55 protein-coding genes and 1 other RNA gene are annotated in these 57,671 nt (G+C 38.6%); 28 read left to right on the top strand and 28 right to left on the bottom strand.

The window, feature by feature from the left end; all coding sequences use genetic code 11:
- Window positions 1-61: 61 nt before the first annotated feature.
- A complete protein-coding gene (dapE, locus tag BLS38_RS05980) occupies window positions 62-1,195 on the bottom strand; it encodes a succinyl-diaminopimelate desuccinylase (RefSeq protein ID WP_092747659.1) in 1,134 nt (377 codons plus the stop codon).
- Window positions 1,196-1,343: 148 nt separating this feature from the next.
- Entirely contained in the window at window positions 1,344-2,969 is a 1,626-nt protein-coding gene (locus BLS38_RS05975) for an NAD+ synthase (protein ID WP_092747657.1), read from the bottom strand.
- A gap of 235 nt (window positions 2,970-3,204) precedes the next feature.
- Here BLS38_RS05975 and BLS38_RS05970 point away from each other — a divergent pair, with 235 nt between their 5' ends.
- On the top strand, window positions 3,205-3,687 hold the full coding sequence (locus BLS38_RS05970) for a type IV secretion protein Rhs (RefSeq protein ID WP_092747655.1): 483 nt from the start codon (window positions 3,205-3,207) through the stop codon (window positions 3,685-3,687).
- Here BLS38_RS05970 and BLS38_RS05965 read toward each other — a convergent pair.
- Window positions 3,684-4,235: a peroxiredoxin gene (locus BLS38_RS05965; RefSeq protein WP_092747653.1), complete on the bottom strand. Its 552-nt coding sequence runs from the start codon at window positions 4,233-4,235 to the stop codon at window positions 3,684-3,686. The genes BLS38_RS05970 and BLS38_RS05965 overlap by 4 nt on opposite strands.
- A gap of 138 nt (window positions 4,236-4,373) precedes the next feature.
- On the opposite strand from BLS38_RS05965, the gene BLS38_RS05960 reads away from it, so the two are divergent.
- The 6 genes from BLS38_RS05960 (at window position 4,374) to bioD (ending at window position 9,857) form a co-directional block, all read left to right on the top strand.
- Complete coding sequence (locus BLS38_RS05960) at window positions 4,374-5,099, top strand: acid phosphatase (protein WP_092747651.1); 726 nt, start codon at window positions 4,374-4,376, stop codon at window positions 5,097-5,099.
- A gap of 126 nt (window positions 5,100-5,225) precedes the next feature.
- The gene (locus BLS38_RS05955) at window positions 5,226-5,924 is read left to right on the top strand and encodes an alpha/beta fold hydrolase (protein WP_092747649.1); all 699 of its coding nucleotides are present in this window, start codon (window positions 5,226-5,228) and stop codon (window positions 5,922-5,924) included.
- A gap of 87 nt (window positions 5,925-6,011) precedes the next feature.
- Complete coding sequence (gene bioA, locus BLS38_RS05950; RefSeq protein ID WP_092747647.1) at window positions 6,012-7,304, top strand: adenosylmethionine--8-amino-7-oxononanoate transaminase; 1,293 nt, start codon at window positions 6,012-6,014, stop codon at window positions 7,302-7,304.
- Window positions 7,292-8,440, top strand: a complete 1,149-nt coding sequence (locus tag BLS38_RS05945) for an 8-amino-7-oxononanoate synthase (protein ID WP_092747645.1) — start codon at window positions 7,292-7,294, stop codon at window positions 8,438-8,440. Before bioA ends, BLS38_RS05945 begins: the two co-directional genes overlap by 13 nt.
- The gene (gene bioC / locus BLS38_RS05940) at window positions 8,440-9,204 is read left to right on the top strand and encodes a malonyl-ACP O-methyltransferase BioC (protein ID WP_092747643.1); all 765 of its coding nucleotides are present in this window, start codon (window positions 8,440-8,442) and stop codon (window positions 9,202-9,204) included. The genes BLS38_RS05945 and bioC overlap by 1 nt, the downstream gene beginning before the upstream one ends.
- The gene (gene bioD, locus BLS38_RS05935; RefSeq protein ID WP_092747641.1) at window positions 9,204-9,857 is read left to right on the top strand and encodes a dethiobiotin synthase; all 654 of its coding nucleotides are present in this window, start codon (window positions 9,204-9,206) and stop codon (window positions 9,855-9,857) included. Before bioC ends, bioD begins: the two co-directional genes overlap by 1 nt.
- Window positions 9,858-9,895: 38 nt before the next feature.
- Here the strand turns inward: bioD and rluB are convergent, their stop codons facing one another.
- The 4 genes from rluB to BLS38_RS05915 form a co-directional block, all read right to left on the bottom strand.
- Window positions 9,896-10,861: a 23S rRNA pseudouridine(2605) synthase RluB gene (gene rluB, locus BLS38_RS05930; protein ID WP_092747639.1), complete on the bottom strand. Its 966-nt coding sequence runs from the start codon at window positions 10,859-10,861 to the stop codon at window positions 9,896-9,898.
- Window positions 10,862-10,901: 40 nt separating this feature from the next.
- Window positions 10,902-11,465, bottom strand: a complete 564-nt coding sequence (gene scpB, locus BLS38_RS05925; protein WP_092747637.1) for an SMC-Scp complex subunit ScpB — start codon at window positions 11,463-11,465, stop codon at window positions 10,902-10,904.
- Window positions 11,462-12,253, bottom strand: coding sequence for a segregation and condensation protein A (locus BLS38_RS05920; protein ID WP_092747635.1), 792 nt, complete (start codon window positions 12,251-12,253; stop codon window positions 11,462-11,464). The genes scpB and BLS38_RS05920 overlap by 4 nt, the downstream gene beginning before the upstream one ends.
- A 124-nt stretch (window positions 12,254-12,377) precedes the next feature.
- On the bottom strand, window positions 12,378-12,995 hold the full coding sequence (locus tag BLS38_RS05915) for an L-threonylcarbamoyladenylate synthase (protein ID WP_092747633.1): 618 nt from the start codon (window positions 12,993-12,995) through the stop codon (window positions 12,378-12,380).
- Window positions 12,996-13,814: 819 nt separating this feature from the next.
- Between BLS38_RS05915 and BLS38_RS05910 the strand changes: the two genes are divergently transcribed.
- The 4 genes from BLS38_RS05910 to BLS38_RS05895 all read left to right on the top strand — a co-directional run bounded on the left by BLS38_RS05910 (window position 13,815) and on the right by BLS38_RS05895 (window position 18,615).
- Window positions 13,815-14,336, top strand: coding sequence for a Csu type fimbrial protein (locus BLS38_RS05910; protein WP_092747631.1), 522 nt, complete (start codon window positions 13,815-13,817; stop codon window positions 14,334-14,336).
- Window positions 14,337-14,438: 102 nt separating this feature from the next.
- On the top strand, window positions 14,439-15,161 hold the full coding sequence (locus BLS38_RS05905) for a fimbrial biogenesis chaperone (protein WP_092747629.1): 723 nt from the start codon (window positions 14,439-14,441) through the stop codon (window positions 15,159-15,161).
- Between the two features lie 5 nt (window positions 15,162-15,166).
- Window positions 15,167-17,599 carry a fimbria/pilus outer membrane usher protein gene (locus BLS38_RS05900; protein WP_092747627.1) on the top strand — a complete coding sequence of 811 codons (2,433 nt, stop codon included), beginning with the start codon at window positions 15,167-15,169 and terminating at the stop codon, window positions 17,597-17,599.
- On the top strand, window positions 17,590-18,615 hold the full coding sequence (locus BLS38_RS05895) for a Csu type fimbrial protein (protein ID WP_092747625.1): 1,026 nt from the start codon (window positions 17,590-17,592) through the stop codon (window positions 18,613-18,615). Before BLS38_RS05900 ends, BLS38_RS05895 begins: the two co-directional genes overlap by 10 nt.
- Window positions 18,616-18,619: 4 nt before the next feature.
- Here the strand turns inward: BLS38_RS05895 and BLS38_RS05890 are convergent, their stop codons facing one another.
- Window positions 18,620-19,282, bottom strand: a complete 663-nt coding sequence (locus tag BLS38_RS05890; protein WP_092747623.1) for an elongation factor P hydroxylase — start codon at window positions 19,280-19,282, stop codon at window positions 18,620-18,622.
- A gap of 94 nt (window positions 19,283-19,376) precedes the next feature.
- Between BLS38_RS05890 and BLS38_RS05885 the strand changes: the two genes are divergently transcribed.
- The 5 genes from BLS38_RS05885 to acpP all read left to right on the top strand — a co-directional run bounded on the left by BLS38_RS05885 (window position 19,377) and on the right by acpP (window position 22,385).
- Window positions 19,377-19,937: a YceD family protein gene (locus BLS38_RS05885; RefSeq protein WP_092747621.1), complete on the top strand. Its 561-nt coding sequence runs from the start codon at window positions 19,377-19,379 to the stop codon at window positions 19,935-19,937.
- Between the two features lie 72 nt (window positions 19,938-20,009).
- Window positions 20,010-20,192: a 50S ribosomal protein L32 gene (gene rpmF, locus BLS38_RS05880; protein ID WP_067726483.1), complete on the top strand. Its 183-nt coding sequence runs from the start codon at window positions 20,010-20,012 to the stop codon at window positions 20,190-20,192.
- A gap of 151 nt (window positions 20,193-20,343) precedes the next feature.
- Window positions 20,344-21,330, top strand: a complete 987-nt coding sequence (gene fabD / locus BLS38_RS05875; protein WP_092747619.1) for an ACP S-malonyltransferase — start codon at window positions 20,344-20,346, stop codon at window positions 21,328-21,330.
- A complete protein-coding gene (fabG, locus tag BLS38_RS05870) occupies window positions 21,327-22,064 on the top strand; it encodes a 3-oxoacyl-ACP reductase FabG (protein WP_092747617.1) in 738 nt (245 codons plus the stop codon). The genes fabD and fabG overlap by 4 nt, the downstream gene beginning before the upstream one ends.
- Before the next feature lie 84 nt (window positions 22,065-22,148).
- Window positions 22,149-22,385, top strand: a complete 237-nt coding sequence (acpP, locus tag BLS38_RS05865; protein ID WP_092747615.1) for an acyl carrier protein — start codon at window positions 22,149-22,151, stop codon at window positions 22,383-22,385.
- Between the two features lie 101 nt (window positions 22,386-22,486).
- Here the strand turns inward: acpP and BLS38_RS05860 are convergent, their stop codons facing one another.
- From BLS38_RS05860 to BLS38_RS05810, 11 genes are all read right to left on the bottom strand, one after another.
- Window positions 22,487-23,500 carry a fimbrial protein gene (locus tag BLS38_RS05860; protein WP_213030502.1) on the bottom strand — a complete coding sequence of 338 codons (1,014 nt, stop codon included), beginning with the start codon at window positions 23,498-23,500 and terminating at the stop codon, window positions 22,487-22,489.
- Window positions 23,497-26,010: a fimbria/pilus outer membrane usher protein gene (locus tag BLS38_RS05855; protein ID WP_092747611.1), complete on the bottom strand. Its 2,514-nt coding sequence runs from the start codon at window positions 26,008-26,010 to the stop codon at window positions 23,497-23,499. The genes BLS38_RS05860 and BLS38_RS05855 overlap by 4 nt, the downstream gene beginning before the upstream one ends.
- Before the next feature lie 66 nt (window positions 26,011-26,076).
- Window positions 26,077-26,808 carry a fimbrial biogenesis chaperone gene (locus BLS38_RS05850; protein ID WP_092747609.1) on the bottom strand — a complete coding sequence of 244 codons (732 nt, stop codon included), beginning with the start codon at window positions 26,806-26,808 and terminating at the stop codon, window positions 26,077-26,079.
- A gap of 76 nt (window positions 26,809-26,884) precedes the next feature.
- Window positions 26,885-27,439: a fimbrial protein gene (locus BLS38_RS05845; protein WP_092747607.1), complete on the bottom strand. Its 555-nt coding sequence runs from the start codon at window positions 27,437-27,439 to the stop codon at window positions 26,885-26,887.
- 713 nt (window positions 27,440-28,152) lie between these two features.
- Window positions 28,153-28,629 (bottom strand): transcription elongation factor GreA, encoded by a 477-nt coding sequence (gene greA, locus BLS38_RS05840; protein WP_092747605.1) that lies wholly within the window; start codon window positions 28,627-28,629, stop codon window positions 28,153-28,155.
- Window positions 28,630-28,715: 86 nt separating this feature from the next.
- Window positions 28,716-31,949 (bottom strand): carbamoyl-phosphate synthase large subunit, encoded by a 3,234-nt coding sequence (carB, locus tag BLS38_RS05835; protein ID WP_092747603.1) that lies wholly within the window; start codon window positions 31,947-31,949, stop codon window positions 28,716-28,718.
- 11 nt (window positions 31,950-31,960) lie between these two features.
- A complete protein-coding gene (gene carA / locus BLS38_RS05830) occupies window positions 31,961-33,103 on the bottom strand; it encodes a glutamine-hydrolyzing carbamoyl-phosphate synthase small subunit (RefSeq protein ID WP_092747601.1) in 1,143 nt (380 codons plus the stop codon).
- A gap of 244 nt (window positions 33,104-33,347) precedes the next feature.
- Window positions 33,348-34,205: a MetQ/NlpA family ABC transporter substrate-binding protein gene (locus BLS38_RS05825; protein WP_092747599.1), complete on the bottom strand. Its 858-nt coding sequence runs from the start codon at window positions 34,203-34,205 to the stop codon at window positions 33,348-33,350.
- Window positions 34,192-35,250: an isopenicillin N synthase family dioxygenase gene (locus BLS38_RS05820; RefSeq protein WP_213030501.1), complete on the bottom strand. Its 1,059-nt coding sequence runs from the start codon at window positions 35,248-35,250 to the stop codon at window positions 34,192-34,194. The genes BLS38_RS05825 and BLS38_RS05820 overlap by 14 nt, the downstream gene beginning before the upstream one ends.
- 385 nt (window positions 35,251-35,635) lie before the next feature.
- Window positions 35,636-36,169 (bottom strand): DOMON domain-containing protein, encoded by a 534-nt coding sequence (locus BLS38_RS05815; RefSeq protein ID WP_092747596.1) that lies wholly within the window; start codon window positions 36,167-36,169, stop codon window positions 35,636-35,638.
- 5 nt (window positions 36,170-36,174) lie between these two features.
- A complete protein-coding gene (locus tag BLS38_RS05810) occupies window positions 36,175-36,498 on the bottom strand; it encodes a YhbY family RNA-binding protein (RefSeq protein ID WP_092747594.1) in 324 nt (107 codons plus the stop codon).
- A gap of 366 nt (window positions 36,499-36,864) precedes the next feature.
- Between BLS38_RS05810 and rlmE the strand changes: the two genes are divergently transcribed.
- The 3 genes from rlmE (at window position 36,865) to folP (ending at window position 40,449) form a co-directional block, all read left to right on the top strand.
- Window positions 36,865-37,509, top strand: a complete 645-nt coding sequence (gene rlmE / locus BLS38_RS05805) for a 23S rRNA (uridine(2552)-2'-O)-methyltransferase RlmE (RefSeq protein WP_092747693.1) — start codon at window positions 36,865-36,867, stop codon at window positions 37,507-37,509.
- A gap of 140 nt (window positions 37,510-37,649) precedes the next feature.
- Window positions 37,650-39,539, top strand: coding sequence for an ATP-dependent zinc metalloprotease FtsH (gene ftsH, locus BLS38_RS05800; protein WP_092747592.1), 1,890 nt, complete (start codon window positions 37,650-37,652; stop codon window positions 39,537-39,539).
- Between the two features lie 64 nt (window positions 39,540-39,603).
- The gene (folP, locus tag BLS38_RS05795; protein WP_092747590.1) at window positions 39,604-40,449 is read left to right on the top strand and encodes a dihydropteroate synthase; all 846 of its coding nucleotides are present in this window, start codon (window positions 39,604-39,606) and stop codon (window positions 40,447-40,449) included.
- A gap of 873 nt (window positions 40,450-41,322) precedes the next feature.
- On the opposite strand, the gene ssrS is transcribed toward folP, so the two are convergent.
- From ssrS to BLS38_RS05775, 3 genes are all read right to left on the bottom strand, one after another.
- Window positions 41,323-41,506, bottom strand: a non-coding RNA gene (gene ssrS / locus BLS38_RS05785) — 6S RNA.
- 116 nt (window positions 41,507-41,622) lie between these two features.
- Window positions 41,623-41,907, bottom strand: coding sequence for a cell division protein ZapA (zapA, locus tag BLS38_RS05780; RefSeq protein WP_092747586.1), 285 nt, complete (start codon window positions 41,905-41,907; stop codon window positions 41,623-41,625).
- Window positions 41,904-42,458, bottom strand: coding sequence for a hypothetical protein (locus BLS38_RS05775; protein WP_092747583.1), 555 nt, complete (start codon window positions 42,456-42,458; stop codon window positions 41,904-41,906). The genes zapA and BLS38_RS05775 overlap by 4 nt, the downstream gene beginning before the upstream one ends.
- A gap of 63 nt (window positions 42,459-42,521) precedes the next feature.
- Here BLS38_RS05775 and BLS38_RS05770 point away from each other — a divergent pair, with 63 nt between their 5' ends.
- The 7 genes from BLS38_RS05770 to lysM all read left to right on the top strand — a co-directional run bounded on the left by BLS38_RS05770 (window position 42,522) and on the right by lysM (window position 49,473).
- Complete coding sequence (locus BLS38_RS05770) at window positions 42,522-43,151, top strand: UPF0149 family protein (RefSeq protein ID WP_092747581.1); 630 nt, start codon at window positions 42,522-42,524, stop codon at window positions 43,149-43,151.
- A gap of 35 nt (window positions 43,152-43,186) precedes the next feature.
- Window positions 43,187-44,503 carry an aminopeptidase P N-terminal domain-containing protein gene (locus BLS38_RS05765; RefSeq protein ID WP_092747579.1) on the top strand — a complete coding sequence of 439 codons (1,317 nt, stop codon included), beginning with the start codon at window positions 43,187-43,189 and terminating at the stop codon, window positions 44,501-44,503.
- A gap of 11 nt (window positions 44,504-44,514) precedes the next feature.
- Complete coding sequence (ubiH, locus tag BLS38_RS05760; RefSeq protein ID WP_092747577.1) at window positions 44,515-45,720, top strand: 2-octaprenyl-6-methoxyphenyl hydroxylase; 1,206 nt, start codon at window positions 44,515-44,517, stop codon at window positions 45,718-45,720.
- Entirely contained in the window at window positions 45,717-46,955 is a 1,239-nt protein-coding gene (locus BLS38_RS05755; RefSeq protein ID WP_092747575.1) for an FAD-dependent monooxygenase, read from the top strand. Before ubiH ends, BLS38_RS05755 begins: the two co-directional genes overlap by 4 nt.
- 148 nt (window positions 46,956-47,103) lie before the next feature.
- Complete coding sequence (locus tag BLS38_RS05750; RefSeq protein WP_092747573.1) at window positions 47,104-47,358, top strand: hypothetical protein; 255 nt, start codon at window positions 47,104-47,106, stop codon at window positions 47,356-47,358.
- Window positions 47,359-47,729: 371 nt separating this feature from the next.
- A complete protein-coding gene (gene omp38 / locus BLS38_RS05745; protein WP_092747571.1) occupies window positions 47,730-48,809 on the top strand; it encodes an outer membrane protein Omp38 in 1,080 nt (359 codons plus the stop codon).
- A 169-nt stretch (window positions 48,810-48,978) separates the two neighbouring features.
- Window positions 48,979-49,473 carry a peptidoglycan-binding protein LysM gene (lysM, locus tag BLS38_RS05740; protein ID WP_092747569.1) on the top strand — a complete coding sequence of 165 codons (495 nt, stop codon included), beginning with the start codon at window positions 48,979-48,981 and terminating at the stop codon, window positions 49,471-49,473.
- Between the two features lie 98 nt (window positions 49,474-49,571).
- On the opposite strand, the gene BLS38_RS12980 is transcribed toward lysM, so the two are convergent.
- From BLS38_RS12980 to BLS38_RS05725, 4 genes are all read right to left on the bottom strand, one after another.
- On the bottom strand, window positions 49,572-49,727 hold the full coding sequence (locus BLS38_RS12980; protein ID WP_171258542.1) for a hypothetical protein: 156 nt from the start codon (window positions 49,725-49,727) through the stop codon (window positions 49,572-49,574).
- 135 nt (window positions 49,728-49,862) lie between these two features.
- Window positions 49,863-51,332 (bottom strand): amino acid permease, encoded by a 1,470-nt coding sequence (locus BLS38_RS05735; protein WP_092747567.1) that lies wholly within the window; start codon window positions 51,330-51,332, stop codon window positions 49,863-49,865.
- A gap of 22 nt (window positions 51,333-51,354) precedes the next feature.
- Entirely contained in the window at window positions 51,355-52,362 is a 1,008-nt protein-coding gene (locus tag BLS38_RS05730) for a methyltransferase (RefSeq protein ID WP_092747565.1), read from the bottom strand.
- Between the two features lie 68 nt (window positions 52,363-52,430).
- Complete coding sequence (locus tag BLS38_RS05725; RefSeq protein ID WP_092747563.1) at window positions 52,431-53,798, bottom strand: uracil-xanthine permease family protein; 1,368 nt, start codon at window positions 53,796-53,798, stop codon at window positions 52,431-52,433.
- Between the two features lie 170 nt (window positions 53,799-53,968).
- On the opposite strand from BLS38_RS05725, the gene typA reads away from it, so the two are divergent.
- Together typA and mscL are read left to right on the top strand one after the other, a co-directional pair.
- Entirely contained in the window at window positions 53,969-55,807 is a 1,839-nt protein-coding gene (gene typA, locus BLS38_RS05720) for a translational GTPase TypA (RefSeq protein WP_092747561.1), read from the top strand.
- Between the two features lie 187 nt (window positions 55,808-55,994).
- Window positions 55,995-56,432, top strand: a complete 438-nt coding sequence (mscL, locus tag BLS38_RS05715; RefSeq protein ID WP_092747559.1) for a large conductance mechanosensitive channel protein MscL — start codon at window positions 55,995-55,997, stop codon at window positions 56,430-56,432.
- Between the two features lie 46 nt (window positions 56,433-56,478).
- Here the strand turns inward: mscL and BLS38_RS05710 are convergent, their stop codons facing one another.
- Window positions 56,479-56,766: a peptidylprolyl isomerase gene (locus BLS38_RS05710; RefSeq protein ID WP_092747557.1), complete on the bottom strand. Its 288-nt coding sequence runs from the start codon at window positions 56,764-56,766 to the stop codon at window positions 56,479-56,481.
- 8 nt (window positions 56,767-56,774) lie between these two features.
- The gene (mutM, locus tag BLS38_RS05705) at window positions 56,775-57,587 is read right to left on the bottom strand and encodes a bifunctional DNA-formamidopyrimidine glycosylase/DNA-(apurinic or apyrimidinic site) lyase (RefSeq protein WP_092747555.1); all 813 of its coding nucleotides are present in this window, start codon (window positions 57,585-57,587) and stop codon (window positions 56,775-56,777) included.
- Window positions 57,588-57,671 lie beyond the last annotated feature (84 nt).

Raw genomic sequence — 57,671 nt, 5'->3', positions numbered from 1 at the left:
AATGCTGTTGAGCAATCAGCCAATATATAGACACTGCTATAGATAATGGCTGATCTCAAATTTAAGTGAGTAGCTGTACTAACATTTCTTCGTAAATAGCAGACAATGGCTCTAGGTCAGCAATATTGACATGCTCATTTACTTGGTGAATAGTGGCATTGAGTACGCCAAGTTCTATGACTTGTGCGCCTGTTGGTGCAATAAAGCGACCGTCAGATGTACCACCACTGGTTGAAAGTGTAGTTTTATAGCCACAGACTTTTTGAATCGCATGTTGAGTGGCTTTGACTAAATCACCTACAGGGGTAATAAATGGTTGCCCCGATAAGTTCCACTCAATGTGGTAGTCAAGTTGGTTGGCATTTAAAATATCAACCACACGTGCTTTGAGTTCATCTGCAGTCACTTCTGTGCAATAACGAAAATTACAGGTAATGTCTAAAACATCTGGAATGACGTTGGTTGCGCCTGTGCCTGCAGCAATATTGGAAATTTGAAAGCTCGTAGCAGGGAAATATTCATTGCCTTGATCCCATGTGGTTTTGCATAGTGTATCAATGGCAGAAGTCGCCAAATGAATCGGGTTCTTTGCCAAATGAGGGTAAGCCACGTGGCCTTGTTTACCTTGAATGGTAATTTTGGCATTGAGTGAGCCACGGCGACCATTTTTAACAATATCGCCTAAGCGATCAGTACTTGAAGGTTCGCCGACCAAACACCAATCTATTTTTTCATGGCGTTTTTCGAGGGTTTCAATGACTTTTACTGTACCATTTTTGGCAGGGCCTTCTTCATCAGAAGTGATTAAGTAAGCAATAGAGCCTTTGTGGTCTGGGTATTTACTCACAAAACGTTCTGTTGCAGTAATCATGGCCGCAATGGCTGTTTTCATGTCTGCACTACCACGTCCGTAAAGTTTACCATCACGAATGTCTGGATTAAAAGGCGCTGAAGTCCAAGCGTCTACATTGCCTGTAGGTACAACATCGGTATGGCCTGCAAAACAAAATACAGGGCCTGTTGTTCCACGGCGTGCCCAAATATTATCTACATCTTCAAAACGCATATTTTCAATATGAAAGTTGTGTTTCTCTAAACGTTTGGCAATAATTTGCTGACATGTATGGTCATTCGGGGTGACAGAGGGTTGCTGTAGTAGTTCTATGCTAAGTGCTAAAGTGGCTGAAGAAGTCATGAAAAATATAAAGTACAAAAAAATTAATTTTATATAATAAAGCAGAATGTACAAGAGGCAATGCTGAATCTGCTCAATTGTAAGTTGTTATAATTTTTAAGTATAAAAAAAGCCTTTCAGCGAATAATTTCTCTGAAAGGCTCGGCTTTTATTTGCCTGCACGCCACTGATTTACAATTGGGTAGCGGCGTTCACGACTAAATGCGCGTGAGCTAATGCGAGGCCCGATTGCACCTTGACGGCGTTTATATTCGTTGCGGTCAACCATTTGAATAACTTTTTCGACTACAGCTTTGTCAAAACCTTTGCCAATAATATCGTCTTGGCTTTGGTCTTCTTCAATATAGGCATATAAAATACCATCAAGCACATCGTAGCTTGGCAAAGAGTCTTGATCTTTTTGTTCTGCTTTAAGTTCTGCTGAAGGTGGGCGAGTAATGACACGTTCAGGAATGATCGGTTGCTCAGAAATACTATTACGGTATTTGGCTAACTCAAACACAATAGTTTTATACACATCTTTCAGTACTGCAAAGCCACCGACCATGTCGCCATAGAGGGTGCAATAACCCACTGCAAGCTCAGATTTGTTGCCCGTTGAAAGTACGAGGTTACCAAATTTATTGGATAAACCCATGAGTAATGTACCACGTGCACGTGCTTGTAAGTTTTCTTCGGTGCTGTCCGCAGGTGCATTGCCAAAGAAAGGATATAGCGTTTGTTGGAAGCTGTTAACAATATTATGTATTTCAGCTACCCCAAATGCGATACCTAAATTTTTGGCTTGTGTGCTAGCATCTTCAATACTGATTTGTGCTGTATACGTATATGGCATCATCACAGCTTGAACTTTGTCTGCACCGAGCGCATCTACTGCAATTGCAAGTGTGAGTGCTGAATCTATACCGCCAGATAAACCCAAAATTACACCTGAAAAACCTGACTTTTGTACATAGTCACGTGTTGCCATGACAAGACTTTGATAAATCTCGGCCATTGTATCTAATTCGGGTGTAATCGTTGACGTTTCAAAGTTCGCTTTTGTATGGTCGAAAGAGACGCTATAGATATTTTCTTCAAACGAAGGTGCTTTTAAGATGAGTTCGGCATTACGACTCACGACAAAGCTACTGCCATCGAAAATAAGGTCATCTTGTCCACCGACTTGGTTGGTGTAAACAATATTAATATTGAGCTGTTCTGCCAATTTAGTCAGGGTTTGAATGCGATGTTGTGGTTTACCTACTTCATAAGGTGATGAGTTAAGCACTAAAACGGTGTCTATATTCAATTGAGCCAGTTGTTGTACTGTACTGAGTGTCCATATATCTTCACAGATCAATACACCAAACTTATGGCCACAGTATTCAAATATCAGGTGTTGTTGCCCTGCGCTAAAGTAGCGTTTTTCATCGAACACGCCATAGTTTGGTAAGTTCTGTTTATTATATACACCCAGTACTTCACCATCTTTTATGACAGCAGCGGCGTTATAGGTCTGACCTTGTTCTGTTTGATGTGCAAAGCCAAAAACCATCACAATATCTTTTACTTCACTTAATGCTTGAAAAGCATCTCGTGTTCTTTTTTTTAGGCTTGGGCGGAGGAGTAAGTCTTCTGCTGGGTAGCCGACCATGCTCAACTCAGGAAATACAATCAGGTCTGCGCCGTCTTGTTTCGCTTGACGAGCTTGCTCAATCATCTTTTGCGTATTGCGTTCTAAATTACCAATGTACGGAGAAAATTGAGCAAGTGCTATTTTAAAGTTTTTCATTTAAACAAAATCCTATTTCCTTTAAAGGATAAACAATGGGCTGATTTTTTGAATTTAATTATTCAGTCCAGTGTAATGGTATACTGATATCTTCGGGGTTCACGATAAAAGTACTGTATTTTTAAGCTACAGTATCAAGACTAGGCCTAAAATATCTAAAAAACGATGTGAATATAATAAAAAATAACAGTTTATTACGAATAACATTCATGTTTTTCTATTATATAGGTGTTGCATGCGCTTTACACGGTTTTTACATCGATTTAATGCTCATTTTGTGCAAAAAAAACGTAAATTGACGCTGGGTGAACAGCAGTTAGTGCGTTCTGTTTTCGCTGATCGTATTGCCCTTAATGACGTTGAAATTGTGGCGCATAAAGCCATTTTAAAAAATTATGCCTTAAGTCCAAATGGTAATATTTATATACACCTTTCGCAGTGGTCTGATGATTTTTCTAAGACAGACGTGTATATGCAATCTTGGTTTATTCATGAAATGGTGCATGTATGGCAAGTGCAGTATGGTTTAGCTGTAATTCGCCGTGCTATCTTTAATCGGCGTTATACATATGTGTTGTCCGCTAAAAAACGCTTTTTAGACTATGGGATTGAACAGCAGGCACAAATGGTACAAGACTATTTCTTAGCATGTTCTCTAGGAAAGGAAAATGACGCGCTAGCAACGTGTGTTGCGTTTATTTGCCAAAACAAAGCTTAGTGCGATGAATTGGCTTTAGTAATATCTGCTAAAACTTTTGATGCATGTGTTTGTGTGTTCACGCTTTGATAGTGATAAGTAATATTACCTTGAGGGTCTATTAAAAAGGTTTCTCTTTTTGCAAATTGAATAATACCAAAATCTCGTATGAGCCCAAATGATTGAGCAAGGGTTTGCTTTGAATCCGCCAAAATTGGAAATGGTAATTGTAGTTTGTCTGAAAAGTGCTGATGCGAAGCAATATTATCTAAACTCACACCCAGTATAACGGCATGTTGTTGTAAGAATTTTGGGTAAAGTGCTTTAAATTGGTTGGCCTCTTCAGTACACCCAGGAGAGTTATCTTTGGGGTAGAAATATAATACGACCCACTTGCCTTGATACTGGCTTAGTGTATGTGATTTACCCTTTTGGTCGAAGAGTTGAAAGTCGGGCGCTGTTTTTCCAACCCATGTTGCTGATGACGTGTTTTTAAAATCATTAGATGCATGTAGCGAAGGAAATATATTGGCTAAAATGATAATAAAAAATAATGAGTAAAAACGCATGAGCGATTATCGTAAAAATAAAAGATTGATCATCGTAACACAGATAGTATTTGTCATATAAGTGACATCTGACTGTCATTTTTTGGTCAAAATTGTTGTTATATTATAACGGCTGTAACTTTATCAAATAGTAAAAATATGAAAATTAAAACATTGTTATGTACACTCCTCACCACTATAGGTTCGGTATCTAGCAGTTATGCTTTAGAGCAAAGTAACTCGTTTTTACAGCTGGCACAAGTTCCAGACAGTTTAGCGATTGTACCTGCACCACCTGCATATAACAGCGTAGACTTTTTACGTGATAAGGCTGCATATGATCAAGCAAAAAGCCTTGTAGGCACAGAGCGTTGGAAAGTCGCTGCTGAAGATGCCGACTTGTCTGATGCCAATATTGGTAAACCTTTTTCACAAGCTTTAGGTATTGAGATTTCTCCACAAAATACGCCAATTACTTATGAAATATTAAGAAAATTACGTACAGATGCAGGAAATTATGCAACGAAGGCAGCTAAAGAGCATTATATGCGTCTGCGTCCATTTATGTTTTTTAACTCGCATACGTGTACACCGAATGATGAAGCGAATTTAAGTAAAAATGGTGCTTATCCATCTGGGCACACCACCATTGGTTGGTCATCTGCTTTAGTATTGGCAGAGATTCGCCCTGAGCGCCAAAATGAAATTTTACAGCGTGGTTATGAATACGGCCAAAGTCGTGTAATTTGTGGTGTGCATTGGCAAAGTGATGTTGATGCAGGGCGTATTACAGGTTCAGCGATTGTAGCGCGCTTACATGCAGACAAAGCATTTACTAAAATGTTAGAAGAAGCGAAGCAAGAAATACAACGTAAGACCAAGTAATTTTCTTTATTGTTAAAAAAACCTGAGCAGAGATGTTCAGGTTTTTTTATATGATGAACATTTTAAGTATCGACCTGATTTTTTAACGCCGTATAATCATGGCATTTATTTCTTATATTTTATCTTATGCTAAAGAAAAAAATCGTCCTCATTACAGGGTGGGGCATGGGTGTACTGCCTTTACAGCCATTAGCTCATGAATTACAGCAACAAGGTCATCGTGTCAGCATATATGATATTTTTGATCCTGATCAAATACCTACAGCGCTTATTCATGAAGCGTTAAATGCAAATGTTTTAGTGGGATGGTCTTTAGGGGGGCAACTTGCTGTCACTTTGTCAGCCTATCTTTTAACGCGTGATCAGCAAGTCAGACCAGTAATCACTTTGGCATCTAATCCGTGTTTTGTCGCTTCATCTCATTGGCCACATGCGATGCCAGTGCAGGCATTTGATCAATTCCAACAACAGTATTTAATACATAGTGATGCAACGCTAAAACAGTTTTATTTTAATATTTGCCGTGGAGATAAAAATGCAAAAATACAGTGGCAAACGCTTTTAAAGGGAGTATTTAAACCAAATGAGCCACTTTATGTACAGGGTTTACAATGGTTAAAACAGTTAGATGTGCTTGAAGCACTTAAAAAAATACCTAGCCATCATATTTTTGCAGCGCATGATCAACTTGTACCAATGACCGCCGTGCATGCATTACAACAGCAGTATTCGTGTGAGGTAATACAGGGTGTGAGCCATAGTTTTCCTGTTTTTTATGCAAAGATGACAGCAGAGCGTATTCAAAATTATTTACAACAACAGTAAAACAATAATTTGTCGCATCTCGCAATAGCGTTGCAGTATCAAAAAAATTAACATATTGCTTTCTTATAGCTTTTGAGCCCATCGCCAATGAGTGATTCATTTGACCGTCTGCATTTGTGGCACCCTTATACTTCTATGCTTGACCCATTACCTACGTTTAAAGTCAAACGTGCGTATGGCACAACCATTGAATTAGACGATGGTACACAGCTCATTGATGGTATGTCATCTTGGTGGTGTGCAATACATGGTTATAACCACATTGCATTGAATGAAGCGATTCAGACTCAGTTACAGCAAATGTCGCACATTATGTTCGGTGGGTTAACGCATGATCCTGCCATTGAGCTGGGTAAAGTGCTACTGGCGATAACTCCTGACAATTTAGATAAAATTTTTTATGCAGACTCGGGCTCAGTGGCCGTTGAAGTGGCATTGAAAATGGCTGTGCAATATTGGACAGCGCAAGGTCAACATCAAAAAACCAATTTTGTCACCACGCACTCGGGGTATCATGGTGATACATGGAATGCCATGTCGGTGTGTGACCCGGTCACAGGGATGCATCAAGTGTTTGGTTCAGCATTACCGATTCGTTATTTTGTACCTGCACCGCAAAGCCGTTATGGCAGTGAGTGGTGTGCTGATGATATGACGGCACTTGAAACCATGCTCGCAAAAAATCATCAGTACATAGCAGCCCTAATTATTGAACCCATTGTACAAGGTGCGGGCGGTATGCGGTTTTATCACCCCGAATATTTACGCCAAGCGAAAAAGCTGTGTGAACAATATCAAGTCCTCATGATTTTTGATGAAATTGCCACAGGCTTTGGTCGTACAGGTAAATTATTTGCTTGGGAACATGCAGGGGTTGCTCCAGATATTATGTGTATTGGAAAGGCGCTTACAGGTGGATACTTAACCTTAGCAGCCACACTCACATCTCGTTATATTGCAGAAATCATTTCAAGTGGTGAAGCAGGGGTGTTTATGCATGGCCCAACTTTTATGGCTAACCCTTTGGCCTGTGCTGTGGCATTAAAAAGCACCACTTTATTACTAGAACAAGACTGGCAAGCCAATATTGCTCGAATTGAACAGATTTTAGCAGATGTGCTTTTACCTCTTGCAGATTTAAGTGGTGTACAAGATGTACGGGTGTTGGGTGCAATAGGTGTGGTGGAAATGAAAGAGGCGGTTGACCTCAAACAACTACAAGAGATCTTCGTGGCACGTGGTATTTGGGTGAGGCCGTTTGGCAAATTGGTCTATGTAATGCCACCATATGTCATTTCATCTGCAGACTTAACACAGCTTTTAACGGTATTGTCTGACGTGGTACAGCAATTGTCTGAGGGTAAAATATGTCATTGTTAGACCATTATCAAAATGCCTTAGATGTGCTTAAAAAGCAGGGCAATCATCGTCAATTTACCCATAATCAACAGCAAGGGCAGTGGTTAACCATTGCATCAAAGCGTATGTTGAATTTGTCTTCAAATGACTACTTAGGTTTGGCGGGGAAAAGTGAATTAAAACAGCAGTTTTTGCAGCAGAATCAAAGCCTCATGACCAGTTCATCATCACGACTACTTACGGGTAATTTTGATGAGTACACCGCTTTTGAACAAGCATTGTCTAATCCCTTTGCTGGACGGGCAGCGCTATTATTTAATAGTGGCTATCACATGAATATTGGGATATTGCCAGCACTTGCCAATGCCAAAACATTGATTTTGGCAGATAAGTTGGTTCATGCCAGTATGATTGATGGGATTCGCTTAAGCCAAGCAAAATATGTACGTTATAAGCACAACGACTTAAGCCACTTAAAACAACTGCTTGAAAAGTATCATGATAATACAGACATTGACCGCATTATTATTGTCACAGAAAGCATCTTTAGTATGGATGGTGACGAAGCAGATTTGCATGGCCTAGTCAGACTTAAACAGCAGTTTAATAAAGTGATGTTATATGTCGATGAAGCGCATGCCATTGGTGTACGTGGTGAGCGTGGTTTAGGCTGTGCCGAGCAATACGCCGTGATTGAACATATTGACTTTTTAGTTGGCACATTTGGTAAAGCATTGGCATCAGTCGGTGGTTATTTAATCTGTGATGAAATTATTAAAGCCTATTTAATTAATACCATGCGCCCACTAATTTTTAGCACGGCACTGCCACCGATTAATGTTGCATGGACGCATTTTATGTTTGAGTATATGCAGGGTATGCAAAAGCAACGCCAACACCTACAACAGATTGCACAGCAGTTAAAACAACAAGTGATTGCAATAGGTTATGATTGCCCCTCAAGTAGTCACCTTGTGCCGATTATTGTCGGTGAAAGTGAGCAGGCTGTGCAAAAGTCGAGGCAGTTACAAGATGCAGGCTTTTATATTATGCCTGTTCGCCCACCCACTGTACCAAAGCATCAGGCACGGTTACGTATTTCTTTAACTGCATCTATTGCTATGCGTGATTTAGATCAGTTGGTAGATGCTTTGTGATGCAGATCGATAAAAATAAAGTCAAACAGCGTTTTGCTCGTGCTAAAGAAAGCTATAGTGAACAAGCCATTGCACAGCAAAAAATTTGCTTGTATTTAAGTAGACTCATGGCAAAGTATGTGTCTGCACCGATTGATAACATGTTAGAAGTTGGTTGTGGTTCAGGCAATCTTACACGACAAATGTTATTACAGTATCGTCCAAAGCATTATTTTGCCAATGATATTTATGCTGAAGTAGAGCAGTTTTTTCAGCCTACTGACCCGATTGAATTTTGTATTGGCGATATTGAACAGATGCCACTGCCAAGCCATTTAACGGCGGTGGTTTCTAGTTCAGCATTGCAATGGGTGCAAGATCTTGAACCACTTTTTGCACGTATACAACAGGCATTAGAGCCTCGAGGTTGGTTGGTTTTTTCAAGTTTTGCTGAACAAAATTTACAAGAAATTAAAGCATTAACAGGTCATGGGCTTGACTATGTGTCGATGGCTAGTATTAAAAGTCGGTTAGACCGACAGGGCTTTGACGTCATACATATCGAACAAAAAAATATGACGTTGTGGTTTTCTCATCCGCTTCGCGTGCTCAAACATTTAAAAGCTACGGGTGTCACTGCGAGCCAAGGTGATTTTGTTTGGAATAAACAAAAGCTACAACAGTTTTACGATGACTATGCCGAATTTAGTGAACTTGATGCAGAGGGTAACAGCCAGTATGCATTGACCTATCAACCTCTTTACGTGATTGCTCGGAAAAAATAATGGATAATATTTATTTTATTAGTGGTATAGATACTGAAATTGGTAAAACCTATGCCACAGGCTATTTGGCTTCACAGTATTTGGCACAAGGCAAACGAGTGATCACGCAAAAACTGGTCCAAACGGGAAATGATATGGTGTCAGAAGACATCGAGCAACACCGCCGTATCATGGATGTACCATTTTTTGCTGAAGACCATGATAAGACTACCATGCCTGAAATTTTTAGCTATCCTGCATCACCACATTTGGCTTCACGTATAGATGGGCGAGAAATTAATTTTGAAGCCATTGAACAGGCTACCCAAACGTTAAGCCAGCGTTTTGATGTGGTATTACTTGAAGGTGCAGGGGGTCTGATGGTGCCTTTAACTGAGCAGTTGCTGAGTATTGATTATATTTACCAACACAAATACCCCGTCATTTTAGTGACCTCAGGACGTTTGGGTAGTATTAACCATACATTGTTAAGTTTAGAGGCTTTAAAACATAGAGGCATGACGTTGCATGCTGTAGCGTATAACCTGTGCCACGATGCAAAAGATGAATGTATTGCCAAAGACAGTAAGCGTTATTTAAAGCAGTCTGTGAATAGAATGTTTCCAGACGCAGGTTGGATAGATATTCCAAATTTAAGTCATCATGCGTTATAAAAAAAACAGCCTCAATATTGAGGCTGTTTTTTAATTATTTACTCTGAGTCATTACGACGGTTACGACGAGGCGCACCATAGGGTTTAGCGCCATTGTTATTACCATTGCCTTGACGTTGATTCGATGGTCTTGGTGATTTTTGATTCGATGAGTCTTCTTCACGGGGTTGCTGACGTAAGTAGCCACCACGACGTGCAGGCATTGGGTTTTCAGACATACGTTCAGCACGGCGTTTAGCCAAACCAAACAAGCCTGTACCTTGGCGTGGTTTAAGTTCAACCAACTTGGTTAATGCATCAATATCGTTTTTATCAAGTTCAGTCCAACGGCCTGTACGTAGCTCGCGTGGTAAGATCACAGAACCGTAGCGAGTACGCAATAAGCGACTGACTTTGAGTTCTTGTGATTCAAACAAACGACGTACTTCACGGTTACGTCCTTCTTTCACTACCACTTGATACCATCGGTTAATCCCTTCACCGCCTAAGTCAGTAATTGATTCAAACTTGGCGGGGCCATCATCTAATTCAACGCCGTTAATTAACTTTTGACGCATTTGTGGGGTCAAATCGCCCATTACACGTACAGCATACTCACGTTCAACTTCATTTGATGGGTGCATTAAACGGTTAGCCAATTCACCATCGTTAGTAAACAATAGTAAGCCTGTACTGTTAATGTCTAAACGACCCACCATAACCCAACGGTCATTTGGAATTTGTGGCAAACGCTCAAACACGGTTGGGCGTTGTTCTGGGTCGCTACGTGAACAGATTTCACCTTCTGGCTTGTAGTAAATAAGTACGCGGCGACGAATTTCATCTTCAAGTTGAAATTGTACTTTACGGCCATCGATACGTAATTCATCACCTTGCTCAATACGCTCGCCGACATGTGCGACTTTACCATTGACACTGACTCGGCCAGAAGCAATCACTTCTTCCATATAGCGACGTGAGCCGAGGCCAACACGTGCTAAAACTTTTTGTAACTTTTCACTCATAACAGTAAACCTTAGAATTAATCAATCAACAGTGCACCTTTCACGACGTTGTTGCATGGGCATCAAGTGTCATGAATACGTCTTTGGTATCCTGTAAGGGGGGCAATTCGCTTAACGATAATACGCCAAAAGCATTTAGAAATTGGGGGGTAGTCACCAACAGTGCAGGGCGACCTGGTGCCTCTCTAAAGCCGGACTCTTTAATCCACTCCCAGTCAAAGAGTGTTCTTAACACTTGACTGTTGTTGGTCACACCACGAATGTGTTCAATATCAGCCCTTGTCATGGGCTGATGGTAAGCAATTACGGCTAATATTTCAACGAGAGAGGCAGAGAGCTTGATGGGCTTTTCTGGCCATGTTTCTTGAATGGTTTCACGATATTTTGCACGGACTTGAAATCTGTAGCCTTGAGCCGTTTCAATCAGTTCAATAGATCGGCCATACTGTAATGTCGCTAATTGTTGCAATAGTGCTTTAATTTCTTGTTTATTATATTTATTTTTAAATGCAGCTTTTAAGAACTGAATTGAAACAGGCGTATCACTGGCAAAAATAATGGCTTCAAGTTGCATGAGATGGTCATGTTGTTGTGTAGTATTCATATTTGAGCTCCACAAATAGACAAAGGCTCTTCAATACCTGTCGCTAAAATTGTAATCTTTTCTTGTCTTGCTAACTCTAAAATGGCCATAAATGTGACGACCATACCCACTTTACCTTGGTTGTGCGTAAGTAACTCGTGAAATGTGTAACGTTGGCCACTTTGTAGTGTGCCTTCAATATAAACCATACGTTCTTCAAGAGATACTGTTTCTGAGGTAACTTGGTGTGTGATGGGTTCAGGACGATTAAATAAGCAGTGTAAGGCATGGGTTAAAATGTTTGCATCGAACCCGTCAAGGTTAAGTTTGGCTTGCCCAAGTATAACTTGAGGTATAAACGTATCTCGTTCAAGTACATTCAATGTATTTAAAGCTGTTGCTGCATCTTTAATACGTAAATACTGTTCTAAGCGATCAACCAATTGTTGTTTTGGATCATCTTCAAGCTGAAGCTTGGTGGGTTTTGGGAGTAATAATCTCGATTTTAAATCAGCAAGTAGTGCTGCCATGACTAAATAGTCAGCAGTGAGCTCAATATCTAACGACTTCATTTGCTGAATATAGCTTAAATACTGTGTAGCAATCGGTGAAATGTCGAGCTGTAACAGATCAAACCCATTTTTTTTAATCAAATACAGCAGAAAGTCGAGTGGCCCTTCAAAGTAGCTGAGCAAAATTTGAAATGCGGCTGCTGGAATGTATAAGTCATCTGGTATGTCGTTGTGGTATTGGTCGAAAACACGTATAGCAGACGACTGTGCCACAGGAGCTTGTAAAGCAGAATTCATGAAATATTTAAGCCACGCGAATTTTCAAAAGCATGAGAAGATCAAGTTGTTTTAAAAGCAACAACCACTTGATCGAAAGTGTAGCGCCGATTTTAGTCTATTTATTTTAAAAGTAAATACATCCTTACTCAAAAGCACTGACATCGCTTGCACCATGACGAATGACTTCGGCTTGGTCACCAGATAAATCAACAATACTGGTTTCTTTGAGCGTACCAAAACCACTGTCAATAAATACATCAACCAAATTATCCAGTTGCATTTCTATTTCGTATGGGTCATCTAGAGGATCTGCCTGATTGGGTAAAATCAGCGTACTGGTGAGTAAAGGTTCCCCCAACTCTTGTAATAGCATTTGGCAGATGGTGTTATCGGGTACACGTAAACCAATGGTCTTTTTCTTTGGGTGCATTAAGCGTCTTGGCACTTCACTGGTTGCAGGTAAAATAAATGTTGTTGCAGATGGTGTATGCGCCTTTAAGAGTCTATAGGTCGGGTTATCTACTTTGGCAAAGTTAGCAAGGTGTGACAGGTCACTACATAAAATTGTGTATTGATGTTTTGCATCGAGCTGACGAATGCGTGAAATACGTTCAACTGCTGTTTTATCACCAATTTTACAACCAATTGCATAGGCTGCATCGGTTGGGTAAATGATGATCTTGCCTTCACGAATGGCATCTACAGCTTGTTTGATGAGTCTTTGCTGTGGATTATCAGGGTGGACTCTAAGGTGTAGCATTGGCTGAGGCTCCAACAAGATTTTTTGATGGCGTATTATGCATAAATTGTAGACATATTACTAGCAAGCAAAGTACGGTGTGCTTTTATGGTTACTGTATTTTTTATACTTTAATACTAAATAGAGTCATCTCATTCTTTTGGATATGGTATTTGCTTGGCTGATATAATACTCGAAAAAATGATTTGATTAGGTAGGTTATCTTCATAAAAGTGCTGTGAGTAATTACGCGGGAATTTAATGTTTTGTCGTTTAGATCAACTCATGCTTTAAGTAACGAAGATTCAACTTTAGTTTTGCTCTTAAGTGGTATAAATTGGTTGAAATACGCTCGTATTAAAGCATAATTAGGTTTTAAAAGATCACAAGCTACAAAATTTAGCGATGTGAAACATTTCTGTTTAGCATTATTTGTAAGTGTAATTCCGCTGGTTATATTAAATAAAATTGAATTTTTTTGATAAAAAATGTTATTAATGTAATTTTTTGAGTATTTTGTTGTAAGTATTTGTAACACTATGTCTATAAATATCTGTTTTTTACAATGTAATTTAACTGTGATTGGTTTTTTTTAATTTTATAATTATGTGCTTTGTGTCACCATATTTTTAAGGTCATACTGGTGATTATTTTTTAAACGAGCAATATTGGATGCTCAAACTTGTCTTTTGAAGCATAAAAGGCAATTTGATGCTGTTATATGATTAATAAAGAATCTATCTTATAATAAAACCATACAGTGTAGCTACGATTGTGATTACTAGCGCATTGTTATCGAACTATTGCTTTTTTAATCTCTCACCTCTTAGGGGAAACTGTATGAACAAATTTGTAGCGCTTTTCGCTATTATGCTTCCTGTTACTGAATCAGCAACAGCAGCAACAGCAACAGGTGCAATGACAGTAAAAGCGACTGTAACATCAAGTTGTGTACTGAACACTAGTGCAACAGGTACAAAGATTGGGGATACTTCATTAGATTTTGGTTCAATTTCTAGCTTAGCTGCTAATGTTAATGCAAGTAGTGCTACAACGGGTGCAGGCGCAGTGAACGTACTATGTAACAAAGGTACTGCATGGAACCTTACATTTGGTACTGGTGACAATGCCGCATCTGGTCAACGTAATATGAAAGGTGGTGCAGGTGGTACAGATTTACTACCGTACAACTTATATTCAGATTCAGGTTATAAGACTAAAATTGAAACAGCAACGGCATTTACAGGTACAGGTACAGGTACAGTGCAGTCTACGCAAGTATTTGGTCAAATTCCTGCAGGAACAGTATTGCCAAGCGTTGGTTCTTATTTAGATACAGTAACACTTACAGTAACTTACTAATCGTTTAAATTAACGTGTTATAAAGTTAAAGTGTGATTGGTGTTGATGAAATATAACGTTTATCAGCACCAATTTTTTCTGATCTTATATTAGGTAATTTATATGCTCAAGCATAGATTAGCTGTTCTTAGTAAAGCTGTAGTCTGTCTTTTTACAATATATCCATTAGCATCATTTGCAGCTTCATTAAGAATATCTCCTACAACGATTGAGTTTCAATCGACTCAAAATAGTCAGACACTGTCTGTATTTAATGAGTCGTCTGAATCTACAGCGTTACAGGCTCGAGTGTTTAAATGGACACAAGATCATGGGAAAGATGTTTTAGTGCCAACAAATGATGTTGTTGTGAGTCCACCTGTCACAAATCTAGTAGCAAATTCATCTTATAACTATCGTGTTGTTCATTTAGACAAAACGCCTGTAAAAGATGAAAAAAGCTATCGCCTAATTTTAGATGAAATTCCAAAACCTACAGACAGTAGAAAAATATCACAAGGCCTTACGGTATTGATGCGCATTTCTTTACCTGTATTCATTAGTAATCCAGACAGCCAGCTTAAATTGGCATGGAAAATTGAACAACGTGACAATAAACCAGTACTCACTGTAATCAACCAAGGTGGATTACGTAGTTTATTGACTGATGTGAAATTAATTGATGCAACAACCCAAAAAGAGTATATGTTGCAAATAGGTACTGTAAATGGTTACATTCTAGCAGGAAATGAAAAAAGCTACGCCATTGCTCGTGATTTTGTGTTTGATCCCACACATCAATATCATTTACAACTGAATGTAAATGGCAAAGCAACACGGCTATAAGTTTTATGGTGCTAAAGGTAAGATTTTTTCTTGGCGCGGTTTTAACCCATACCAGTTTAGCGTATGCAAATGCCAACAGCTTTAGCTTAGATGAGGATAGTATTCCTACTATTGCTCCTGTAGCTGCATTAGATACATCTGCATTGCAAAAAGATGCAGACTTATTCTTGAGTGTATTTGTTAATCAGTATCCGAGTCGAGATTTAATAAGAATTAAAACAGACGGGCAAGGTCAATTTTCTATTTCAGGCACAGATTTAAGAGCTTTACGTCTTAAAATAGATGCCAGTGTGAGTGATACACAGTGGGTGAGCTTAAAAGAATTACCGTGGTTAAATTATACGTATGACTTGGCGAACCAGACATTATCTTTAAATGTGCCTTTAACATACTTAACACGTTATGCAGTTGAGCTGGGTACACCAAAAGCAGATACATCTCAATTAGACTCTCAGTCATTCAATGCGAATATTTTTAATTATAATTTTTACCAAAACTATAGCAGAGATAAAAAATATTCTTCCTTAAATGGTCAATTGATGATAAATCAGTCATGGGGGAGTTTAAGCCATCAATTTTTATATAACAATGAAGAAAAAACAACACAATTTAATGAAAAATTTGTAAGACTTTCTACTACTTGGAGATATGTAGATCCGATACAGATTCGCTCTTATACACTCGGTGATTTTGTGAGTAATAGTGCACAGTGGAATACAAGTGTAAGGTTGCTTGGTTTGCAGTGGGCCAGTGCTTATGAGCAACGTAGTGATCTTGTGACTACTGCTTCACCTGAGTTTTCAGGATCTGCTACGCTCCCATCAACTTTAGATTTATATGTGAACCAACAAAAAATTTATTCTGGATCTATTCCATCTGGTCCTTTTGATGTCAAAACGTTACCTTTTATTTCTGGTAATCAAGTGACACTCGTGACAACAGATATTAATGGTCAACAAGTCGTGAGTACTAAACCCTATTATACCTCTGTCAAAATCTTACAAAAAGGCATAAAACAGTTTTCTGTAGATTTAGGTACGCCTCGTTTTAATTATGCTTTACGCTCGAATGACTATGCTTCACAACTTTTGTTTTCATCATCTTCAATACGTTATGGATTAACACCCCAGATTACTGTAGATGGAGGAGTAGAAGCATCGTCAAATGGTTTACTTAACTTAGGTATGGGTGCGACAAGAAATGTATTTGATCGTGGCATTTTAAGTGTGGATCTCGCTGCAAGCCAGTATAGAGGTAAACAAGGTACTTTAGCATCTACTGCTTTGGAGCTAAATGTATCTTCAAAGCTGAACATGAACTTTAGTTTGCTGAATAGTTTTGATGGATATTTTAACTTGGCACGGGTGTCAGACCATTACTATGCAACGCATTATGCCAACACAAATGAATTGTCTTCAATCGATACCACATCTTCTGCAAAGCAAGTCTTTAGACTTGGCGCAAATTATCAGTTTACGCCAAGTACAGGTATGTATGCGGGATACAACTCCGTTGTTACGCCTAACAGTCGTTATAAACAAGCGACTTTAAATTTAGCAACATCAATTAATCAACGTTGGGGCGTGTTTTTTTCAGCATACCAAGACCTTATTAATCGAAAAAGCTATGGTGCTTATTTAACCTTGCGCTATACCCCTAAATCATCTCCACTAAATGTATCGACAATGGCTGGTTTAGACAACGGTAATGTCTCAAAACAGTTAGATATCGCCAGTGCGTCGACACAAAGTTTGGGGAGTTTAGGTTGGGGTGTTACAGCTAGCCAAAATCAAGCGACGCAAGGGGGGTCTGGCTATCTAAATTATGTAGACCGTTATGCTTACTTATCTGCCAGATATAGTCATAGTAATGATTTAAAACAATTGGGTTTATCTGCTTCAGGTTCGTTAGTTTTTGCTGAAAATCGATTCTTTGCAACCAATCAAGTGGGAGACGGTTATGCTTTGGTCACAAATGCTGGCCCTAAAACTAAAATAATTAATGGTGGTGTAAGTTTAGGTGAAACAGATGCGAAGGGACGTTTTTTTATTCCAGATCTAACACCGTATAGAACACATACCATTTATGCAAATCCACAAGATCTTCCATTAGATTGGCGTATAGATAGTACTGAAAAGAAACTGGCAACAGGTTATAAAAAAGGCGCACATATTGATTTTGGTGCCCGTAAAGTGATTTCAGCGATTGTTCATTTAGTCAACTCATCACATGTTGATCTTGGTGCAGGTTACATTGTGACGATTAATGGGAAGGAACAGTCTGTATTGGGTTATGGTGGAGAAGTGTTTGTAGATGGATTACTAGAACATAATACAGTTGTTGTAGATTTATTAGATCATGGTCAGTGTAAAGCGCAGTTTGACTATCATGGAAAAGCATCGGGTATTGAGAAAATAGGGCCATTTGTATGTCAGTAAATATACTTTTTTGTCATAAACGCTATTTGCGCTACATCATCATGACAGGGATGATTTTATGTGGACTTTTGCTCAGTCACACCAGTTATGCAGAATGTACTAATTCTGGTTCTACTTTTGGAACCTATAACTATACATCCTCAAATATTGCCACCAATGCTCCTGTGACCATGACGGGTACAATTGTTTGTACTTTATTTTCCAGACCTTTTTGGGATGTACTAGGTTTGTTTGGATCTTACAATCAAATTAGCCAAGCAAATATTTGTGTTATGGCAGAATTTAGCGGTAATACATCTAGTAATGGCAGAGTAAGTTTACCCGTAAGAGTTTATGGGACAGTCGGTGGTGGAGGTGATGCAAACAACATGATTAATGGGACATGGTATGGTCCAGCTACAACGGCTCGTTCTGGTAATACAATTAGTTATAATGTGACTTTAATGGTGCCAGCACAAACAGCCAGCCTATTAGCATATCCGATTGGTACATATACTGTTACAGCGAGGATATATTGGGATATGCAGGCTGCTACTAGGGGGTGTGAAAGAAATACGGCGATTAATTCCTCAACTAATCCAGATTCTGGAAATATGGTGCTTACAGCTTCATATGTTATTCCAAAGTTTTGCCAAGTCAGTACCACTGCAAACATGAATTTTGGTAACTTATCTGGTGTAAATGTATCGGGTCAAAATTATGATGCAACGGGGGCGCTTAGCAGTACCTGTAATTCAGGTACTGCGTATAGTATTGAGTTAGGTTTGGGGGATAACTATAGTAATGCTTTAGCGTTGCGTAGAATGTATAATTCAGCCAGTCAAGAATATATTGCATATGATTTGTACTCTGACGCCGCACGTACACGGCAATGGAATACCAATCAAGTCGTGAATTTAACGGGTACTGGTGCAGCACAAATCAGTACGGTATACGGTCGTATTCCCAATATTGCACAAACAGCGGTGAGCCCCGGTAATTATGGTGACTCAGTCATTATTACGGTGTCTTACTAGACAATTAGTCTAAACTTTGGCGATCAAATTCATGACTAGAGAGCATTTTACCGTGCCGTACAGTCGTGCAAATATAGAAAATAAACAGTAAAGCATCTTTAGGTAGCTTGGCTTGTCCTGAAAAATAATGTTGTACTTGGGTAAAAACGTGATCTTTAAAGGAATGACTGTCGCCAGACTCACCTGTGAGGTTATCTAAAGAGACGTTAAATTTTCGTCCAAAAGCCGTTGTAAATAACCATTCAATGGCTTGAGGCTTTATTTCAACGTGCTCAAACTGTTTTTGTTGTTCTGCTGAACGTCCATCTGGCGCATACCAATAACCCAAGTCAGGCAGTGCTCTACGCTTAGGCCCCGCAATGGTCCAATGGCTAATTTCATGTAATGCACTACTGAAAAAACCATGAGCAAATTCAATCCGCGCTGGTGTGGTTATAGATGCTGGAAAATATTCAGGTTCATCATTTCCCTTAATTAGTTTGACATTATGGTGGGAAAACCACGTATTAAAGTGTAATATGAGCCAATCCACTTGTTGTACTTCAGTGGTTTGATCTGACCAAGGCATTTGCTCGATTTGATCTACAGATTGTTGTACACAAAGTTGGTTTAGGGTATCAATGAGTGATAATGTCGCTGCTTTTTGCTTTGAAATCGGCGATAACATGACTTATTTACCCGTTAGTTCTGTTTTAAAGTGAGAAATTGTATCTTAAACTTTGACAGAGTTCTGATGAATTTGTAGAATTGCCGCCTAAACTATGTCAGCAAATACCTTTCCGGCACACATCGAGCCGTTTAAATGGGCTGAACAAGGCTTTACATGGTCAGGAACACTGCCCCTGTCTCGCTTTGCTCGTATTGCCCGTGAAACAGTTGGATCAGTTGAACATCAACCGGTTCAAATAAATTGTAAACTATCAATGGACGCATACCTCCGCTTAGTGTGGTTAGATGCAAATATTGAGGCCAAAGCGCCAATGACCTGTCAACGTTGTTTGGAGGTTGTTGAGATCGAGTTGGCTTCAACTGTGCATTTAGCACTAGTAGAAGATGAGTCACTGATAGAGCGCTTGGATGAGGATGCTGATTTCGTCGTTCTTGGTGAAGGTGAATCTTCGAGTAAGGGATCATTTGATGAACCTGCAATTGTTGATTTACTCACACTCTTAGAAGATGAGTTATTATTGTTGGTGCCATTGTCGCCTAAGCATCATGCTTGCGAACATAAGCATCGACCTACCGAGCAGGACATTGTTGAAGAAAAGCGGGATAATCCGTTTGATGTATTAGCAGGTTTGAAAGGTAAACTTAATTCATAAAGTATGATATACTTGTGTATAAGACAACCAAATTGTTCTGATCCATTTTTTCGATTTCTCTAAGGAGCCATCATGGCTGTTCAGCAAAACCGTAAAAGTCGCTCTCGCCGTGATATGCGCCGTTCTCATGACGCTTTAACCGAGAATGCATTAACTGTAGACCAAACTACAGGTGAAACTCATCGTCGTCACCATGTGACTAAAGATGGTTTTTACCGTGGTCGTCAATTGTTCGCTAAAGCATCAGCTGAATAATGACATTGGTCAAGGTGACTTGATTGATAAAAAAGGGAGCATTTTGCTCCTTTTTTTATGTGCGAAATGTTGTATTTGGCAATTAAAAAATATAAAAAATAATGATAAATTGCACGGCTGAACTTGATAAGAAGATAAAAGGGTACTAAATATGTCTGCTAAACCACTCGAGCAGTATGCTCAAGCGGAAAAAACAGCATTTGTTTTTCCTGGACAAGGGTCACAAAAAGCAGGTATGTTGGCTGACCTTGCAACACAATTTAGTCTTGTGCAAGAGACGTTTACAGAAGCATCTGATGCACTTGGTTTAGATCTCTGGCACATTGCACAATCAGGTGAGGGCTTAAATCAAACAGAAAATACCCAACCTATATTGCTGACAGCCAGCACAGCAATTTGGCGCGTTTGGTTATCATTGGGTGGTGTTTTACCGAAGTATTTGGCAGGCCATTCTTTAGGTGAGTACAGTGCGCTGGTTGCGGGTCAATCACTCACGCTGACTGATGCAGTTAAGTTGGTTCATTTACGTGGTAAACTCATGCAAACTGCTGTGCCGCAAGGACAAGGTGCGATGGCCGCTATTTTAGGCCTAAGTGATGAGCAAGTACTTGAACTATGTAAAACAGCGACTGATGTCGGCTTAGGTCAAGTAGAAGCTGCAAATTATAATACGAAAGGTCAAGTTGTGATCGCAGGCGCAACAGCTGCAGTGCAGGTTGCGATTGATCAGGCCAAAGCACAAGGTTCTAAAGCAATAGCATTGCCTGTTTCTGTACCATCGCATTGTTCTTTAATGAAGCCTGCTGCGGAAGACTTCGCAGATGCATTGGAACAAACTGCCATTGAGTTGCCTAAAATCCCTGTCATACAAAATGTGAGCGCAAATGTTGCACAAGATGTCGCTACATTACGCTTGTCTTTGAAAGAACAACTTTATCGTTCGGTACAATGGACGGCAACCATTCAGCGATTACAAGATCAAGGCATTGGCTATATTGCAGAATGTGGCCCGGGTGTTGTGCTGAGTAATATGGCAAAACGTTTACCTCACCTTGAAAAAACATTTGCTTTAGATACACCTAGTCGCATAGAAGATGCATTGAATGCCATTTTAGTCGCAGAAGGACATATTGTATGAGCCAAGAACAACGTAAAGTTGCATTAGTTACAGGCGCAAGCCGTGGTATTGGTGCAGCGATTGCACAACAATTAATTCAAGATGGTTTCTTTGTTGTAGGTACTGCAACCTCTGAATCTGGAGCTGCACAGTTAAGCACTACTTTTGCAGAAAATGGTACAGGTCTTGTACTTGATGTGCGTGATGTAGTCGCGATCGATGCGGTAGTTTCAGATATTGAACAACGTTTTGGTCCAGTTCTAGTACTTGTAAACAATGCAGGTATTACGCGTGATAACTTATTATTACGCATGAGTGAAGATGATTGGGACGATATTTTAAATATTCATTTAAAGGCAGTGTATCGTTTGTCTAAGCGTGTACTCAAGGGTATGACACGTGCTCGTTTTGGACGTATTATTAATATTAGTTCAGTGGTTGCACACTTTGCGAACCCTGGACAAGCAAACTACTCGGCAGCGAAGGCAGGTATTGAAGCATTTAGCCGTAGCCTAGCCAAAGAAATGGGTAGTCGTCAGATTACTGTGAACTCTGTTGCCCCTGGTTTCATTTCAACAGAAATGACAGATCAACTGAGTGAAGATATTCGTAAAAAAATGACTGAGCAAGTTGCACTTGGTCGTTTAGGTAATACGCAAGATATTGCACATGCGGTAAGTTTTTTAGCAGGTGACAAATCTAGTTACATTACTGGTACGGTATTACATGTAAACGGTGGTTTATACATGGCTTAAGCGCATGTATAAACTTCCATTATTTTAAATATTCAATTAAACTAGCGGCAATTTAAAACGCCGCAAGTAACGAGGAGACCTCCTGTGAGCGATATCGAACAACGTGTAAAACAAGCTGTAGCTGAACAACTTGGTATGAATGCTGAAGAAATTAAAAATGAAGCATCTTTTACTGATGATTTAGGTGCAGATTCTCTAGATTTAGTAGAGCTTGTAATGTCTTTTGAAAATGATTTTGACATTACTATTCCAGATGAAGATTCAAATGAATTAACAACTGTACAAACTGCAATTGATTATGTATCTAAGAAATTAGCGTAATTAGTTGTATGATTTTAAAAAAGCCATGAGTGATTATGGCTTTTAAATCAAAAAAACCTCGATCATATGATGATGCGAGGTTTTTTTATAGATCGGTTATGTTATTGATATTCGATAGTTAAGGTTGCAAGGCCTTTGACTTCGCCAGCAGTGACTTTATTGTCTGTTTGATAGTAGCGTGCACGTAATGGAATGTCATATTGTGCATTTTGGTTCGTTGCAACAGAGCCAAGGTCAAGTTGGCTACCATTTGTGATGACTTTATTTTGATTTTTATAGTCAGACAAAAGTTGAACACCTACACCTAATGCTTTTTTCGTACTATTAGCCGTATTTGCAATGACTCGAGGGTTCGAGTTTTCTGCAGTAAAACCAAAACTTAAACTAATTTGGCTATTTTCAGAGTAGTTAGAAGCGGTTGAACCACCATTACATAAGATACTGACATTAAAAGCTTGTTCACCTTGCGTAGAGCCAATGCTTTTAAATCCAGTATTTACAACAGTCGGTAAAATAACGGTTTTATTTACATTTCCTTGTATCATACATGATGCCGAGCTAATACTTGCCGTATTTGCATAAATAGTGCTGGTTAAAAAAGGCATATTTGCATAGCCATCTGCATAGTAACTGCTGTATAAGCCTTGCGATAAACGACCAGAACCCGTCTGATTGGCTGTTTTTACAATTTCAACGACAAAAGATCCACCTGCAAGAAAGTAGGGTGTATAAGGCTTGAGATTTCTCTCGTAAGGGTAATATCCTGAAAAATATGTCGCTGAGGGAAGTTCTCTATATAAGCGTATACCAATGCCTGGGATATTCGTGTCGTAAATTGAATCTCCTAAATTGCTCAGCTTGGGGTTTTTCATAAGTGCCGCAATAATTTTACCGCCATACCCATCGCACATATAGGTTGAATTATTTATTGGAATATTGAAATTAGACTTACTGAGTATTTTTCCCACAGGATCATTGGGTTTTACAATAATTTTTCCAATAGCCATCGATATATCAATTGTATTGAACCCTAACTGGGGTGAGCATGCTGCATGAGTGATCGTAGAGCAGTTCATACCAATACAACCCAGTAAACTTGTCAGTAAAATTTTCATTGGCATATGGCCTTTGTCATAAGCAGACTGGTTTGATTAGATATAATTTGTTGATTTAAATCATATTTAATTTGACATTGTTGAGATGCATCATCTCCCCATTTTACGATTACTTGGTCTTGTTTAAGATCACTACGTAAGTAAACTAAACTACCTTGTCCAACTAAACCTATAGCGTCTCCTTTGCTGTTAAATACTTCTGCAGCAAAAGGTAAGCTACTGTGATCAATACGTTTTGCACTAATATAGATGGCATAGCCCATTTTTGTATTGAAATTGAGCTGGGTAATAGAACCTGCGTAAGGTGCGATACGCTGAGTACTTTCTTGAAGCTCTACTTGATCTGACATGTCTTGTGGATCTAATGTCACATCATTAATACGGTAGGGCGTTAAGTAAGGTAGCACAGCATATCCTGCCTTATTGATGCGTAACCCCGATAAGTTATTGACCTTTGCCCCCACAGCATTTGGTGCATATACAATTGTCATGGTTTGCCCTTGTTCTGGGCCAAATTGTAAGCCACCAGCATGTAGTACAATATTTCCTCTCGCACTTAACATGGTTTGTTGGTAGTTTGGAGCGGCGCTATAAGATGTAGCAAGTGTTGCAATATCTGTCTTATAGCTACTGTTAATGTTGTAAGCATTGTTATTATTTTGTTTAGATACACTTGCACCGTAGTTTAAACGGTCATTGATCATGCCACTCATGCCTATAGATTGGCTATCTTCACTTATCGTTGCATTTACGTTTGCGACTGCTTTGCTCATACTGAGTGGAAAGTTAATACTCAATAAATACTCAGTATCCGACTTTGGTATTGCACCGATTGAATTGATGAGGCGGTGCGTCGCTGAAATGCCATACGTTATTTCTTTATAGTTATTGTTGTAACCCAATTGATATTGTTTTGAAGATTGGCTACGGTTCCAATAGTCAGACCAAGAACCCACAATATACATGTTACCTAGTTTTTGTGGTAAGCCTTGGTTTAATGTGATTTGAAACTGACTGCGTTGTTTACCGACGGCTGCAGTATTAATACCTTTACCGACAAACTCATTAAATAATGCCGTATCACGTAGACTATAAAAGTTTTCAGTAGAGTAGTGGTATGCTGCTAAAGTTAAATTGGTACTTGTGGGTGCAATAAGCTTACTGTAGCTTAATCTATAACTTTTTCCTTTGAGCGACTTTTGATTCAGCGTTGCATTGGCCTGGGTCCAATCTAAAGATATTGCTCCTATAGGTGTGGCGATTGCTGAACCAAAAATCATTGAAAAATAGTCGTTGGCGAGTTGAAAACCTGTGTAGCCCGTTAAGTAATTATTGATACCTCTTTGGTATTTACCTTGTACAACATAAGGCCCATCGCCAAGACCTGTTTCTCTGATTTTTCCAAGAGTGATTGAGTAACGATCCATACGAGGTCGGAGCATTTGTACCACAGATGAATAAGGCACGTTAAACTTTTGAATTTGTCCATCTGCTTCAATAACACGCACTTCAATATTGCCACCAAAGCCTGTTGGATATAAGTCATTAATTTCAAAAGGTCCTGGTGCAACATTGGTTTGATAAATTAATTGCCCTTGTTGTCTGATTTCAATTTTTGAGCTAGTTTTTGCGTTGCCTCTAATTTGTGGTGCATAGCCTTGTAAGCTATTAGGTAACATACGATCATCACTAGAAAAATCGAGACCACGGTAGCTTAAAGCATCAAAAACTTCACCATTGGTAAAACTGTCACCAATCGTCATAACACCACGGTATTGAGGAAATGCTTTTTGTAGATAAGTATTATTACTTGTATAGATGAAGGATTTTTTAGCATATTGCTGTGTATCGCTCCATTGTAGTTGAGCATTGTGACGAAGTTGCCAGCCAGCAATATTTGCACCTAGCGTTAAGCTCATAAATGCATTTAAATTATTTTTATTAGTAGATAATGAATTTCTAGATTGATATGCACTTGCATTATATGAAATGAACCCAGCATTAATACCACGGTTCCATATAGCAGGGTCAACATAGCCTTGAGCATTATTTTGCATCGCATATTGTGGAATAAAAACATCTAATCGAAGGTCTGATGTATTGAACTCATAAGATGCATCTTTGATCCACTGTTGAATTTCTACACAATATTCAGGATTTTTAAAAGAATCAATGGGTGAATGTAGAGCATCTTTTTTTACCCCGTAGCTAAGCAGAGTACTCGCACTGAAGCATGTTGTTGCAACTTTTTGGCCAGATTGTGTTTGAAAAACCATTTTTCGTTTACCAAACCAATTGCTATTAATATAAACATCAAGATTGTATTCGCCCGCAAGTATAGGATTACTATATTTAAAGCGTGAAACATCTATATTTTTATTATTTCCCATAATAAAAGCAGGATCAAAATCAGCTTCTTGTAGTGTGCTTGTTTCAGCATGTGTGATCGTTTGCCAAATGATTATGCTTACTAAAAGTGTAAGCGTATGAGGATATACTTTTATAAACATGATTATTCTTTTAACTGAAGTAATGCGCTTTAAAAGACGAATAAAGAAATAGAATCCGATGACTATTTATGGGTTCAGTGTGGTGGTATGTTCTGTACGACCGCCGTAATCGTTGATTATGGTGAACTCAATGTCATGAATATGCGTATTGAATGGCTGTACACTTTGTTCTGAAAAAGGCGCAAGTATTAAGCCTTTGGGTATTAAGTCTGTTTTTTGTGGGTCAGTTTTATTAAAAGCTGAAGTCAACGTCATATAGAAAGGTGTAGGATTTTTAACGACCAATTGTTCACCTAGTTTTTTCCACTGTAGTTGTTCTGGCGCTTGATTGACATCTTGTTTAATGGTTCCGGGTCTGTAAATGAACTTAATACGTGAGCGAATTGCAAGCTGTAAAAAGTTTTCAGGCGTATTGGAACCCGATGTTCTAGGAGGAATATCTAGTACATTTAGCCAATATAAAGATTCTTGGTTTTGGTTTAATTCATGGCTGCTAGGCAAGGCAGTAATACGTAGTGTTTGTCCCTTATTCGGTTCTACACGTGACACAGGTGGTGTAATTATAAATGGTAGCATGACTTGATCAGGTGTACTGTTTGCATCGCCCTCATCTAACCATGCTTGTACTAAAGCAGGTCTAGTACCATCATTGGTTATTTGTAATGAAACTTCTTTATTATTTGACGGATAAATGATGCGTGTTCCATGCAATATAATTTCTGCCTGACTGGCTGTTGTCATTAAGCTGGTCATTATCCAGATAGGTAAGGTATTGGATAAGATAGATTTTTTTTGCATAGCCACTCAACCTTTTCAGTCATAATAAAAAATAAAGTGAAGCAAGCTAACTACTTGCTTCACTAAAGATCGCTTATTATTGGTAAATAATGGTGTATTGAACCGAAGTTGAGACTGTACCTGCGGTTGATGTATCTGTTGCATAGTATTCTGCATAGTAGTTCAGGTCTGCTTTACCATTTGCAACATCAACCCATTGAGAGTTAGTTTGGCTGCCTGCATATGTATTTTTAGCTGCTGAGCCTGTTGCATTTGTCGCTAAGATGGGTAAAAAACCATTATTGCTACCAAGTAACTGTACTTGTACGTTTTTAGCTGAACCGTTTGCATTGTTTAAACGACCACTATTAAAATCAACGTTTGCGCCAGGTTCGAAGTATGTTGCAACTTTTCCTTCAGAACATTTGTCTAAGTTAATAGTAAAAGGTGTACGACCAGCAATATCACCAGCGCGTGCAAGAGTTTGTTTAGATACCGTTGGTAGTGCAACAGTAAAGTTTTTACCTGCTGCTGTTGCGATATTACAAGTTTTGTCTGTAACTGTACCAGTAATTGTAATTGTTCCATCACTTGCGTGAGTTGCACTGATTGCGAGAGTGATTGTAGCCAGTGCTAAAGTCATTTTTTTCATTTAAGAACCCATAATCTCATTAATTTTATTACGTTAAATCTTAGAAATGCAAACAGAGTCACATTATATTCATATAGTGCGATTTTTCAAGCAAATATACTTTATTTTTTTAGAATATATAGAATCTTCAGTTATTATTTATTTTGATTGATTAGAGTTTTTTAAATAGTAATTAAAGTAAATATATTATTTTTATAAAATAAAAGGCTGTATCAGACAAATGACGACAGCCTTTTAAATTGAGATTAAATGCTAAGTGGTATTAAAAATAAGTCAGCGTAAGTATATGGTGGTCTATAGCGTATTGCATTGCTTGTTGTGAAAAGTTAGATATTTTATTGGTTGAACATACTTTGTATTCGGTCGTACTTCTATTGCAAGTGTCTTCGACAAGTAACCCTGAAAATGAAATTTCAGTTGCAAAACATAGGCTAGATCTCAAAATTAATATAAGTGCAAAAAATATTTTTTTCATCATTGCTCTCTATCTTTAGCGTATTTTTATGTTTATCAAAAAAGGCTTTTCTAATATAGATTAATGAGTACACATTAAATGATATATGTGTATTTTCGATAAATTATAATTAAGAGATGGTGATATATATCACAAATATTTTTTAAAATTAATATTATAATTATAGGTAGTCATCTTATTTTTTATTGGTAGAGCAGATAACGAAAGGCCCTAAAACGTATTTAAGGCCTTTCAGGTCTTATAGGTATTGTACGCTTACAATTTCGTACTCGACTTCACCTTGTGGCGTCGTAATTCTAGTATCTTCACCTTCACTTTTACTTAAAAGGCCACGAGCGATTGGAGAGTTGACTGAAATTTTATTAATTTTGAAATCAGCTTCATCATCACCTACGATTTTATAGGTCTTTTGCTCTTCAGTATCTAAGTTTTCAATGGTCACAGTTACACCAAAAACCACACGGCCATTTTTCTCAAGATCATTGACATCAATTACTTGAGAGGCACCTAGCTTTGCTTCAATGTCTTGTATACGACCTTCACAAAAACCTTGTTGCTCACGAGCTGCATGGTATTCAGCATTTTCTTTTAAATCGCCATGTTCACGTGCTTCAGCAATCGCTTGAATAATACGTGGTCTTTCAGACGTTTTAAGGTGTTGTAACTCTTTTTCAAGAGCACTTTTACCTTCAGGAGTCATTGGGTAACGTTGCATGTCGTCCCTCCAAAAATAAAAACAGATGTTTAAAAAATAAAAAAATCCCGCTACCGAGTAGGTAGCGGGACCTTCGGTAAAATGGATTAACTGGTTGTTACTAAATCTTGTAAGCGATATACGTCCATAGGTAACTCAACTGCAAATGCTTGGCATACTGCTTCAGCACCGCTAATGGTTGTGGTGTAGTATACTTTACCTTGTAAAGCAGCACGACGGATTGCAGCAGAGTCAAACTGTGCTTGTTTTCCTTCCGTTGTATTTACAATAAGGTGTATTTCAGCATTTTTCAAGCGGTCTACAATGTGTGGACGGCCTTCAGTCACTTTATTTACACGTTCACAGCTCAAACCTGCATCTGTGATGACTTTTTGCGTACCTGTGGTTGCAACTAATTTAAAACCATAATCAGACAATTGTTTCGCAATGGCCACCACATCTTTCTTATCTGATTCACGTACAGATAAAAATGCATGTTTGATTTCACCTTCAGTTGGCAAACCAGGCAGTCTTTCATTTGAGCCGAGTACAGCTTTGTAGAATGCTTCGCCAAATGTTTGACCAACACCCATGACTTCGCCTGTAGATTTCATTTCAGGGCCAAGCATTGGGTCAACACCTTGAAATTTAGCAAAAGGGAAGACAGCTTCTTTCACAGCAAAGTGCTTAGGAATAATTTCCTGAGTAAATTTCTGATCTTTTAGTGAAATACCAGCCATACAACGCGCTGCAACTTTAGCTAATGATTCACCGATACATTTAGAGACGAAAGGCACTGTACGAGACGCACGTGGGTTTACTTCAAGTACGTAGACATCGTTACCTTTGACTGCAAACTGTACGTTCATTAAACCAATTACGCCAAGCTCTTTTGCCATAGCAATGGTTTGACGACGCATTTCGTCTTGAATCTCTTTAGATAAAGAATACGGTGGAATTGAACACGCAGAGTCACCTGAGTGAATACCTGCTTCTTCAATATGTTGCATAATCCCGCCAATTACCACGTCTTTACCGTCAGATACACAATCAACATCAACTTCAATCGCTGAATTTAAGAAGTGGTCGAGTAGCACAGGGGAGTCGTTAGAGGCTTGTACAGCTTCACGTAAGTAGCGTTTAAGCTCATCTTCGTTATACACAATTTCCATTGCACGACCACCAAGTACATAAGATGGACGAACAACAAGTGGATAACCCACTTTAGTGCCTTCAGAAATACCTTCTTCAGCAGATTTAACAATACTGTTGTTTGGCTGACGCAGTTGAAGGCGTTGAATCATTTGCTGGAAACGTTCACGGTCCTCTGCACGGTCAATTGCATCTGGTGATGTACCAATAATTGGCGTGCCTGCTTCTTCAAGTGCACGTGCCAATTTCAGTGGCGTTTGTCCACCGTACTGTACAATCACGCCTTTTGGTTTTTCTGTACGGATAATTTCCAATACATCTTCAAGGGTAATTGGTTCAAAGTACAAGCGGTCAGAGGTATCGTAATCTGTTGAAACTGTTTCAGGGTTACAGTTGACCATAATGGTTTCGTAACCATCTTCACGCATAGCAAGTGCTGCATGTACACAGCAGTAGTCAAATTCAATCCCTTGACCAATACGGTTTGGACCACCACCAATCACCATAATTTTTGGACGGTCTGATGGTTTTGCTTCGCACTCTTCTTCATACGTTGAATACATATATGCCGTGCTAGATTCAAACTCAGCAGCACAAGTATCTACACGTTTATAAACAGGGTAAACACCTAAGTTCCAACGTTGTTTACGAAATTGCTTTTGAGAAATGCCCATCAAATGCGCAATACGTAAGTCAGATAAACCTTTACGTTTAAAGCCACGTACATTTTGTTCAGTTAAATCACCAAAACCAAGCAAACGAATCTGTTCTTCAGTTTTAACGATGTCTTGAATTTGAATGAGGAACCAGCGGTCAATTTTAGTCGCTTCAAATACATCATCTAAGCTAAAGCCGTGACGAAAAGCGTCTGCTATATACCAGATACGGTCAGGGCCAGGAACTTTTAGCTCAACCAAAATTTTATCTTTTGGATTGGTTAAGCTTGCATCTACTTTCTCATCAAAACCACAGCAGCCCACTTCAAGACCACGTAAAGCTTTGTGAAGTGATTCTTGGAAGTTACGGCCGATCGCCATGACTTCACCCACAGATTTCATTTGTGTGGTCAGTACAGGTTCTGCTTGTGGGAACTTCTCAAAGTTAAAACGAGGAATTTTAGTCACAACATAGTCAATTGATGGCTCAAATGATGCAGGGGTAGCACCACCTGTAATGTCGTTACTTAATTCATCTAAGGTGTAGCCTACTGCAAGTTTTGCTGCAATTTTAGCAATAGGGAAACCAGTTGCTTTAGATGCAAGTGCAGATGAACGAGAAACACGCGGGTTCATTTCAATGATAACCATACGGCCATCTTTTGGGTTAATACCAAATTGAACGTTTGAACCGCCTGTTTCTACCCCAATCTCACGTAATACAGCGACAGATGCATTACGCATGAGCTGATATTCTTTGTCTGTGAGCGTTTGGGCAGGTGCAACAGTAATAGAGTCACCTGTGTGAACACCCATTGGATCGAAGTTTTCAATTGAGCAGACAATGATACAGTTGTCGTTTTTGTCACGAACAACTTCCATTTCATACTCTTTCCAACCAATTAAAGATTCATCAATGAGAAGTTGATGTGTTGGTGAAAGTTCAAAACCACGTTCACAGATTTCAAGAAGTTCTTCACGGTTGTATGCAATACCACCGCCTGAACCACCCATAGTAAACGACGGGCGGATAATCACAGGGAAGCCAAAACCTGCTTGAATGTCGAGTGCTTCTTGCATTGTTTCTGCAACAGCTGCACGTGGGCATTCAAGACCAATTTTTTTCATGGCTTGGTCAAATAGTTTACGATCTTCAGCTTTTTCAATCGCGTCTTTACTTGCACCAATCAGCTCAACATTGTATTTGCTTAAAACACCATGTTTGTCTAAATCTAGGGCACAGTTTAAAGCCGTTTGTCCACCCATGGTTGGCAACACTGCATCTGGACGCTCTTTTTCAATGATACGTTCAACAGTCTGCCATGTAATTGGCTCGATATACGTCGCATCTGCCATAGATGGGTCGGTCATAATGGTCGCAGGGTTTGAGTTGACCAAAATAACACGGAAGCCTTCTTCACGAAGTGCTTTACATGCTTGTGCACCCGAGTAGTCAAACTCACAAGCTTGACCAATCACAATTGGGCCAGCACCAATAATTAAGATGCTTTTAATATCCGTACGTTTAGGCATTATTTCGCTCCTTAATGGCTTTTAGATGCTTCGATCAATTCGATAAAGTGGTCAAATAGTGGTGCGCAGTCATGTGGGCCAGGGCTGGCTTCAGGATGACCTTGGAAACTAAATGCGGGTTTATCGGTGCGATGAATACCTTGTAACGTGCCATCAAACAACGAAATGTGTGTTGTTTTTAAGTTGTTTGGAAGTGTTTTTTCATCAACAGCAAAGCCGTGGTTTTGTGATGTGATCATCACAGTACCATCTTGGGTATTTTTTACTGGGTGGTTTGCACCATGGTGACCATGATTCATTTTTACGGTTTGTGCACCAGAGGCTAAAGCCAACAGCTGGTGGCCTAAACAGATACCAAACATTGGAATGTCGCTTTGTGCTAATAGTTCTTGAATGGCTTCAATAGCGTAGTCACATGCAGCAGGGTCACCCGGGCCATTCGATAGAAAAATACCATCTGGATTGAGTGCCAATACATCTTTTGCAGATGTTTGTGCAGGTACAACAGTAAGCTTACAACCACGATCTGCAAGCATGCGTAAAATATTGGTTTTTACGCCATAGTCATAAGCGACAACATGAAATTTCATTTCAGGTTGAGTAAAGCCTTGACCAAGTGCCCATGAACCCTCAGTCCATTCAAAACCTTTTGGATCACAACATTCTTTTGCAAGGTCTAAGCCATTTAATCCGCCAAATGCACGTGCTTTTGCAATTGCATCTTCAGCAGTGATATTGTCACCTGCCAAGATACAGCCATTTTGTGCACCTTTTTCACGTAAAATACGTGTGAGCTTGCGGGTATCGATGTCTGCAATTGCAACAATATTTTGTTGTACTAAATAGTCAGACAAAGAAATGCTAGCACGGAAATTACTATGAAGTAGGGGTAAATCTCGAATAATTAAGCCGTTTGCCCATACTTTTTGAATTGAACCAGACTCAGCATCTTCAACATTACAACCCGTGTTGCCAATGTGAGGATAAGTCAGGGTTACAATTTGTTGTGCATAGCTAGGGTCAGTCAGTATTTCTTGATAGCCTGTCATGGCAGTGTTAAATACGACTTCACCAGTCGTGGATCCCTGTGCACCGATAGATTGGCCGTGAAATACGGTACCGTCGGCAAGGGCTAAAATGGCGGGGGTGCTCAAGTTGAAGCTCCTGATTTTTAAGCTGTAAAGAAACGATTAAACCGAAGATCAATGACCTTGTTTAAAGGTTTGGCACGTTTGTAACTTAAAAAAGCATTGTACGCATATTGCTAAAAAAAGTCTATGTTCTTTCTGCATAATATGACCCCCGCTAAAACATACCTCTGTGCGCAGATGATTTGAATTTTAAATGTCACAGAGGTTAGCTAAACTTAGTATATATGTTGGGCTGTCGATTGGTTTTCTAATCAGTGAGCGTATTTATAGGACGATTTACGTCAACTTTAGTACCAGCAAAATTTTTGTTGATATACTGAACCACAAAAGGTTGGTGATATAAGTCAGCGAGTTTTTTCAGTGCTTTATCGTTGACACGTTCTTGACGCGTAACAAGGATGTTAATGTTTTGTGTGGTAGTTTGATCAATACGTTCATGATCAAGTGCATCTGTTAAAACATTGAGCCCACTGTCTAGAGCAACTGTATTACCGATTGCAGCTAAATCTACATCACTTAATGCTCTTGGAATCGTTGAGCCATCAATCAGTTTAAAGACGAGATGCTTGGGGTTTTCTACAATGTTATGTGTATTCCCCGAAACGGCATTAAAAGAATTAGAGAGTTTAATCAGCTTAGCTTGTTCTAAAAGCCTTAATGCACGAGCAGTGTTTGCAGCATCATGAGGAATTGCAACTGTTGCTGAATTGGGTAGTTGACTGAGCAGATGATATTTTTTTGAATATAACCCCATAGGTTCTAAATAGGTTGTTGAAATTGCAGCAAGTTGGTTGTGATTTACTTGGTTAAATGTATTGAAATAACCCCAAGATTGAAAAGCATTGACATCAATCTCTTTGTCTATAGTTGCTCTATTTAATGCCACACCATCATTAATTTCTTTCACATTAATTTTTAATCCTGCCGCTTTTGTTTGTTCAGATTGTGCAATATATTTCCAAATCTGGGCATCTGAGCCATTAGATCCGAGGTTAATAGTTTGTGTGTTTTGATTTGGTGTAGGTAAATCTTTTAAATACTCTGAGCAACTGATAATAAATAAAGCTGACAGAATTGCTAAAAATATCCATTTATTGTTTTTCATATATACCACCCTGAGCATGATTTAATGTTGTATATAGATTTGGATAAAACTTTTTTGTGACATCTAGGTGTGAGCGCAAACGACTTTTCATATTGTTTTCTGCCACATCTATAAGAAGAGGGTTTTTTGGGTCGCTGGTAGGGCCTTTTGCTAAATTTTTCAAATGCTGTGGTAAGTCAAGAATGGGAATATTCCCTGCAAAAATATTGGGTGAAATAAAATAGGCCACTGAATAACGATCTTTATTTTGAGGTGAGATGACACGATGTTTATTGGCAATCAAGTATCCATTTGTTGCTAACTCGAGTGTTTCACCAATGTTAATAATAAATGCATTTTCAACATACGGAATATCCACCCAATGATCATCGAGTTGTACTTGTAGTCCTCCAGTATCGTCTTGTAATAGTAAAGTTAAAATATTTGTATCTTTATGTGCCCCTACACCTTGAGGTTCTGCTTGACTAGAAACTTTTGGATAGTGGATGAGTTTGAGAGATTCATTAGGGTTTTTTAATACAAAAGGATCTAAACTCTTCTCATCTACGCCAAGTGCCAACAAAAAAGCATGTAATAAATCGATAGAAATTCTTTGATTGTCTGACAACCACGTTTCAACGACCTGTCTAAAGTCGGGCCATTGATGTGGCCATTGGTTCGGTCCTTGTAAGCGTGTCCACATTGGTGTATTTGCAGTGAAAGGAATTTCTTTTTGTTCAGCTCCAATATCTATTTGTTCTCGAATATCGGGTTTATTTTGCGTGAGTTCCCCATTTACTTTTGTATAGCCTCGGAAGTGAGGGGAGTTTGTGATAGCTAGATGATCTTTTTCCTGTTGCTCTAGTGCAAAAAATTGATGTGTATAAGATAGAATTTCTTGGATTCTTTGCGTATCTAGTCCATGGCCTATCAAGTAGAAAAAACCAACATGGCGCGCTATATATTGCAATTCATTTAGAAAAGATGCCCTTGTTTCTAAATTATAGAATGCTCTAAGGTCTAAAATAGGTAAGCTGTCGTGAGTTATTTGGGGTATTTTTTTCATAAGGTTTATAAACTGTAATTGTTATGGCTTTATATGAGACTATAAAGAGAATATTTTTTTCCCAAATAATAATAAAAACATTGCTTATGCCGAGTTTGATTATATGGCATGGTTTATTGAGTTTGATTAAAACGGTTTTTTGTGTGGTGTTTTAATGTAAGATATTGATATATAATGCTAATTTTCTGGTAAAGATTTTAGTTGTTATCAGTTATTTTATCTCTACTCAAAGCTTTAGGGTATTTCGTCATATCTTTAGCATTTTAAATACGAAAAAAATCTTTAAGCAGTGGCGATAATCCTTGGAAATGGTGGAGCGATCAAGGGTAAGCATGAGATAGACCAAATGATATGGTCTTCGTCTCATGACATGTTGTTGGGATTGTTAGATTTGGTGTAACCAATCTCTTTTATTATGGAAGTCTGCATGTGGGGTGCTGTGCTGTAAGGCGTAAAATTTCTCACCTTTTGTTGTCTTTAATACGGCACATATTCCAATAAATATCTGATGTATGCTGACCCTATGCGTAGCTAGAAACTGTGAGACATCGAGTGTTGCACTTAAGCCATAGTGAGTTCGTTTTAACTCAACGATTTCGGCACCATTACTTTTTCGTGGCGGCATAATTTCAGGGTATCGATACTCTTCAAAACCATAACATTGCCAAAGCTGAGATGGTGATAAGTTAATTTCAAGATACTCGTCGTAATCACGTATACCAATAAATAGTTCAAAGCAAGTGTGTTGCCACAAAAAATCTGCTGTACCGCCTAGCTGTCGCACGGCGGGCCATTCAATTACACCATTTGGGTCTGTAACCCAAAAGCCGACATTCAGCAAAGATGCTTGCTGTTCAATCGCTGCAATAATGTTGACTTCATCAAAGCGTTGAAATGGAATGAGTTCGTAGCTTGCCATAATAATTAATTAGACAAATGTGCGTAACGAACAAGATTAGAGAGTTTTGGGTTTTGCTGAGCTGCTTTTTTGTATAACAAAACAACTTTCCCAATTTTCTGTATCACATGAGATTGTGTTTGTTGCGCTAAAGCATCAATGGTTTGACCACGAACTTCACGATCTTCACCCATCACTTTAACTTTGATGAGTTCATGGTCATTCAGTGCACGTAAAGTTTCTTCAGTTACATTTTCTGTTAATCCTTGACCACCAATCATAACAACTGGGTTAAGTGTGTGTCCAATTTGACGTAGACGTTTGATCTCTTGGATAGATAAAGAAGCCATGGTTTAACCTATTGTAAATAAGCCTTGCAGTATATCAAATTTGCTTGCTTTTGTAATTAAAGAAAGTAGGCTTATTTATAGTACATTTATGTTGTATGGCATTTATTTTGTGGTTTGAAGTGTGCTAGATTGCTTCGAGTTGGTCATGTAATGCATTTAAAGTTTTGAAAATATAGCAGTATATTTTTGAGCTGAGTATTTCTATTTTTTAAATGATAAACAGCTTGAATTATGTTAAATATCACAAATTGTGTATATAAACGATGGACGTGATTCAAAAAACTTATGCTCACTTGACAGTTCTTTACTGCAAATATGCAGTTTTTTGCGTACAATAAACGTATTATTTTTTGAATTTAGATGATTATGGCAACACGCATTACCAACCAAAAGCTGTCAAAAAGCAGTCGTGCGTGGATGAGAGAGCATTTAGATGATCATTTTGTGAAAAAAGCACAAAAAGAAGGCTATCGTGCTCGAGCAGCATATAAGTTGCTAGAAATCCAAGAAAAGTACAAACTGATTAAGCCCGGTATGACCGTTGTCGATTTGGGTGCAGCGCCAGGAAGTTGGTCGCAAATTGCAGGTAAGCTTGTAGGTTCGAAAGGTTTAGTCATCGCATCTGATATTTTAAACATGGATGCTTTGCCAGACGTTACGTTTTTACAAGGCGACTTTCGTGAGGAAGAAGTCTTTGAAAAATTGTTAAATATTTTAAATGGTCGGCAAGTAGACGTTGTAATTTCAGATATGGCCCCCAATACATCAGGTAATAGGGCGGTAGATCAACCTCGTCAAATTTATTTGTGTGAACTTGCCCTAGATTTTGCACAAAAAGTACTCGGACCAAATGGACAGTTTGTTGCTAAAGTGTTCCAAGGTTCTGGTTTTGATGAGTTTCGTAAGCAGGTCGTAGATAGCTTTCAGGTGTTAAAGACCATTAAACCAGAAGCATCTCGAGCAAGATCAAAAGAAGTTTTTTTGATTGGACAACGTAGAAAAAATGGTTAACTAAATGGTGACTTGCCAAGCTTGCAAAAATTGTGCATGGTTGCAATTTAGGGTGTAACGTGCAATCACTTACTTTCGTGAAAGGTTTTAAGCTATGTTGGCTTAAAATCAAACTAGATTGATGATATGGGAATGAAGCTTTGAGCGATCTCTTTAAAAACGCCGTGTTATGGCTGGTGATACTCGGAGTGCTGATTTTAATATTCAGCAACATCAGTGATCACAATAAACCATCGCAAATGAACTACTCTGAGTTTGTTTCTGCGGTTAATGCAGGCCAAATTAAGCAAGTCACAATTGATGGCGAAAAAATCACTGGCGAAAAAAAGAATGGTTCAGGTTTTGAAACAATCCGCCCTGCGGTACAAGACCCTGAACTCATGCCGGGTCTAATAAAAAATAATGTTGTAGTTGAAGGTACAGCACCTCAACGTCAAGGTGTGCTCATGCAGTTGCTCGTTGCGAGCTTTCCTGTGTTGCTCATTATTTTGTTGTTTATGTTCTTTATGCGCAATATGGGCGGTGGTACAGGTGGTAAAAACGGCCCAATGAGCTTTGGTAAATCTAAAGCAAAAATGCTCGCAGAAGATCAGATTAAAATTAACTTTCAAGATGTTGCTGGTTGTGATGAAGCAAAGCAAGAAGTTGTTGAAATCGTAGATTTCTTGAAAGATCCAACGAAGTTTAAACGTCTTGGTGCTTCTATACCTAGAGGTGTCCTCATGGTTGGGCCACCAGGAACAGGTAAAACCTTACTTGCAAAAGCGATTGCAGGTGAAGCGAAAGTACCATTTTTTAGTATTTCTGGTTCTGACTTTGTTGAAATGTTTGTTGGTGTGGGGGCATCACGTGTACGTGATATGTTCGAACAAGCAAAACGCCATGCGCCATGTATCATTTTTATTGATGAAATTGATGCAGTCGGCCGTCATCGTGGTTCAGGTACAGGTGGTGGTCATGACGAGCGTGAGCAGACATTAAACCAAATGTTGGTTGAAATGGATGGCTTCGAAGGTAATGAAGGTATTATTGTTATTGCTGCAACTAACCGTGCAGATGTACTTGATAAAGCATTACTTCGTCCAGGCCGTTTTGACCGTCAGGTGATGGTTGGCTTGCCAGACATTAATGGCCGTGAACAAATTTTAGCAGTTCACTTGAAAAAATTACCATCTGTAACGGGTGTTGATTTAAAAGTATTAGCACGTGGTACGCCTGGTTTTTCTGGTGCTGAACTTGCTAACTTGGTCAATGAAGCTGCATTGTTTGCTGCTCGCCGTAATAAAAATACTGTTGATATGCATGATTTTGAAGATGCAAAAGACAAGATTTATATGGGCCCTGAGCGTAAATCAATGGTTTTACGTGAAGAAGAGCGTAGAGCAACGGCTTACCACGAAGCAGGCCATGCGATTGTTGCAGAAGTTTTACCGGGTACAGATCCTGTGCATAAAGTCACAATTATGCCACGTGGTTGGGCACTTGGCGTGACTTGGCAGTTGCCAGAACAAGATAATGTTAGTCATTACAAGCACAAAATGCTCAATGAACTCGCAATTTTGTTTGGTGGCCGTATTGCTGAAGAAATTTTTATTAATCAGCAGTCAACTGGTGCATCAAATGACTTTGAACGTGCAACTAAAATGGCGCGCTCAATGGTCACAAAATATGGTATGTCTGAGAAAATGGGTGTCATGGTGTATGAAGATGACAGTCAGCAGTCTTTCTTAGGTAGCGTTGCAAGTCGAACGATATCTGAAGCAACACAACAACAAGTGGATGCTGAGGTACGCCGTATTTTAGATGAGCAATATAAAGTTGCGTGGGATATTCTGGAACAAAATAAAGACAAAGCACATGTGATGGTTAAGGCCCTTATGGAATGGGAAACTGTTGATCGTGATCAAGTCTTAGATATTATGGCAGGTCATGAACCAAGACCGCCAAAAGTCTATGTAGCAGAGAATCCTATAGTAGATGTTGTGCAAAACAACTCATCTACACCACCGCCGTTACCTACGGCACACTAAAAAAAAGAGTCACCTAGTGTGACTCTTTTTTATTGCGTTTAAATGAAGTTATTTTAGGAAAGCTATGCAACTTATTGAGCTGCCAAATATACAATTAAATTGTAATGGCAAAATACTTGATTTATCAAAACCACAGGTGATGGGTATTTTAAATGTGACCCCTGATTCGTTTAGTGATGGAGGAGAGTATACTCAGGTAGATCGTGCAATAAAAAAAGCGCAGCAGATGATTATGCAAGGCGCATCAATTATTGATATTGGTGGAGAATCAACACGTCCTGGTGCTTCAGTTGTAGAGGTGCAAGATGAAATAAAACGTGTTCTTCCTATTGTTCATGCATTGTCAAAATTAGATGTCATATTGTCTATAGATACCAGTACACCTGAAGTCATTGAAGCTGCGATTGGTGCGGGTGCACATATCTGGAATGATGTACGTGCTTTAACACGACCGGGTGCACTCGAAATGGCAGTAAAGTTGAACATTCCTGTGGTTTTAATGCATATGCGCGGTGAGCCAACAACTATGAATCAATTGGCTTGTTATGATGATGTTGTTGCTGAAGTATTGGTTGAATTAAAAGAAAAAATAATACTTGCACAAAACGCGGGTATACGCCCAGAGCATATTATTATTGATCCAGGTTTTGGTTTTGCTAAAAATACACAGCATAATATTGCTTTGCTAAATGAGCTTTGGCGATTGAATGAGCTAGGTTATCCAATATTATCTGGTTTATCGCGTAAGCGTTTTGTGGGTGAAATCACTGCATGTAAAGATGTAACACAACGTGTGGTTGGTAGTGTGGTCGGGCATTTACTATCTGTACAACAGGGTGCAAGTATTGTGCGAGTACATGATGTTGAACAAACATCTCAGGCGCTTGCGATGTGGAAATCTTTAATGTAGTTATAAGTGACTTAGTCTCTATTAAAAGCTTTAAACATGCTTCTTTTTTGTGTGTATGAGCAACTCAGATTGCTCATACTAAATATTATTTTTTAGTATTTATTTGTTGAACAGAAAATACGATATTTTTTGTATCTTCTAGATAAGTCTTTCTGTTTTTATCCATGAGTGTACATACGTTAGAGCCACACTTTATTAAAAATAGATCAGAAGAGCTTACCTTGTTTTTGAGTTCTATTCTTCGAAGATCAAAAGTTTTTATATCTTTTTCTGCGCTATCTTTTGCTTTTTTCTCAGTGTTTACCAAGAATAATAATGTAGTGAATAACATAACGATAATTAGAATAATCAAAGAGCTATTGTTGTTATAATCCTTTTCTAAATCATCATAAAACTTCGAATTATGAATACTTAGTGTAGTTTTTTATATTTGCCTAATTTTTTTAGAAAATAGTTATTTAGCTTAGTAAAACATTGGTATATTTAATGCCATATACTAGAATTATATAAGCTACTAGAACATAAAGAGAATAAAGCAGATAGTGAAAGCCTCTTAAGTAGCCATAATATACGTTATCTTGTACTGATAAATTTAAGCTTATAATATCTATGCCAAATACATTTAGATATGCGCTTAAGTAGGCTTGGCCGTTAGCAAATAAAAAGACTGTAACTATTGAAATAATAATCGCAACATCAAAGCTCATATTGAATTTCATGTGCGTATTTTCCCGAAAAAGATTTATTTAAAAAAACTATATTATAGGAATCAAAATAATAAACTTATTTTTTAGAAAGGAAGGGTTAGTATGCTATAGGGCATGATGATGGGTAGATATTGTTATTTTAAATGATTGTTTTTATATTAAAAAATAAGGCTCCGAGATGCCGCTGCATGTCTTTACCCTTGAACCCTAAAGTTCAAGGTGGACACGACGCATACTTGCTGGGTTTCCCACTACAAGGTGGGCATACACTCTAAATATGCAGAACGCATCCTAAAGTGTTGATATCGGCTCAGGGGAATCAGACTCGCTGGCGAACACCTCAGAAGTGCCTATTATAAACAAAATGGTCATCGCTGAATATAGATTAACGTTGTATTGTGTTAATGTGTGCAACATTTGCTGATAATTTAAACACGAGAGAAACATATCATCACAATGCTTTTTTTTAAGAAGACTCTACATCTTCTAGCATTGTGCGTAGTACATTATGGCATTGTTCATAGTGCTGTAATGACTTATTTAATGTGACAATTTCTTGCATCAGTGCTAAAGCAACTGAAATAACCAATTTGTTGTGTTCAGTGCGAGGTGAGGCATATCTAGCATCTTGAAACTTTTGGTTAAGCATATTTACAACGCTTTCAAGCTCAGATTGTTTTTCTTTTTTGGTCGAAAGTCTAAAAAGCTGATCGATAACACGTAATTCAACAACAATAGTATCATCACTCATGATTTATCCTCTTCTAACGTATTTGACAAAGTAATCTGTTCGAGGGCTTGAGTATTTTTGTCTTCAGCTGTGCCAAGTATACGTAATCGCTCAATAATTTCTTCGACTTTTAATTTAGCATGTTCGTTTTTTTGAGTGAGTTTACTTTGCTCCTCATTTAAAACATCTATTTTTTGCTGTGCGCTATTTAAGTCGTGTTGCAATTTTTCTTTTGCAACACGTAGTTCATTCCGTTCAGCTAGAATTTCTTGAAAGCGGTTTTTTAAGTCATTGCAACCTTTTTCAAGACGGTTATAACGTTCAATGAGTGTTTGGGCATCTTGCTTTAGCGTTGTATGTTTTGATTCTAAATCTGATGATTTTACGCTCAAAGTGTCAATTTCTTGAGTTTTTTGTGCAATCGTTGTTTTGCATGAGGCTATTTCACGGGCACTACTTTGCTCTATCGCTTGTTTTTCCTGCTTTAATTGGGCATTCTCAGCTTCTAAGTCGCTTAAGCGATGTTTTAAATGAGTGAAATGCGTTTGAAGTCGCTGTAATTCTTCTAACATAGGTAGTCGCACAGAGTTGCAAACAAAGGTAATATATAAGCAGTATAAAGATTGGATAGACGAATGCAAGACGATATTACAGGTTGGTCGCAGTGGAATCAGAAATTTTCTGAAATTGCGGAGCTTTCGAGCCCAAGTGAATTACATGGTTTACTTACAGGTATAGTTTGTGTGACTGAAGCACCGACACAAGAACAATGGTCACTGATTTTATCAACGTTGAATGTACCAACATTAGATCATGATGCATTGCAGTTGTTGACCGAAGAAGCTGAAGATACCGCACATGCACTTTCTGAAGATGACTTAGATTATATTCCCATGTTACCTGACGATAAAAACACCCTACAAGACCGAGTATTTGGATTGGCTGATTGGTGTGCTGGCGTTGTTTTAGGCTTTGGTTTGGCCTCTGGGCATATTCGTGCAGATGAGCGTGAGTTAATTGGTCATTTACAAGATGTTGCTGCTGTAGAGTTTGAAGATTCAGATGATGATGAAGATGGCGAAGAAAGTTATCAGGAGTTGTATGAATTTGTACGTTTAATTCCTACAAGCTTGGCTGTGGGGCGAAAGCGTCAACCAGTATTAGATAGCTCATTGCTTAAAAATATTCATGAACGTATTACTGAAGTAGACAGTGATACCGATGCGAATATCGTCAATGTTTTTTCACCGAACAGACCAAGCTAAAAACCAATGGGTTGTTTAACGATATGGATTCTCAGATGATTACTAAAGTAGTTGCAGCACAAGAGTTTAAAGCACGTCGAAATACGTTAGCTCAACAACTCAGCCCTAATAGCATTGCACTTGTATCTACCAGCGCAGTGCGTTATCGCAACTCAGATGTTGAGTATCCATATCGTGCTGATAGTTATTTTCATTATTTAACGGGTTTTAATGAACCTGAAGCCATTTTATTGATTGAAACTTTCGAGCCAGATCAGCCATATGATTACACGTTATTTTGTCGTGAACGGAATCATGATGAGGAAATTTGGAATGGCTATCGTGCAGGCTTAGAAGGTGCAGTACAAAAATATTTCGCCGATCAATCTTATTTAATTGATAATTTTGATGAGCAATGTGGTGCACGCTTATTGGGTAAGTCTAATATCTACCTCTATTTAGGGCATGATGATGCATTTGAACAACGGGTTTTAGATATTTTACAGCAAGCGAGTGGTGAAAGTAGTGTTACGCCACTGCCTCTCAACCCTATTTTAGATGAAATGCGTTTGTTTAAATCTAAATTTGAAATTGAATGTATGAAAAAGGCGGCGGCGATTACAGCTAAAGCGCATACGCATGCAATGCAAGCGGCTTACAATGGTGTGATGGAATATGAGCTTGCGGCAGAGTTGCATTATCAGTTTAATAAAAATGGTTGTGAGCCTGCGTACGGTACAATTGTAGCAGGGGGTAAAAATGCATGTGTTTTACATTATGTTGAAAATAAACAACCCATTGCTACTAACGATTTAGTCTTAATAGATGCTGGTTGTGAATATCAATACTATGCTTCTGACATTAGCCGAACTTTCCCGGTGAGTGGTCAATTTTCTGCTGAACAGCGAGCTCTTTATCAGTTGGTACTCGATGCTGAATATGCGGCAATAGATGCTGTGCAAGTTGGTGCTTCGTTTATTGCACCACATGATGCAACAGTCCAAATATTAACTCGAGGGTTGGTTGAACTGGGTTTATTAAAAGGTAATGTTGATGAATTAATTCAAAGCCAAGCCTATACAAAATTTTATATGCACGGTACAAGCCATTGGTTAGGGCTGGATGTTCATGACGTTGGAGCATATAAAATTGATGGAGCGTACCGTAATTTTGAAGCGGGTATGGTGTTGACCATTGAGCCGGGCTTGTATATTGCGAAAGATGAGCCAAGTGTTGCTGAAAAGTGGCGAGGCATTGGTATTCGAATAGAAGATAATATTTTCGTGACAGTAGATGGACCAGAAGTGCTTACAGCTGCTGTAGTAAAAGATATAGATGCGATTGAATCTTTAATGAAAAATAAAAATACTTGAGGAATGCCACTATGCCAGAAGTCATTATTGTTGGTGGTGGAATGGTTGGTTTGAGTTTATCGCTCATGCTCGCAAAAGCTAAAATTAATGTGAAGCTTTTAGAGGCCATTAAATACCCTACAGAGCATGATCAAAAATTGCTTGAATATCATTCTCGTTTTGATGCGAGAAATAGTGCGTTATCACGCCGTAGTATTAGTATTTATCAACAACTGGGTCTATGGACGGTATTGCAGCAGTACGCCACACCTATTTTGGAAGTACAAATTACAGAGCAAGGTTCATTTGGTCATGCCACATTGCGTGCTCAAGAAGAGCAAGTAGAAAGCTTTGGTCAGGTCATTGAAAATGCATGGCTTGGGCGAGTGTTGTTAAAAGAAGTACGTCAGTCTGAATATATTGAACTCATTGATGGTGTTGAAGTCACTGCTTTAACGCAAAATGAAAGTAGTGTATGTGTTACAGCAGTACGAGCTGAGCAAGCGATGCCTTTTGAGGCACCTTTAGTCATTGCTGCAGATGGTCGTGACTCAAAATGCCGACAGCTACTTGGCGTAAGTGCATCCCATCATGATTATGAGCAAGTGGCTTTAGTTACAACTGTTCAAACCAGTAAACCACATCAGCAGGTTGGTTTTGAGCGTTTTAGCCCACTAGGTCCATTGGCTTTACTTCCTTTACCTGGTGATTACCGCCGTTCGGTGGTTTGGCCAGTTAAAAAAGGTGAACAAGAACAGTGGTTGGGTGAAGTCAATGATGATCATTTTTTAGCAGCATTACAACATGCTTATGGTGACCGGGCTGGGCGCTTTGAGAAAACCGCTCCTCGTTTTTGCTACCCACTTAGCCAAGTACTTGCAGACAAGCAAGCAATAGGACGAGTCGTGCTTATGGGTAATGCCGCACATACATTACACCCTGTTGCAGGACAAGGTTTTAACTTATGTTTACGTGATGCAGATGTGCTTGTACGCTATTTAACGACACATTTAAAAAATCATGAAGATATTGGCACGCCAAGTCTTTTGCAAGCCTATGAAAAAGCGAGACGTAAAGATCAGCAGCGTGTGATTAAGTTTTGCGACAGTGTTGTAAAAGGATTTAGTAATAATCACCCAGTACTTAAATTAGCACGCAATGTGGGATTATTAGCCTTTGATCGTATACCAGGCGTGAAGCCTTTAGTTGCGAATTATGCCATGGGGTTAAAAGTATGACACACATTCGACATGATACCGTGATTGTCGGTGGCGGTTTAGTGGGTGGCTTAACAGCACTTTTATTACAAAAAGAAGGTGTACAGCCGTTAGTGTTGGATATCGCTCCAACATTAGATGCGGCGAAAGTACTTGAGCATGTAGATACACGTGTTTTGGCTTTAAATACAGCAACCCTCCACTTATTAGAAACTGTAAATGTTTGGCAAAACATACGTCGCCATGCACCATATACCGGCATGCATGTATGGAACAAAAATGGGCATGGTGAAATTTCCTTTGGTCAACCAAGTCTAGAGAGCCCACCGCAAAAGGATTGGCTAGGTTCAATGGTTGAGCCTAGCATTATTAACTTGGCCATACAGCAACGGATGTTGGATGTTTTAACCAATTATAGAACGTCTGTGTCGGTAAAATATGTGGAACCCGATGCGCAAGGTTGGTGTATTACATTGAATAATGATGAGAAAATATATACACGTTTGTTAATTGGAGCAGATGGTGCAAACTCATTGGTACGAAAACACGCAGATATAGAAGTAAAAATACTTGACTACAAGCAAGCGGCGATTGGTTGTGCCATTAAAACAAAACATGTTCACCACAGCGTTGCACGACAGATTTTTTTACCAACTGGGCCACTGGCATATTTACCACTTGCAGTAACGCAGAATGAAGAACAAAACACATGGCAGTCCATTGTATGGACGCTACCTGATACGTTGTGCCAACAATATATGCAACTTGATGATCAAGCGTTTAAGCAACAATTAACACAATCAAGTCTATACCTACAAGGTGGCGTAGTTGAAGTGAGTAAGCGTGCTAGCTTTTCATTGAAAGCCCGTGCAGCAAAGCATTATGTAAAGCCAGGTCTTGCGTTGGTCGGTGATGCAGCGCATGTTATTCATCCACTTGCAGGTCAAGGGGTGAATATTGGCTGTCTAGATGCCGCTATTTTAGTTGATGTGTTAATCCAAGATTGGAAAAATACAGGGCAATGGGCCAGTAAAACTGCTTTAAAAAAATATGAAAGACGCCGTAAAATGGAAAATGAAATGACCATGCATAGCATGTCTTTTATGAATTGGTTACAACGTAGTGATCTCACTGCAGTTATCTGGGCAAGAACATTTGGTTTAAAACAAGTACATCGCTTTTCGCCACTTAAAAATCGTTTTATGCGGCAAGCCAGTGGCCTTTCTGTACTTGCAAAAAGTCGATACCGACTTTAATAAGTGTCTATTAGTGTGAAAATTAAGCAAAAGAGTAAAAATAACCTTTTAGATATTTAACTTACTTGCTACATTTCATTTTTGTTTTTTTATCTAAAGTCACGTGCTTTGCACTGAACTGAATTGTTTGAAAATGGTGGAAAATATCATGGCTGATATGAATGATTATGATGATGCACAAGATGATGATGTTGTTGATGATGCAGAAGCAGATGCCGCTGAAAAAGGCGCAAAAAATGCCAATGATAATCCACAAAATGATGCTGATATTGCTGAAGCTGAAAGCTTAACAGTCACAGCAAAGCAGAAAAAACGAGAAACATTGGAAGATGAATTAGCGGCTTTTTTTGCAAAAGGTGGTAAAATCACAGAAGTTCCACCTGATGATAGTGCTGTAGACTAAAGATATACGTGCTTGTAACAAGATTTTACAGAGCTTATGAATAATATTTATTTAGCCCCTTGATAAATAAATATTATTCAAAATCAATAACTAAAAAATATTTATTACATTGTGAATAAATAGACTACATTTTTGGGTTTTGATTTTTTTTAAATAAAATCAGTTATTTAACTAATTTTATTGTCTTAAATTGGTTTTTGTTAACATTTTATATTATTGTTATTAAAAGTTTAATTTTTGCATAAGCTCTAGTATTATATGTGTTCATTAGTTATAAAACTAACTGGGGTAAGGAAACTATCTCAGTGTATTAAACAAAAAATTTTAGGCTGAGCTTAAAAAAACAAATGTTATATCTCTGGAGGATATCCATGAAATTGAGTCGTATTGCTCTCGCTACTGTGCTTGCAGCTTCCCCATTTGTAGTGGCTAATGCAGGCGTAACCGTAACACCATTACTACTTGGCTACACTTTCCAAGATAGTACGCATAACAACGGTACTAAAAACCTTAACGATACTGAACAACATTTAACAAGTGGTCCTGAACTTAAAGACGACCTTGCAGTTGGTGCTGCAATTGGTGTTGAATTAACACCATGGGCTGACTTTGAAGCTGAATACTTACAAGTAAAAGGCGATGTTAAAGGTGCTCAACAAGGCGCTCAATACAAGCAAAGACAAATTAACGGTAACTTCTTAATCAAATCTGATTTGATCACTAAAAACTACGATAGCAAAATTAAGCCATACGTACTTTTAGGTGGTGGTTACTACAAATATGACTTTGATGGTGTACCACGTACTTCTTATCAAAACCGTGAAGGTGGTTTAGTAAATACAGGTGCTGGTGTACTTTGGCAGTTAAACGATGCGCTAACACTTCGTACAGAAGCTCGTGCAACGTATAACATCAATGCAGATTTCTGGAACTACACAGCACTTGCTGGCTTAAACGTTGTGATCGGTGGTCACTTGAAGCCTGCAGCGCCTGTAGTTGAAGTACAACCAGTACAACCTGCACCAGCTCCTGCACCTGCACCAGTTGTTGTTCAGCCTCCTCAACCACAAGAGTTGACTGAAGACTTGAACATGGAACTACGTGTGTTCTTTGATACAAATAAATCTGATATCAAACCACAATACCGTCCAGAAATTGCAAAAGTTGCAGATGCTCTTGGTCAATATCCAAATGCAACGGCTCGTATTGATGGTCACACAGATAATACTGGTCCACGTAAGTTAAACGAACGTTTATCTCTAGCTCGTGCAAACTCTGTTAAATCTGCACTTGTTGGTCAATATGGTATTGATGCTGCTCGCTTAACGACTCAAGGTTTTGCATGGGATCAACCGATCGCTGACAACAAAACTAAAGAAGGTCGTGCAATGAACCGTCGTGTATTTGCAACCATTACTGGTAGCCGTACAGTTCTTGCTCAACCAAAATAATTAACTACTGATTTTTAATCAATAGTTTTAAAAAAGCCTCACTTCTGTGAGGCTTTTTAATTACATAATTTTACGTATTGTTGAGTAATGTAAAAGAAAAATCAAAAAAATTTGTTATAGTAAAAGCAGTTGTAAAAACAATATCGTTTCAATAACGGAGTAAATATAAATGGGTATTTTTGATTTTGTAAAAGGCATTGGTGATAAGTTACAAGGTAAAACAGAGCAATCTGAACCAACAACAACATCTACACCAGCACCAACAGAACCAAGCGCACAAGAAGTTGCCAACCAATTATTGTCACATATTCAAGGCTTAGGTTTAGCGATTGGTGGCCTATCTGTAAATTATAATAGCGATACAGATACTGCAATTATTCATGGTGAAGCACAAAGTCAAGCAGATAAAGAAAAAGTAGTTTTAGCTGCAGGTAATGTTGCACATGTTGCACAAGTTGACGATCAAATGACAGTTGCTGAAACAGCTGAAGAACAAAGCCCAAGCCAATTTTATACTGTACAATCGGGTGATACACTTTCAAAAATTTCTAAGCAGTTTTATGGTGACTCGAACAAATACAATAGTATTTTTGAGGCTAACCAACCTTTACTTAAAGATGTAAATTCAATTTATCCAGGCCAAGTACTACGTATTCCTGAATAGTTAAAACCGTACCTCATATAAAAAAAGCCTGATAATTTATCAGGCTTTTTACCATTTTTATGTTGTGTAAATGAGTACACATGTATTGTCTCCTAAGGTTATGCCCAGTCCATACGTTTAATAGCGAGTTTAGCTTGTTTTCGATGCTTACGATGAAGGGTTTGCACTTCTTCAGTCTGATGTAACCCACCTTTTTGTAATAAAGGAGAGCGTGCAACATGGTTTCTGATTTTGGAATGTGCTTTGAGTTTCACAATTAATATTCCTTATTGTAGATAAAAAAGCCTAGCTTTTGAGCTAGGCTTTGAAATGTAGATAGGTGCTTTATCTAAGCCTAATCTATATTTATTGCGCGTCTATTTTACAATAAATTATTTTTTGGTCAAGTTTTAGTCTGCAGCATCTTTAATCATAGGTTTAACATCCATATCTTCATAAGAGACCATTTGAGTTTTATATTTGATTTTATAACCGATCCAAATGGCTAAAAAGACTGGAATGGTGATATATGTTGCAATAATACCTTTCCAGTCAATTTGATGCCCAATGAATGCTTGATAGTTTTGTCCAAGTGTAATGATTAAGCATAATGCAAAAGCAAATAATGGCCCTAAAGGAAAGAGTTTGGCTTTATACGATAAATCTGAAAGTTTGTACCCTTGGGTAATATAGCCTTTACGAAAGCGATAATGACATACAGCAATACCCAGCCAAACAATAAAACCACACATACCAGACATATTAAGTAGCCAAAAGTAGACCTCTTTTTCACTAATGAAATAGGTGAGTAAACATAATGCAGCCACGAGAGTCGTTGCATATAGCGCATTCATTGGTACGCCACGTGCATCTAGTCGTGCAAATATTTTCGGTGCACTATCAGATTTAGCCATGTTCCATAGCATACGGGTAGATGAATATAGCCCTGAATTTCCTGCGGAGAGTACAGCAGTTAAAATGACTGCATTCATTAAGCCTGCAGCAAAAGCAAGCCCTGCTTTTTCATAAAGTAGTGTAAATGGCGATAGTGCAATATTATTATCGTTGGCTGCTTGAAGCAGTAAAGGGTCATCGTAATGAATTAATGTAGCAATAATAAAAATACAAAAAATATAAAATAGTAGAATACGCCAAAAAATTTGCTTAATGGCTAAAGGAATGGTTTTTTCAGGTGATTTCGATTCACCAGCGGCAACCCCCACCATTTCTGTACCTTGAAAGGAGAACCCAGCAATCATAGCAACACCAATCATGGCTTGAAGACCACCGACAAAAGGTGCATCTTTATAATGCCAATTTGCAAATACAGCACTTGGTTCGCTTAGCATGATCTTCACAATCATAAAGAGTCCAAGAACAATGAAAGCAATAATTGCAATGACTTTGATCAGTGAGAAAATAAACTCGCTTTCACCAAAGCTTTTGACGGTCATGGCATTAATCGAAAAAATAATACCAAGGAAGATTAAGCTCCACCAAAATCCTGCAATATCTGGAAACCAAAATTTCATAATAAACTGTACTGCGACTAGTTCAAATGCCACAGTAATGGCCCAGTTGTACCAATAATTCCAACCAAGCGCAAAGCCAAACCCTTTGTCTACGTATTTATTGCCATATGTAAAAAAAGCGCCTGATGTTGGATTGTGTGTTGCAAGCTCACCTAAACTGGTCATTAAAAAGTAAATCATGATGCCAATCAGAGAGTAAGCAAGTAAAGCACCACCAGGCCCAGCACTGGCAATGGTTGAGCCAGATGCAAGGAAAAGCCCTGTTCCAATAGAGCCACCAATCGCAATCATGTTGAGGTGCCTTGCACCCAGTTGGCGTTTTAAATGCGTGGGTTGATTTTCGCTCATCTAAATTCCTTGTTTGTTGCATTTACGCGAGGGCATACAATACTTTAAAACCATTTTGATCAGTTTTTACAGTGCATGTTCCAAAAGATTGTTCAATTAGAGGGGCGTAGTTTAAAAATCGGTTGGCGACAATCCATAATTCGCCACGATTTTTTAGATGTTGTTTGGCTTCACGGCACAGCGTTTCACTGACGTCATAATTTGTTTTGACCCCTTGATGAAATGGTGGGTTACTCACAATTGCATTTAATCCAGAAGGCATATCAGATATACCACGTACAGCACAACACTCCAGTTGTGAAGTAAGCTGGTTTGCTTCAAAGGTCATTTTTGTAGACTCGAGTGCAAAAGCATCAACATCTAACGCATAAATTGTATTTTTTTTATTTTTCTTTGCTAAATAACAGGCAATGACCCCTGCACCACAGCCAAAGTCTGCGATACGTCCTTTAGTAATATTTTTGAGCTGTGGTAGTAATACGGCAGTTCCTAGATCTAAATGGTTTTGACTAAAAACACCAGGTAATGCACAAATTTTGAGTGTGTCTTGTTCTATATTGATAGGGTAAGTTTTTACCCAATCTGAAAGGGGTTTCTTAGCCACAGGTTGCTCAAGTTGAGTGAGCCAAAGTTGGCAGTGTCGTGCACTGTCTAACTTTAATGTATTGCCATAGACTTGCAATTGTTTCGCCGCACGTTCAACCCCAATTTTTTTTTCACCCACTAAAAATATTTGGCAACCTTTTGCTAAATGACTAGCGACTTGATGCAATACGTAGTTGAGTAATTCTTTAGATTTCGGTACGAAAATGACAGCTTGGTCATATTCTTGATGTGGTGGTGTTATACCAAAATGAGTGTGGTCATCTGCGTTGTATTGTTCGTAGTCTGCAAAATTCCATGTCCAAATACTGGCATCAATATTTTGATTGAGCTGTGAGAGTAATGGGTCACAGGGTGCATTAATAAAAAGAACTCTTCCTTTTAAATACGCTTCTTGGCGTAAGATAACCTCACTGCGTGGATCCATAATTTACTCTCATATATATGCAATAAGTGAACTGCCCAATGCTTTTTGATTGGGCAGGGCAGGGTACTTTATTCGTTATTTTCAGGCAAGATAATATTTAAAATAAGTGCAGCAATACCGCCTGTAGCAACACCTGAGCTAAAAATGTTACGCATGAGCTCAGGCATGTGCTTTAAGAAGTCAGGGACTTGAGAAATGCCTAAACCTAAAGCCAATGCCACAGCAATAATAAGTAATGCTCTACGGTCAAGTTTTGTACTGGCTAAAATATTAATGCCAGAAGCCGCGACAGCACCAAACATGACAATGACTGCACCACCTAAAACCGCTTGTGGTACCGCTTGAATAATGCCTGCGATTTTAGGAAATAGTCCTAAAATAATGAGCATTCCAGCAATAAAAAGCCCTACATAACGGCTAGCAACGCCTGTAATTTGAATCACCCCATTATTTTGTGCAAATACAGAACTTGGGAAGGTATTAAATATGCCTGCAATAAATGAGTTTACACCATTGACCAATACACCACCTTTAATACGTTGCATCCAAATTGGACCGCTTACAGGTTGCTGAGAGACTTTACTGGTTGCAGTAATGTCACCAATGGCTTCTAATGAGGTGACGAGATAAATAAATGCCAGTGGAATAAATAGTGACCAATCAAATGAAATGCCAAAGTGTAGTGGTGTTGGTAGCTGAAATGTAGGTGCATTGTAGAAGGACGTAAAATTTAAGTGACCAAGTAGACCAGCTAAAATATAGCCGGCCACCAGTGCAATAAATAAAGACGCACTTTTGAGCCAAATAATACGAGTGCGATTTAAAATAATAATGAGTGCCAATACAAAACATGACATCAGTAAGTTATCAGCGTTAGCAAAAGAACCATCAGCCATGGCACCGTAGCCACCGCCCATACTAATGAGGCCTTCCTTGACCAGCGTTAGGCCAATCAGTAATACCACCACACCTGTAACTAAAGGTGTAATCAGCTTTTTAATCCAAGGTAAAATACGAGATACGCCCATTTCAATAAACGCACCGGCAATCACTACGCCAAAAATAGCAGCCATCACGTGTTGATAAGGTGTGCCGTTGGCGATCATTAAGCTTCCGATGGCCATAATGGGGCCAATAAAATTAAAGCTTGTTCCTTGTACAATGAGTAACCCAGCACCTAAAGGGCCAACTTTTTTACATTGTAAAAAGGTGGCAATTCCTGAAATAACCAGTGACATAGATAAAATCATGGTCGTTTCGTGTGCAGGAACTTTAAGGGCTCCACAGATTAAAAGACCTGGAGTTAAAATAGGAACAATTATCGCAAATAAATGCTGTAAGGCTGCAAGTAGCGTCACAGATACTTTTGGGCGCTCATTTAAATGAAGAATTAACTCGGATGAATCGTCTTTATGTGGTGATAATGGGTCAGACATAGAAAAGTGTGGTATAGTTTATGAGTCGTTATTCTAATCGACTTACATGTCTTTACAAAATAAAACATGTGATTGAACTTAAAAAAGTGTAATTGTCAATAAAATGTCACTACTCAATGGTAGTGTTTTTTTGTATAATTTGCCCTCAAATTTTAGGCGTACCGAAATTCATGTCATCAGATATTAAAAATCTCCGTAATATTGCAATTATTGCGCACGTCGACCATGGTAAAACAACTTTGGTTGATAAACTTCTTCAACAATCAGGTGCTTTAGGTGATCGTGCAGGCGAGATTGAGCGTGTCATGGACTCGAATGCGCTTGAGAGTGAGCGTGGTATTACCATTCTTGCTAAAAACACATCTATCACTTGGTTAGACAAGCGTACAGATACGACTTACCGCATTAACATTGTAGATACCCCAGGACACGCCGACTTCGGTGGTGAGGTTGAACGTGTAATGTCTATGGTTGACTGTGTACTACTTCTTGTAGATTCACAAGATGGCCCAATGCCACAAACACGCTTTGTAACGTCTAAAGCTTTTGCTCGTGGTCTAAAGCCAATTGTTGTATTAAACAAAGTTGACCGTCCGGGCGCGCGTCCTGATTGGGTGATGGATCAAGTATTTGATTTATTTGACAACCTCGGTGCAAGCGATGAACAGCTTGATTTCCCAGTTGTTTATGCATCAGGTCTAAATGGTATTGCTGGCCGCGAAGTAGATAACTTAGCACCAGATATGACACCGTTGTTTGAAACGATTGTTGATATTGTAGAGCCACCAAAAGTAGATGCAGATGGTCCATTCCAAATGCAAATTTCTTCACTTGATTACAACAACTTTGTTGGTGTGATTGGTGTTGGTCGTATTCAGCGTGGTTCAGTAAAACTGAACACTCAAGTGACTGTGATTGATAAAGAAGGTAAGACACGTAACGGTCGTATCTTAAAAATCATGGGCTACCATGGTTTAGAGCGTATAGACGTTGAATCTGCTGGCGCTGGTGATATTGTATGTATTACAGGTATTGATGCACTAAACATTTCAGACACCATTTGTGATCCGAAAGCTGTTGAAGCATTACCACCGTTGTCTGTAGATGAGCCAACAGTATCTATGACGTTCCAAGTAAACAATTCACCGTTTGCTGGTCGTGAAGGTAAGTTTGTGACTTCACGTAATATTCGTGAGCGTTTAGACCGTGAGTTGATTCACAACGTTGCATTACGTGTAGAAGATACAGACAGTCCAGACCGCTTTAAAGTATCTGGTCGTGGTGAACTTCATTTATCTGTTTTAATTGAAAACATGCGCCGTGAAGGCTTTGAGATGGGTGTTTCTCGTCCTGAAGTGATCATGAAAGAAGTAGATGGTAAAATTGAAGAGCCGTATGAAAACGTAACATTTGATGTTGAAGAACAGCATCAAGGTTCGATTATGGAGCAAATGGGTCACCGTAAAGGTGAAATGACCAACATGGAGCTTGATGGTAAAGGTCGTATGCGTATTGAAGCGACTGTTCCATCACGTGGTTTGATTGGTTTCCGTTCGGAATTCCTAACCATTACTTCTGGTTCAGGTATTATGACGTCAAGCTTCTCGCATTATGGCCCTGCTAAACAAGGTTCAGTTGCGAAACGTCAAAATGGTGTACTTGTTTCAATGGTTAACGGCACATGCTTAGCATTTGCTTTGTTTACATTACAAGATCGTGGTCGTCTATTTGCTGAACCACAGTTGGAAGTGTATGAAGGTATGATTGTGGGTATTAACTCACGTTCTGACGACATGACTGTAAACCCAACAAAAGCAAAACAATTAACAAACATGCGTGCATCTGGTACAGATGAAGCATTAACGTTAACACCTGCAATTCGTATGACACTTGAGCAAGCGCTTGAGTTTATTGAAGACGACGAGTTGGTTGAAGTAACACCAAAATCGATTCGTGTACGTAAGCGTTATTTAACTGAAAACGAGCGTAAGCGTAATCGTGGTAAGTAATATTTAAATGACTTATTCCATAAAAAAGCCATCTTCGTGATGGCTTTTTTTGTAATTATATTTGTATATTTCATGTATGTATTTTTTTTATTTACAATATAAACATGGTTTAATTGCTGAAAGTTCACAATTTTTAAAAAATCAGGTTAAGCCTGTATAACAGATAATAATATTGGAGTAATGAATTATGAGCATCATGAAAGAATTTCGTGAGTTTGCAATCAAAGGTAATATGATTGACTTAGCAATTGGTGTGATCATTGGTGGCGCTTTTGGTAAAATTGTAGATTCTTTAGTTAAAGATATTTTTATGCCTTTGATTAGTGTGATCACTGGCGGCGGCGTTGACTTCACTCAAAAATTTATTGTGCTTGGTCAAAACCCAAATAATTTACAGTCCCTTGCTGAATTACAAAAAGCAGGAATTAACGTACTCAGCTATGGTAATTTTATTACGATATTTATTAACTTTATTATTTTAGCTTTTGTTGTATTTATGATGGTACGCTTAATTAACAAAATGCGCCGTAAAGAAGAGGCTGCACCTGCTAAACCAGCACCTACACCAGAAGATATTCAATTATTACGTGAAATTCGTGATGAATTGAAACGTAAAGATGCATAATTGATTGATTTTTAAAGGCCACCTGCTTAGGTGGCTTTTTTTATATTTAAAAATGAGACATACGAAATTTGACTTCAACTAAATGATAGCCAAATTTACTTTTAATAGGCCCTTGAATGGTTTTTTCAGGGGCAGAAAAAACTAATTTATCAATGACGGTAACAAGTTGTCCTTTTTTAACTTCACCTAATTCACCACCACGTTTTGCTGAGTTACATGTTGAGTGCTGTTTGGCGAGTTTGGCAAAATCTGCACCATCGGCAAGTTTTTGTTTGAGTTGTTGGGCAAGTGTGAGATCTTTCACCAAAATATGGCGAACAATGGCAGTGCTCATAAATTTACCTATGCTTTGAGGGGTTGGCATTGTGGACAAAATACGCTTGCACGCTGTCCAAGTTTGATATTTTCCAATGTGGTTTCACAGTTCACACACATTTCACCTGCGCGTCCGTAAGCTAAGAGCGTTTGTTGAAAATAGCCATTTTCACCCATTGCATTGGTATAGTCTCTTAAGGTAGAACCACCTAGCTGTATGGCTTGTGCAAGAATACGCTTAATTTCTACAGTGAGTTGTTCAATTTGTTGGATTGTGAGTGTATTTGCAGATTGCGAAGGGTGAATACCTAAATTAAATAGACTTTCTGTGGCATAAATATTTCCGACACCAACTACAACATGATTATCCATGATGGCAACTTTAATGGCTGTTTTTTTACGTTGTAGTGCGTTTTTCAGATAGTCTGCATTAAATGCAGTACTGAGTGGTTCAGGGCCAAGTGGGGCAATGAGTTTTTCTTGAGCGTATTCATCTAACCATAAAATACAGCCAAAACGCCTTGGGTCATGGTAACGTAACTCTAAGTTTTCAAAACGAATAACAAAGTGATCGTGTTTGCGTAACGGCTCATCAAATTTACATAGTCTAAAACTTCCAGACATGCCTAAGTGCCATAGCATATTTTTTTCTTCAAACTGCGCAAAAATATATTTAGAACGCCGTGATAGCTCAGTGAGTCGTTTGCCGATCAGTTGTTCTAAATCTGAAGGAATGGGCCAACGTAATTTGGGTTGATACACCGTAATAGCCATAACTTTTTGTTGAAGTAATGGGGTTAAACTATTTTTAGTCGTTTCGACTTCAGGAAGCTCTGGCATATTGGTGAGAGATGATTTAAATAGAGTCAGTTATTTTAGCATGCTTCGTTTTCTAGAGGGAATGAGTACTGATTTATCTGCCTA

The organism is Acinetobacter boissieri (assembly GCF_900096955.1).
Classification (GTDB): domain Bacteria; phylum Pseudomonadota; class Gammaproteobacteria; order Pseudomonadales; family Moraxellaceae; genus Acinetobacter; species Acinetobacter boissieri.
Note: the sequence above shows the minus strand (reverse complement) of the source record. Positions and strands in the feature narration are given on the sequence as shown.

Bases quoted from the DNA above. Each gene is read 5' to 3' on its own strand.
- fabD (WP_092747619.1), top strand. From the start codon at position 20,344: ATGTCTGCTAAACCACTCGAGCAGTATGCTCAAGCGGAAAAAACAGCA.
- scpB (WP_092747637.1), bottom strand. From the start codon at position 11,465: ATGAATACTACACAACAACATGACCATCTCATGCAACTTGAAGCCATT.
- BLS38_RS05855 (WP_092747611.1), bottom strand. From the start codon at position 26,010: ATGTTTATAAAAGTATATCCTCATACGCTTACACTTTTAGTAAGCATA.
- BLS38_RS05970 (WP_092747655.1), top strand. From the start codon at position 3,205: ATGCGCTTTACACGGTTTTTACATCGATTTAATGCTCATTTTGTGCAA.
- BLS38_RS05960 (WP_092747651.1), top strand. From the start codon at position 4,374: ATGAAAATTAAAACATTGTTATGTACACTCCTCACCACTATAGGTTCG.
- bioA (WP_092747647.1), top strand. From the start codon at position 6,012: ATGAGTGATTCATTTGACCGTCTGCATTTGTGGCACCCTTATACTTCT.
- BLS38_RS05770 (WP_092747581.1), top strand. From the start codon at position 42,522: ATGCAAGACGATATTACAGGTTGGTCGCAGTGGAATCAGAAATTTTCT.
- BLS38_RS05710 (WP_092747557.1), bottom strand. From the start codon at position 56,766: ATGAGCACTGCCATTGTTCGCCATATTTTGGTGAAAGATCTCACACTT.
- BLS38_RS05910 (WP_092747631.1), top strand. From the start codon at position 13,815: ATGAACAAATTTGTAGCGCTTTTCGCTATTATGCTTCCTGTTACTGAA.
- BLS38_RS05915 (WP_092747633.1), bottom strand. From the start codon at position 12,995: ATGCTACACCTTAGAGTCCACCCTGATAATCCACAGCAAAGACTCATC.
- typA (WP_092747561.1), top strand. From the start codon at position 53,969: ATGTCATCAGATATTAAAAATCTCCGTAATATTGCAATTATTGCGCAC.
- omp38 (WP_092747571.1), top strand. From the start codon at position 47,730: ATGAAATTGAGTCGTATTGCTCTCGCTACTGTGCTTGCAGCTTCCCCA.
- BLS38_RS05810 (WP_092747594.1), bottom strand. From the start codon at position 36,498: ATGGCTTCTTTATCTATCCAAGAGATCAAACGTCTACGTCAAATTGGA.
- BLS38_RS05820 (WP_213030501.1), bottom strand. From the start codon at position 35,250: ATGAAAAAAATACCCCAAATAACTCACGACAGCTTACCTATTTTAGAC.
- mscL (WP_092747559.1), top strand. From the start codon at position 55,995: ATGAGCATCATGAAAGAATTTCGTGAGTTTGCAATCAAAGGTAATATG.
- BLS38_RS05860 (WP_213030502.1), bottom strand. From the start codon at position 23,500: ATGAAAATTTTACTGACAAGTTTACTGGGTTGTATTGGTATGAACTGC.
- BLS38_RS05975 (WP_092747657.1), bottom strand. From the start codon at position 2,969: ATGAAAAACTTTAAAATAGCACTTGCTCAATTTTCTCCGTACATTGGT.
- BLS38_RS05730 (WP_092747565.1), bottom strand. From the start codon at position 52,362: ATGGATCCACGCAGTGAGGTTATCTTACGCCAAGAAGCGTATTTAAAA.
- bioD (WP_092747641.1), top strand. From the start codon at position 9,204: ATGGATAATATTTATTTTATTAGTGGTATAGATACTGAAATTGGTAAA.
- BLS38_RS05885 (WP_092747621.1), top strand. From the start codon at position 19,377: ATGTCAGCAAATACCTTTCCGGCACACATCGAGCCGTTTAAATGGGCT.
- BLS38_RS05905 (WP_092747629.1), top strand. From the start codon at position 14,439: ATGCTCAAGCATAGATTAGCTGTTCTTAGTAAAGCTGTAGTCTGTCTT.
- BLS38_RS05755 (WP_092747575.1), top strand. From the start codon at position 45,717: ATGACACACATTCGACATGATACCGTGATTGTCGGTGGCGGTTTAGTG.
- BLS38_RS05895 (WP_092747625.1), top strand. From the start codon at position 17,590: ATGTCAGTAAATATACTTTTTTGTCATAAACGCTATTTGCGCTACATC.
- BLS38_RS05775 (WP_092747583.1), bottom strand. From the start codon at position 42,458: ATGTTAGAAGAATTACAGCGACTTCAAACGCATTTCACTCATTTAAAA.
- dapE (WP_092747659.1), bottom strand. From the start codon at position 1,195: ATGACTTCTTCAGCCACTTTAGCACTTAGCATAGAACTACTACAGCAA.
- BLS38_RS05945 (WP_092747645.1), top strand. From the start codon at position 7,292: ATGTCATTGTTAGACCATTATCAAAATGCCTTAGATGTGCTTAAAAAG.
- BLS38_RS05955 (WP_092747649.1), top strand. From the start codon at position 5,226: ATGCTAAAGAAAAAAATCGTCCTCATTACAGGGTGGGGCATGGGTGTA.
- BLS38_RS05825 (WP_092747599.1), bottom strand. From the start codon at position 34,205: ATGAAAAACAATAAATGGATATTTTTAGCAATTCTGTCAGCTTTATTT.
- carB (WP_092747603.1), bottom strand. From the start codon at position 31,949: ATGCCTAAACGTACGGATATTAAAAGCATCTTAATTATTGGTGCTGGC.
- greA (WP_092747605.1), bottom strand. From the start codon at position 28,629: ATGCAACGTTACCCAATGACTCCTGAAGGTAAAAGTGCTCTTGAAAAA.
- rpmF (WP_067726483.1), top strand. From the start codon at position 20,010: ATGGCTGTTCAGCAAAACCGTAAAAGTCGCTCTCGCCGTGATATGCGC.
- rlmE (WP_092747693.1), top strand. From the start codon at position 36,865: ATGGCAACACGCATTACCAACCAAAAGCTGTCAAAAAGCAGTCGTGCG.
- folP (WP_092747590.1), top strand. From the start codon at position 39,604: ATGCAACTTATTGAGCTGCCAAATATACAATTAAATTGTAATGGCAAA.
- BLS38_RS05965 (WP_092747653.1), bottom strand. From the start codon at position 4,235: ATGCGTTTTTACTCATTATTTTTTATTATCATTTTAGCCAATATATTT.
- BLS38_RS05750 (WP_092747573.1), top strand. From the start codon at position 47,104: ATGGCTGATATGAATGATTATGATGATGCACAAGATGATGATGTTGTT.
- BLS38_RS05900 (WP_092747627.1), top strand. From the start codon at position 15,167: ATGGTGCTAAAGGTAAGATTTTTTCTTGGCGCGGTTTTAACCCATACC.
- BLS38_RS05725 (WP_092747563.1), bottom strand. From the start codon at position 53,798: ATGTCTGACCCATTATCACCACATAAAGACGATTCATCCGAGTTAATT.
- bioC (WP_092747643.1), top strand. From the start codon at position 8,440: ATGCAGATCGATAAAAATAAAGTCAAACAGCGTTTTGCTCGTGCTAAA.
- BLS38_RS05735 (WP_092747567.1), bottom strand. From the start codon at position 51,332: ATGAGCGAAAATCAACCCACGCATTTAAAACGCCAACTGGGTGCAAGG.
- BLS38_RS05845 (WP_092747607.1), bottom strand. From the start codon at position 27,439: ATGAAAAAAATGACTTTAGCACTGGCTACAATCACTCTCGCAATCAGT.
- BLS38_RS05850 (WP_092747609.1), bottom strand. From the start codon at position 26,808: ATGCAAAAAAAATCTATCTTATCCAATACCTTACCTATCTGGATAATG.
- BLS38_RS05765 (WP_092747579.1), top strand. From the start codon at position 43,187: ATGATTACTAAAGTAGTTGCAGCACAAGAGTTTAAAGCACGTCGAAAT.
- fabG (WP_092747617.1), top strand. From the start codon at position 21,327: ATGAGCCAAGAACAACGTAAAGTTGCATTAGTTACAGGCGCAAGCCGT.
- mutM (WP_092747555.1), bottom strand. From the start codon at position 57,587: ATGCCAGAGCTTCCTGAAGTCGAAACGACTAAAAATAGTTTAACCCCA.
- rluB (WP_092747639.1), bottom strand. From the start codon at position 10,861: ATGAGTGAAAAGTTACAAAAAGTTTTAGCACGTGTTGGCCTCGGCTCA.
- BLS38_RS05890 (WP_092747623.1), bottom strand. From the start codon at position 19,282: ATGTTATCGCCGATTTCAAAGCAAAAAGCAGCGACATTATCACTCATT.
- ubiH (WP_092747577.1), top strand. From the start codon at position 44,515: ATGCCAGAAGTCATTATTGTTGGTGGTGGAATGGTTGGTTTGAGTTTA.
- lysM (WP_092747569.1), top strand. From the start codon at position 48,979: ATGGGTATTTTTGATTTTGTAAAAGGCATTGGTGATAAGTTACAAGGT.
- BLS38_RS05815 (WP_092747596.1), bottom strand. From the start codon at position 36,169: ATGGCAAGCTACGAACTCATTCCATTTCAACGCTTTGATGAAGTCAAC.
- BLS38_RS05920 (WP_092747635.1), bottom strand. From the start codon at position 12,253: ATGAATTCTGCTTTACAAGCTCCTGTGGCACAGTCGTCTGCTATACGT.
- zapA (WP_092747586.1), bottom strand. From the start codon at position 41,907: ATGAGTGATGATACTATTGTTGTTGAATTACGTGTTATCGATCAGCTT.